This is a genomic window from Halorubrum sp. Hd13 (assembly GCF_002252755.1).
Taxonomy (GTDB): domain Archaea; phylum Halobacteriota; class Halobacteria; order Halobacteriales; family Haloferacaceae; genus Halorubrum.
Genome location: NZ_NHOY01000007.1, coordinates 1 through 51026 on the forward strand (window position 1 = coordinate 1; position 51026 = coordinate 51026).

Sequence of the window (51026 nt, forward strand, 5' to 3'; positions counted from 1 at the left end):
GTGCCGTTCTCGGTCGTGTCGAGTTCCCAGTTCTGGTTGTTGATGGCGAACGGTTGACTCTCTCGGTAGCGAACTTCCCCGTCCTTATTATGATCGGATTTCGCCTCACGGATGGCTTGGTTCTGGATGGCCGAGTAGAGGTCGTTGTCGATACTGGCCGTGGTCACGGACTTCCCGAAGTCGCCGTTCTCCCATCCGTTGATACAGAATTGCTTGGTGTCACGGTAGAGTCGAGTGGCGTGTTGCCACTCTTTCCGCCGTGAGAGGGATGGATTGTGGAACTTAGTGGTGACAGTCACCGTGACCATTACAATTGTAATTAAGTGTGCTATATAAAGGATCTACTGGAATATCAGGCCGCGCTATCGTCGGTGGTTTGTATCATCGTTTGTCGGATTCATCCCCGCGCTGAAGCGCGAGGCTTTCTCTTTGATTCTCCGTAATCTGCTGGAAGACGGCGAGCCCGAGTCCGACGATCAGTGCGGGGCGCATCCACGGGCTGAGGAGATCGCGGATCCCGTTGCCCGACTGCGCCTCGACGGTCGCCTCGATCTCCGCGAGCTCGTCTTCGATGTCGCCGTCGCGCGTTCGTCGGAGCACCGCCCGCGCCTCCTCGGTCCGTCCCCGCTCGTAGAGCCAGCGCGGGCTCTCGGGCATCCGGACCATCCCGACGGCGAGCACGACTGCGGGGACCATCCCCGCGCCGAGCATCAGGCGCCACGCGCCGGCGCCCGAGAACGCGTAGTTGACGAAGTACGACGAGAGGATTCCGACCGTCACCATCAGCTGATTCAACGACGTGAGTCCGCCTCGGACCGACGGCGGCGCGATCTCCGAGATGTACAGCGGGCCGACGATCGAGGCGAAGCCGATGGCGACGCCGTCGATCATCCGGCCGGCGACGAGGACGGGGACCGTCGGCGCGACGGCCATGAGGAACGAGCCGGCGAAGAAGACGCCGGCCGAGAGGAGGATGAACCGCTTGCGACCGATGCGATCGGAGATGCGCCCCCCGATCGCCGCGCCCGCCGCCGCGCCGACCATCGCCCCGCTCACGACGATCCCTTCCACCAGCGCGCTCAGCTCGAACGCGGTGTCGATAAAGAGGATCGCGCCCGAGATGATCCCGGTGTCGAACCCGAAGAGGAGCCCGTTGAGCGCCGCGAGCGCGGAGACGACGTACACGAAGCGACCGGCGTCCCCGCGGATCACGGCCCGGATATCAGCGGTTGACATGACGTATCAACCCGTCCGTTTTCATCTTTTATTTAGAAGCCTTCTGATTTATTATTAATTTAAATAAATTAGATAAATTTCTGTCGGCGGAGATTGCTGGAATCTACGCCGTCTCCAGTAATATTTATTTTATACTGAGTAGTATCTTATCGGCTCACGGCGTCGGTCCGAAGACGCTCCGCGGGCTGGCGGCCTCGGTTCAGCGGGCACGTGGCCTTAACTCGGTGGTCTCGGTGCGAGAGAGGGATACGGCCGTAGATTCGGGTTCGTGACCGGCGGCGGCCCGGCAGGGGATCCGTCCGTCGCCGGACGTTACTCCAGCGTGTACGTCTCGTCGCCGTCGAGAACGACGGGCTCGGCGACGGCACCCGCGGCCTTCACCTCGTTGACGAACTCCCGCGTCTCGATCTCGATCGGCGGGAACGAGTCGTAATGCATCGGGAACACCACGTCGGCGCCCACCCAGTCGGCGGCGATGCCGGCGCCCGCGGGCCCCATCGTGAAGTGGTCGCCCGCGGGAAGCGCGGCGGCGTCGGGCTCGAGGTACGGCGCGATCACGTCGACCATCTCGGACATGAGTCCCGTGTCGCCCGCGTGGTAGAACGTCGTGCAGTCGGGGTCGGACTCCTGGGTCGGCTTCTTGTCGCCGACCACGAAGCCGGCGGGCATCCCGGCGGAGTAGTCGGGGTCGTTCTCGATCCCGTTCGAGTGGTCCGCGCGGACCATCGTCACCCACGCGTCGCCGCACTCGACGGTGCCGCCGATGTTCATCCCGCCGGCCGCGACCGAGTGTTCGAGACCGAACTCCTCCTGGACGTACGCGGTCAGCTCCGGCGTGGCGACCACGGTCGCGTCGGGGAACGCCGCGGCGTCGGCGACGTGGTCGCCGTGGCCGTGCGTCAAGAGTAGGTAGTCCGGATCGAGCTCCGCAGGATCGACGTCGGTCTTCGGGTTGTCGAAGAACGGATCGATCAGGAGCTCCGTGTCGTCGACGACGACGTGCCACGTCGCGTGGCCGTGCCAGGTGAGTTCCATGGTTCGTCCGGATCCTCTCGGCGAACAGTAATAAAAGTCGACGCCGCGGACCCGCTCTCGGGGACGGGAGTCGGACTCCTGAGTCGCGACTCGCGCGTTCGACCGGGCCCTCGTCCCGTCGGTCCGTGACGCGTCGGGAGAGGAATTAACACCGCTCCGACTCAACCGGTAGATCATGCCCTCCGAGCGGACCGGGAGCCCCCCATCCACCGACGCGTGTCGCGAGTGCGGCCGGACCCTCCCGCCGGACGCGAACTTCTGTCCCGGCTGCGGCGCCGAGGTGCGGACCGGCGGCGGCGTCGCGTACTGCGCCGACTGCGGCGAGCGGCTCGCGCCCGACGACGAGTTCTGCGCCGAGTGCGGGGCGGCGCGGCCCGGAGCAGGCGGTCGCGTGACCCGTCGACCCGACGATGCGGTCGATACCGAGGCGCGCCGCGCGTTCCGCGCCCGGGTGAGCGACCACCTCGACGACGGCTGGGAACTCGTCGAGGACCGCGGCGATCGGGTCGTACTCGTCGACAGGGGGGTGGGCTCGATCCCCGTCCACGTGCTCCTCCTCCTGACGACAGGCGGCGTCGGGAACCTGCTGTACGGCTGGTACCACTACTCCGAGCTGGCCGAAACGCGGCGGCTTAGCGTCTCCGACGGCCCGATTCCGGACGGCGAACTCCCCGCGCCAGACGGGAACGACGACCCGCTCGTGGCCCTCTCCGGGTACCTCTTGGGCGGCATCCTCCTGCTGATCGGGCTCGGGATCGCCGTCGTCTCAGCGAGACAGGGAGCGCTCCCCGGCGCGGCGTTCGGCGCCGCGTTCGCGCTCGTCGGCCTCGCGCTGACGCCGCCCGCGGAGCGACGTCTGCGCCGGCGACACGGGCTCTCCCGGTTCGGTCGGATCCGGACCGTCGACCACCGGGTGATCCGAGCGACGGAGCGCACAGAGTCCCCGTGCGTCGTCTGCGGCGAGTCCTTCGAGCGCGGGGTCGTCCGCCGCCGCCGCGACGAGACGGTCGCGGCTGGCGTGCCGGTCCGGACGCACGCGATCGAGCGAAACCGCTACTGCGAGGACTGCGCCCGCGAGGAGCTGTTCGGCGGGTCGGAGGGAGCGGCGGACGGCCGCGCCGAGAGCGTCGAGCCGACGGATCGCGTCGAGGCCGGGGGATCGACTGGCGACTGGGAGACCGTCGGATCGACTGACGATGCCGATGGCGACGGATCGGGGGCGGCGACCGACCGCGCCCGCGACGGTTGACGCGGACGGCGTACCGGTCGAGGGGGGACGGACCAGACCGCTTATCAGCGTCTGCCCGACAACAACGCCCATGCAGGCGCTAACAGCCGCGCAGCGCGAGTTCGCCGAGCAGGCCGAAGCGGTCGCCGCGGAGTTCGCCGAGGACGCCTACACCTGGGGGGGCGACGTGCCGTGGGAGAACCTCCGGCGGCTCGCCGAGGCGGACCTCTACTGCCCGTCCATCTCCGAGGAGTACGGCGGGCAGGGCCGCTCCGACGTGGCGGCGATGCTCCTCACACAGGCGGTCGGGCGAGAGTGTCCCGACACGGGGTGGTTCACCTACATGCAGGGGATGGTCGGACCGCGGGCGATCGACCTCTTCGGGTCCGACGCGGTCAAGGAAGAGTACCTCCCCGCCGTCACCGCCGGCGAGAGCTTCGTCTCCATCGCCATCTCGGAGCCCGACGCCGGCTCGGACGTGGGGTCGATGTCGACCGAGGTGACTGAGGAGGACGGGAAGCTCGTGTGTAACGGCGAGAAGACCTGGGTCGGCGGCGTCCCCTTCGGCGACGCGGCGGTCGCCTGGGTCAGGTTCCCCGAGGGGCTCGGGTCGGTCGTGATTCCCTACGACGACCCCGGCGTCGAGATCGAGGAGGTGTACACGAACATGGCCGGGTACGCGCAGACGCACTTCACGATCGACGACGTCGTGATCCCCGAGACGCACGTCCTGACTCGGGGGACGGAGGCGTTCAAACAGCAGCTGGTCTCGCTCAACTGGGAGCGGCTCGGCAGTTCGGTGCTCACGGTCGCGTGGGCGGAGGCCGCGCTGGAGCAGGCGCTGGCGTACGCGACCGACCGCGAGCAGTTCGATCAGCCGCTCGACGAGTTCCAGGGGATCGAGTGGCGGCTCGCGGAGATGTACCGGAACGTCGAGACCGCGGCGTCGCTGGTGTATATGTCGGCCGCCGGCGCGCAGGGCCACGACCCCGCCCCGCCGCGGCTCCAGACATCGACCGCGAAGCTCCACTGCTCGCAGATGGTCGAGCAGGTCGCGAGCGAGGCGGTCCAGATCGTCGGCGCCCGCGCCTACCAGCGGGGCCACCCGCTGGAGTACCTCTACCGCTTCGCGCGGAGCCGCCGTATCGCGGCCGGCACGGACGAGATGCAGCTGAACACCATCGCTCGGGCGCTGAAGGAGGACGGCGTGCCGCCGGTCTCGGCGCGGTAGCGCCGGTCGGCCCGCTGCCGGTCTTCGTGCGGTAGCGCGGCGAGTCACCTCCCAGACGCTTGCGTCCGCCCTCGCTACTCGTCGTACGACCGGCCGTAATCGGGCTCGCGCTTCTCGTTGAACGCCGCGACCGCCTCCTCGTGTTCGGGGTCGATGACGCAGTCCCACTGGTACTCGGCCGCCTTCCGACAGTACTCGTCGAAGCTCTGTTGTGGATCGATCAGCCGGTTCGTGTGCCGGACGGCGGTCCTCGGCTTGTCCCGGATCTCCTCGGCGAGCGCGGTGGCGGCCGCGAGAGCGTCCTCGGCCCGCTCCGTAGCGAGCCCGATGTCGACGGCGTCCTCTGGAGTGATGTCCCGGCCGGTGAGCAGGTACTCGCGGGCCTTCGACTCGCCGATCAGCCGGGGAAGGAGCCACCCGCCGCCGTCGCCGGGGACGAGCCCGACGTTGACGAACCCCTCGCGCATGACCGCGTCGTCGGCGATCGTGCGCAGGTCGCAGGCGAGCGCGAAGTCGCAGCCGGCGCCGATCGCCGGGCCATTCACCGCGGCGACCGAGGGCGTCGCGGCCGTCCGGAGCCGCCAGACGAGCTGCTGGATGAGCCAGAGGAACGCCCCGTACTCCTCCGGGTACTGATCGTCCCAGTCGGGCATCTCCGTCGTGTCCGCCCCGGCGCAGAACCCGTCGCCAGCGCCCGTGAGGACCGTCGCGTACACGCCGTCGTCGCGCTCGGCCCGCCGCACCGCGTCGTTGAGTTCGAGGACCGTGGTCCGGGTGAAGGCGTTGTACACGTCCGGGCGGTCGATGGTGACCGTCGCGACCCCCTCGCTCACCGCGTACCGGACGTCGTCGTAGTCGCGCGCTTCCGCGTCGATTTCTCCGTCGGCTGTGACGTCGGCCATACCGGACGGCGGGCCGGCCTCCACAAATAGGTGTGCGGTCGGCCGCCTTGCGTCGACCGGGAACGCTTTTTATCCGCGTCGCCCCACGCCGCACATGCACTGCGCACGGTTCCGCGACCCGGCCGGATCGATCCGCGAAGGCACCTACGATCCCGAGAGCGACGCCGTCGCCTTCGGCGGCGACGAGTACGCGCTCGACGACCCCGCGATCGACGTGCTCCCGCCGACCGACCCGACGAAGATCGTCTGTATCGGGCGCAACTACGCCGACCACGCGGCCGAGCTCGGCAACGACGTGCCGGATCGCCCGCTCCTCTTTCTCAAGCCGCCGAACGCGCTGGCGAGCCACGGCGACACGGTCACCGTCCCCGAGGGGAAAGACCGGATCGACTGGGAGGCCGAGCTGGCGGTCGTGATCGGCGAGCAGTGCAAGGCCGTCGACGCCGACGACGCGATGGACGTCGTCGCGGGGTTCACCTGCATGAACGACGTGTCGAACCGCGACGACCAGAACCGCGAGCAGAACTGGGTGCGCGGGAAGGCGTTCGACAACGCCGCGCCGCTCGGTCCGGTGATGGCGACGCCCGAGGAGGTCCCCGCGGACGCCGGCGTCGAGCTCCGAGTGAACGGCGAGACGAAGCAGTCGAGCGACCGCGAGCACCTCATCTTCGACGTGCCGACCCTGATCGAAGAGATCACGACGTACCTCACGCTGGAGGCCGGCGACGTCATCGCGACGGGCACGCCGGAGGGCGTCGGCGCGCTCTCCGACGGCGACACCGTCGAGGTGGAGATAGAGGGCGTCGGGACGCTCGAACACGACGTGCGCGTCCCCTGAGCGGCGGACGGGATCGCGCCGTCCGGCGCTCCCTGGGCCCCGATCGCACACCTCGTTTCCGGTGAACGCTTATGTATCGTCGGTTCGGTAACCAATACGTGAAGTCCATCTCGTTCTCGCGCTGACCGCGGCTCGCGACGACTCCGCGCACCCGTCTCCGCCCGCTTCGGAGGCCCCGGCCAGCGCCCGACCAGTGCGACCGAGAGACTCGGTCTCGGAGACAATCGCCCTCCGTTCCGGGGCGGTCCGCTCTCCGGCGACCTTCGACGCCTCTCGATCGCGCAGGGTATCGCTCCAGAACACGGTTCGTCGTCGCCGCCGCGTGCCGGACGTCGCGAGTCCGCGGTCGGCGGTGTCGAACCCCTCTCCGGGCCGACGCGAGCGCCCGACGACCCGATGTCACGAGACGAGAAATCCGACGACGAGACGCGAGACGGAACCGACAACGACCGACGCCGGACGCACCGCCTCGACGCCGGCCGTGCGCTGATCGCCGCGCGCGACGCCGACGTTCGCCCCGAGACGGACGAGATCCGCGGGCTCGCCCGCTCGGCGGGGTACGAGGTCGTCGGCGAGGTCACCCAGCGGCGCCGCGAGGACCCGACGTACGGACTCGGCCGCGGCAAGGCGGAGGAGCTGATGCGCCGAGCGTCGGTCGAGGACGTCGACGCCGTGATCTACGACGGCGAACTCTCGCCCGGGCAGACGGCGTCGCTCTCCGACCTGCTCCCGGACGGGGTCGAACCGATCGACCGGACGCGGCTGGTTCTCGACCTGTTCGCCGAGGGGGCCGGCTCGCGCGCGGCCGAGCTACAGGTCGAGCTCGCCCGCCTCGAGTACCTGAAGCCGCGGCTCCGGGAGCTCATCGCGCGCGACTACGCGACCGACCTCCGGTACCACAACGAGGACGACCGACGGGTCCTCGACGTGGAGCGTCGGATCGACGACGCTCGACGCGCCCTCAGCGAGGTGACGGAGGCCCGGAGCGAGCGGCGAGAGCAGCGCCGGCGGGCGGGATTCGACGCGGTCGCGCTGGCCGGGTACACCAACGCCGGCAAATCGACGCTGCTCCGACGCCTCGCCGACGACGTCGACGGTCCGGGAACCCACGACGATCCGGGAACTCACGCCGACGTCGACGACTCCGTCTCGGCCGCCGATCGCCCCTTCGAGACGCTCGACGTGACCACCCGTCGGGCGACGCTCGGCGGCCGACGGACCCTCGTCACCGACACGGTCGGGTTCGTCGACGCGCTCCCGCATCGGAGCGTCCGGTCGTTCCGGGCGACGATCGAGTCGGTCCGCGACGCCGACGCGGTCCTGCTCGTCGTCGACGCCGCCGACGATCCCGAGACGGTCGGCGACCGCGTCCGGACGACCCTCTCCGCCGTCGAGGAGACGGCCGGTCCGATCGTCCCGGTGCTCAACAAGGTCGACTTACTCGACGGTCGCGAGCTCCGCGCCCGCCGCGAGGTCATCGCGGACGCCGCGGCGGACCTGAACGCTGACGGCCACGCCGTCGCCGAGGCGCTCGAACCGGCCGTCCCGGCGAGCGCGCTCACGGGAGCGGGGGTCGACGCGGTCCGGGAGGCGCTCCGCTCGGCGCTGCCGACGGAGGCGGCGACCCTCCGACTGCCGAACTCGGGCGCGGCGCAGGCGCTGCTGTCGTGGGCGCACGACAGCGGTGAGGTCCGCGACGTGACGTACGCTCCGGACGGCGTGACGGTCGCGTTCGCGGGTCGACCGTCGGTCGTCGCCGAGGCGGAGCGACGGGCCGCGGACCTCCGGTGAGCGGGTCCGATCCGGGATCCGTTCGGCCACCCTTAAGACCGACCGTCCCGGACGAACGGTCATGGAACCACGCGATCTCTCGGACCACTCGCCGTACGTCCCGGGACGAGGCGTCGAGGAGGTCGCCCGCGAACGCGGGATCGACCCCGACGACCTGATCAAGCTCTCCTCGAACGAGAACCCGCACGGCCCGAGCCCGGCGGCGGTCGAGGCGATCCGCGAGCACGCCGACCGCGTCCACCAGTACCCGAAGTCCTCGCACACGGACCTCACCGCGAAGATCGCGGAGAAGTGGGACGTGGCGACCGAGCAGGTCTGGGTCTCGCCCGGTGCCGACGGCTCGATCGACTACCTCGCGCGGGCCGCCTTAGAGCCCGACGACGCCGTCCTCGTCCCGACGCCCGGCTTCGCCTACTACGGGATGTCGGCCCGGTACCACCACGGCGAGGTGACGGAGTACGCGCTCGACGCGGCCGACGGGTTCGCGCAGGACGCGGAGACGGTCCTGAGCGCTTACGGCGGCGAGCGGATCGTCTACGTCACCTCCCCGCACAACCCCTCTGGGTCGACGTTGCCCCTGGACGACGTCGAGGCGATCGCGGACGCGACCGCCGAGGAGACGCTCGTCGTCGTCGACGAGGCGTACGGCGAGTTCGCCGCGGTCGACAGCGCGATCCCGCTGGTCGACGAGCGCGACGACGTGGCGGTGCTCCGGACGTTCTCGAAGGCGTACGGGCTCGCGGGGCTCCGGATCGGCTACAGCGTCGTCCCCGAGGCGTGGGGCGAGGCGTACGCCCGAGTGAACACCCCGTTCGCGGCGAACGAGCTCGCCTGCCGGGCCGCGCTCGCCGCCCTCGACGACGAGGACCACGTCGAGGAGTCGATCGAGTCGGCGCGGTGGGCCCGCGAGCACATCGCGGACGAGCTCGACGCGCCCACGGTCGAGTCGGCCGGCAACTTCGTGCTCGCCGAGGTCGGCGACGCGGAGCGGGTCGCCGACGCGGCCCAAGAGCGCGGCGTGATCATCCGTGACTGCACCTCGTTCGGCCTTCCGAACCACGTCCGGATCTCGACCGGCACCCGCGAGGAGACGCGCGAGGCGGTCGAGCGACTGAACGAGACGCTCGCCGACCTCGGGCTCGGTGTTCGGGCGTGAGCGGGAGCGAGCGAGACGCCGCCGGCACCGGCGCCGACGGCGCCCCCGCCCGCGTCGCCGTCACCGGCACCCCCGGAACCGGCAAGTCGACCGCGACCGCCCTCTTGGAGGGTGAGTACGACGTGATCCACCTCAACGACCGCATCAAGGGCGACGACGACCTCTGGACCGAGCGCGACGTCGAGCGCGACACCCTCGTCGCCGACCTCGACGCGGTGCGCGACCGCCTCGGGGAGTGGTCGGGCGTGCTCGACTCCCACCTCGCCCACCGCTTCGACGTCGACCGCGTGATCGTCCTGCGCTGTCGCCCGGAGACGGTCGAGACTCGGCTCCGTGAGCGCGGGGAGTCGGACGCGACCGCCGAGGAGAACGCCGAGCCGGATGAACCGTCTCGAGCTCTCGCTCGCAAGGCTCGCGAGAACGCGGAGAGCGAGGCGCTCGACGTGATCCTCTCGGAGGCCGTCGCGGAGCACGGGGTCGCGAACGTCTACGAGATCGACACGACCGACCGCGACCCCGCGGCCGTGGCCGACGAGATCCGCGCCGCGATCGAGGGCGAGCGCGAGCCGAGCGCCGGCACCGTCGACTTCATCGATTATATATGAGCCCGCCGCGACGGTCGGGACGGTAGATGACCCTCGACCAGTACCGCTCGGTGGCGGACCGCCTGCTCGGCCCGTGGGTGCGCGCCGCCGCCCGGCTCGGGCTCTCGCCGGACCAGGTGAGCGCCCTCGCGTTCGGCGTCGCGGTCGCGGCCGCGGGGGCCTTCGCGGTCGGCGAACCGCTCTTCTACGCCGTCGGCGCGGTCTGCGTCCTGCTCAACGGCTGGCTCGACCTCGTCGACGGCGCGCTCGCGCGCCACTTGGAGGTCTCCTCGGACGGCGGCGACCTCCTCGATCACGTCCTCGACCGCTACGCCGACATCGCGATCATCGCGGGGTTCACGGTCGGGGTCGAGGCGTACGCCCTCGGCTTCCTCGCCGTCACCGGCGTCCTGATGACCTCGTACATGGGCACCCAGATCCAGGCGGTCGGCATCGGGCGCGAGTACGGCGGACTCCTCGGTCGGGCCGACCGACTCGCGCTGATGGGTATCGTCGGCCTCGTCGCCGCCGTCTACTCGACGCCGATCGTCGTCGGACTCAACGTCGTCGGCCTCCTGCTCGCGCTGTTCGCCGCGGTCGGGCACCTGACCGCGGTCCAGCGGTTCCTCGGCGCCTGGAGCGATTTATAAACCGGGCCGACGAGCTGAGTGCGAATCTCGGCGTGATGATGCAGTTGTTTATATTCCGGACCGCGGTGTTGCCATCGGCTGTTTATCCCTGGTCGACGACTCTGCGGTGAACACGTCCAAAGCCCCAGGCGACGAGAGCGACGCACGCTCGCTGCGCACCTCACTCGATCGCTGACGCTCTCTCGTTGCGGTGCTTGCGTCTCCTGCGTCGCTCTCGTCGCCTGCCCCTTTGAGTCCCACCCACATAGCACCGCAGCCTCACGCCCCCCCCAGCCTCGGCGGACGGCCCGGCGCGGGCGGAGCCGCGCCGGCCCGCCGCCTCCCTCGCACGCGCTCTGAGCGGCCGCCGATGGCGGCCGCTCGGAGGCGCGCGCCACCGCGTCTACTCCTTATAAGCGATCGCCGCCGTGGCCGTGCCGATCGGGATCGGTGGAGAACGCCTCACTTACCGATACGCCCGACAGAAACGAGAGATACGCCCGACAGAAACGTGAGATACGGTCGACAGAAACGAGAGATACGGTCGACAGAAACGAGAGATACGGTCGACAGAAACGAGACGGGCGATTACGATCGCGTCGCCCGCGCGAACCACGTCTCCGGGTTCTGTCGCTTGACGCGGAAGCTCGGGAGCTCCTCGGCGTCGGTCAGGTCGAGCAGGAACCCCCGGACGGGCGTCGGGTCGCGGTCGCTCACGATGAAACACTCCTCGCCCGAGCCGAGCTCACGGAACCGCTTCTCGACGCGCTCTTTGCGCGTCTCCGGGTCGAGTCCGCGCAGGTCGACGGCGTCCGCCGGCGGGTCGACCGACCACACCGCCTCGTACCGCTCGTCGATCGCAGCGGCGAGCTCTGTCGCGTACTCGGGGAGCGCGTCGGCGCTCGGTGCCGGCGTCGACTGCAGCTCCGGGTCGAAGGGGAGCTCCGCGAGGACGGGTAGCTCGAGCGCCTCGATCGGGTCGTCGCCGCCGAACAGGTCGTGGGGCGTTCCGCACTCGTCGCAGACGAACTCGCCCATGTTCGAGACGACGCCGAGCACGGGCACGTCGTTCTCCTCGAACAGCTCCAGCGCCCGGGCGGTGTCGGAGACGGCGGCGTGGAACGGCGTCGTGACGAGGACGACGCCGTCGACCGGGACCTCCTGCAGGGTCGTCAGCGTCACGTCTCCCGTGCCCGGCGGCATGTCGACGACGACGCTGTCCGGGTCGCTCCACGCGGTCGTCTCGAACAGGTCCGAGAGCGCGTCGTGGGCCATCGCGCCCCGCCACGCGAGCGGGCCGTCGTCAGAGAGCAGCGCCATGCTCATGACCTCCAGCCCGCCGGCGTCGACCGGGACCGGGTTGCCGTCGTCGTCGCTGTAGACTGGGCCGCTCGCGCCGATCACCTCGGGGACGTTCGGGCCGTAGATGTCGGCGTCGAAGAGTCCGACAGAGGGGGTGTCCTGACTATCGCTGTTACCCGCCGCGAGCGCGCACGCCAGCGTCGTCGCGACCGTCGTCTTCCCGACGCCGCCCTTCGTGCTCGCGACCGCGATCACCCGGTCCGCGGTCTCTATCCCAGACGACCGCCCGTCGAGGTCCGGTTTCGGATCGGCCCCTTCGACGCGCGCGTTCGAGACGCCCCGCGCGTCAGAGACCGCCTGCACCATGGCGGCCGACACCCGCTCGGCGGCGTCCCGCGGGAACTCCCGCAGGTCTGCGGTGATCGTCGCGGTGCCGTCGGCGACCACGACGTCCTCGATCACTCCGGCCTCGAACACGCTGACTCCGGCGTCCGGGTCTCGGACCTTCCGGAGCGCGGCCTCCGCGGCGTCGGCGGGCGATTCCTGAGCGAGCGGTTCGTCGGTGTCGTCGGTTCCGTCGGCTTCGTCGGGGGTATCAACGGTGGGATCTGTCATTGGTGTCGGTGTGGTTTGGATCGGTGGGGTGTCGGCGCGGCTGCGATCGGCGGCTCCGGACCCGAACGGTTCACAGGTCCGGCCGGCGGTTGAGCGTGCTCTCGCCGGGCAGGTCGGCGCTGTCGTTCTCGGTGCCGCCGCTGAACTGCCGCCGGAACTTCCCCGGGTCGGCGTCGAGCGCGCGGACGGCGGTGCTCCGGACGACCGTCGACTGCGTCTCGTCGTTCGCGACCGCGTCGAGGCGGGCCGCGGCGCGCTCGGCGTCGACGCCCGCGAGCAGGTGGACCGCCCACTCCCGAAGGCGCTCGCTGTCAGCGTGCGACAGCTCCAGCAGGACGGGGCACAGCGCCTCGCCGCGCAGCTTGAACAGCGAGACCATCGCGTTCCTGACGACCGCGTGGTGCTCGTCGTCGAGCGCCGCCTCGATCGTCGGCGCGTACTCGCTCCTGCCGATCCGGTCGAGCGCGACGACCGCCTCGGCGCGGACCCACGGGTCGGGGTCGTCACACGCCGCGACCGCGGCCTCGCCGGCCCGCCCGCCGCCGAGTTCGCCGAGCGCCTCGACGGCGAACTGGCGCACGTCGGCGTCGTCGTCCGCGAGGCCGTGCTCGATCAGCGCGTCGACTGCGGCCTCGGTGGGCCGCCCCTCGCCGAGCGCCAGCGCGGCTCGTCGGCGCTCGACGGGGTCGCCGTCGACGAGGTCCGCGATCTTCTCGGCGACGTCGGTCCCCCGGAGCGGCGCCGTGTCCGTCGCCTGAAGCTCTCGGGGAGTCGCGTCGCCGATCGTCACGTCGCGGCTCACCTCGATGTCTTCGAGCCCGTCGGGTTCCTCGCCGAACCCCGGGCTCTCCTCGGGGTGGACCCGGGGGTCGGTGGGGCCGTCCGTCGCCTCGTCGGGGTCTCTCATCGGGCGCTCACCTCCCTCGAATCCGTCGAGTCCGGCGCGCCCCCCGATTGCGCGCCGAACGGCTCGTCGGCATCGAGCGCCACGAGCGCGGCGCCGAGACAGACGGCGGTCGCGGCCCCCGGCGTCGCCGGGACGCCCGCGGCAAGCAGGAGGACCGCACCGATCGCGAGCCGCGCGTCACCGTCGCGGAGCCCGGCGACTGCGGCGGCGACACCGCCGAACGCCGCGGTCGCGACGAGCAGTGACGGGATCCCGACGACGGCGAATCCGACGAGCAGCGCGCTCCCGGTGACGAACGGGGCGGCGGCGCTCGCGGCGACGACACCCGCGAACGCGAACGCACCGGCACCGAGCGCGACCCGGTCGCGCTCGGCCCGCACCGCGAGGAGGGTCACTCCCGCGAGGAAGGCGACGGATCCGGCCACGCGGTAGGCGGAACCGACCATGCCGGCCGTCGCGACGAGCGAGAGCCCGACGGCGAGCGCGAACGCCAGCGCGAGGGCTCCGCGCCGGAGCTCGAAGTAGGTCGCCGGCACTCCCAGCGCGCGGGCGAACGCCAGCGCCGCGCCGCCCGGAATCGCGACGGCCGCGGCGACCGTCGCCGAGCCCGAGATCGTCGCGAGCACGCCGAACACACCGGCGAACAGGAGCCCGACGCGGACCGCGGACCGCCTCGTCGAGAGCGCGACCGCCGCGAGCGCAACCCCTGCCGCGAGCGCCGCGACCGTCCCGACGACCGGGACCAGTCGGGGCGGAAGCGCGGCCGGCTCGAACGGGGCGTTGTACAGCACGCGGACCGCGGTCGCGACCCCGGTGGCGACGGCGACGAGCAGGCCGATCGCCCCGACGCGGCCGCCGAAGCGACCGAGGGCCCCCGGAGAGGCCGCCCGGGCGCTCACGCTTCCCGTCGGCGAGCTCACGGCCTCTCACCCCCGTTCGGACCGTCCGAGGTCGCGTGCTCGCGCTCCCCGCCGACGCCGGCGTCGAGCCGGACCGCCAGATCGTCGATATCCGCGGCGACGAACGCGTCGAGGAACCGGCTGAGGCGGCCGTAGACGCTCGTCCCGGGCTCCTCGTCGAGGGCGCACCATAGCCCCGACGCGAGGATGGAGAGGTGCCTGTCGTGGAAGTCAAGCCGCGCGCGGTCGAGGTTCGCCGGTTCGGCGGCGTCAGTCGAGTCGCCGCCGACGGTTGCGTCGCCCGCGGCGGCCAGCCGACAGAGGTACCCCGCGAATTCGAGTTCCAGCCGGGCGTGATCGTGGTGGCGGCGCTCCTCGCCGCCGATCTCGCACCCGAAGTGCTCGTACGCCCGAGCGAGGTCGAGGTTCACGTCGTTCCACGACACCTCCGAGCGGTACGTCGACTCGTACAGCGACACCGGCGGCCCCTGATTCTCGACCGTCCCGTCGGTCCCGTCGATCACTTCGGAGTAGCCGACCACGAACAGGTCGTTGTACCGGGCCGCGAGCGTCTCGCGGTCGTCCTCGACGGTCAGGTCCGGCGGGTCGACGTCGAGGCCGCTCCGCTCGACGAGCGTCGCGACGGCGTCGTCGAGCGAGCCGTCCGCGAACCGCTCGTAAAGCCCTTGGCTCGGCTCGGTGAACGCCGCCGCCACAAGCGCGTAGACGTTCCCGCGGGCGGCGGTCTCCTCGTCGACCGCGCCGCTCGGAAGCTCCGTGTCGAGTCGCGAGCCGTCGCGTTCGGGCGTCGACCCCGACACGGTCACTCACCCCTCGTCCGGCGGATACCCTCGACGGTCACGAACGTGGTGAACACGACGGCGATGCCGGCTAACGCCCACAGCACCGTCTCGTACGGCGCCCCGCCATCGTCCGGGTCGAGTGAGAGATAGTACCACTCGCTGACCGCCTTCTGGCCGGAGCGCTCCTCGTTCGCTCCCTGCCAGACCGCGAACGCGGCGTTCACGTCCTCGTTCGGGGCGATATCGGTCACGTTCGCGCGGTCGGACGCAAGCGGCCGGCTGAACACGACGGTCCAGCGGTCGCCGCTGTGTGCCGCGTTCGTCTCCACCGCCGACTCCGGAATCTGCGTCGTGCTCCCGGCGCCGCCGGCGAGCAGCGACTCCGTCCCGTCGGCCCCGTTCCAGTACCAGACGTTCACCCGGTTGTCGGTCGACCCCATCGCGATCGGCGGCCGTTCCTCGGACGAAACGGGGAGCTGGACCGCGGTGGAATCGGCGAACGCCCGCAGCGAGTCGGTCGACGTGTTCGCGGACGCGTCGCTCCACGACAGCCGGAGGTAGAGCCGCTCGTCGGTCCGTGCGGCCGCGACGCTGGCGGAGTCGACCGCGGCGTCGGATCCGCCCGGCACCGCCGCGCCGGAGCTGCTCATCGGCACGTCCACGGTCTCGACCGACTGCCACGCGTCGCCGGTCGGATCCGCGAGGTCGCCGGCACTCGACTGCTGCTCGACCGGGATCTCGTAGGCCGCACGGGCGTCGACGATCATCGGGAACGCCGCGGTCGCGACCACGACGGCGAGCGCGAGCGCCGCCGCAACGGCGAGCTCCCGCGACCCGATTCCGCCGAGAGTCGTCGCATCGTCAGCCGTCATCGTCGAACACCTCCAGCCGGTATTGGTCGTCGTTGTTCACGGTCGAGAGGATCTCCATGAGTTCGCTCTCTTCGCCGCGCTCGACCTTCTCCCGCTCACGGGTGATCGTGTTGAGCGCCGACTCCACCTCAGGGCCGAACAACTCTTCCAGGTAGTTGCGCGGGATACGGTCGGCGTCCACCGTCTCGCCGCTCTCCGAGGTTTGTGGCGGCGCGTACGGCGGGATGTAGTAGACGTTCGGCTCCGTCCGGTACTCGGGGTGGAGCCGCAAGGCGACCTCGTACTCGTTGACGAGCTTGTGTATCGGGCCGGCCTCGTCGTCGAGGAAGCCGACGTGCCGGAGCTGCGGCGGGCAGTCCTCGGCGCACGACGGCGGCCGGACCTCGCCCTCTGGCCCCTCCCCCTCGATCCGGGGGTAACAGAAGATGCACTTCTCGCTGGTCTTCGTCTGCGCGTTGTAGAACACCTTCTTGTAGGGACACCCCTCGACGCAGTAGCGGTAACCGCGACAGCGGTCCTGATCGACCAGAACGATGCCGTCCTCCTCGCGCTTGTAGATCGCGGATCGCGGGCACGCCTCCACGCAGGAGGGGTGCGTGCAGTGGTTGCAGATCCGAGGGAGGTAAAAGTAGTACGAGTTCGGGTACTCGCCGGCGCCCTCGTCCTCGTCCCAGTTCGGCCCCCAGTCGGCGTTCTCCATGGGGCGGAGCGGCTCGTCGCTGCCCTCGTACATGATCGCCTCGTGGTTGAAGTCCCACGCGCGACCGTAGTCCTCTTGCTCCGGGAGTTCGCCGGGCGTTCGGGACTGTCCCTCCTCGTCCCAGCCGCCGCCCATCTCCTCCCAGTCGCGCGGGTAGCCGGCGCCGGGCTTCGTCTCGACGTTGTTCCAGTACATGTACTCGCGTCCCCCGGACTCGGTCCAGTTGGTCTTACACGCGATCGTACACGTCTGGCAGCCGATGCACTTGTTCAGGTCCATCACCATCGCCACCTGGTGATCGACGCCCTCCGCGAGCGGGACGTCGCCGTCCTCGGTCTGGCGGGCGCCGTCTTCGGTCTGGTGAACCGTGTCGTCAGTGGTCTTACTCATCAGTCGTCACCTCCGAGTAGGTCCGAGATGCGACCCAACGCGCCGCGCGACTCGGACCCCGAACGGAGCGACGCTGACCCCGCTTCCGACGCCCCGAGCGAGTCGGAAACGATCGACGCCGCCCCCGATTCAACCTTCTCGACTTCGATCCGAACGTCGCTGTTCACGCCGGTCGGTCCCCAGTAGTTCGGGAAGAAGTGGAGGTGCTCGCCCGTGTCTTCGGGGTACTGGACGAGCTGCGTCGGCTTCATGTACATCGGCACGAGCGAGTTGAAGTTGTTGCGGTCGGGATACTGGAACCGTTCCCAGCTGAAGAAGTGCCGGACCGTTCCCGGCTCCCCGCTCGGGTAGATCTTCGCCTGCACCTCCACGGAGTCGAGGTCGTTGTACACCCGCACGGTGTCGCCGTCCTCGATCCCCCGTTCCTCGGCGTCATCGGGGTTGAGATAGACGGTCGGCTCGCCGCGCTGCAGTCGGAGCATCTTGCTGTCGTCGCGCCACGTCGAGTGGATCGCCCAGCGGCTGTGGGGCGTGTTGTAGCCGAGCGGGTACTCCGACTTCTCCTGTAACACCGGTGCCTCCTTGTGCGTCGGGAGCTGCTCGTCGAGCTCCAGGAACCAGTCGTGGTCGATGTAGTACTGCTGCCGTCCGGTGAACGTCGGCCACGGGTTCTTGTCCTGCACGTAGTCTTTCCACGGCGCGTACGCCTCGCCCTCCTCGATGTCCGACGACCAGTGGTCGCCGGCTTCGAGGAGGCGCCGCGGCTGCTCTTCGATGTCGTCGAACGTGAGCTGCTCGTCGGCGCCCTCCGGGTTCGACTCCTCGGAGTTTTCGAGGATGAACTCCGCGGCCGCCTTGTCCTCCGCGAGGGCGCCGGGCTCCTCGGTGAGCCAGTCGCGGACGTAGTCGTCGTGAATCGACTGGAGGTCGATCTGTCGGTCGAACTTCCGGTCCTCGACCGGTTCCACGCCGCTCTCCTCGGCGAGCTCCTGGATCTTCGCGGCGAGCTCGCGGAAGATCTGCCAGTCCGTCTTCGACTCCCCCAGTGGCTCGACCGCCGGCGTGAACGGGTGCACGTAGGTGTGCATGTCCGTCACCGACAGGTCGTGTTTCTCGTAGTGGCTCGCCGTCGGCAGGACGATGTCGCTGTTGAGCGCCGTCGAGTCCATCCGGAAGTTGATGTCGACGACCAGATCGAGCTTCGGCCACAGCTCCTCTTCGAGCGCGATGTTCCCCTTGGCCTGATTGAAGTAGTTCCCGCGCCAGACGAACATGAGTCTGGGGTCGGGGCGGCTGCCGTCGTCGCGCTCGCTCGGGTACAGCGGCATCCACCCTTTGTCGATCGACTCCCGGATCTTCGCCGCCGTGTCCGGGTCGGTGTTCTCTAAGATTCCGGCGTGGTAGTACGTCCACAGCGTCGTCGGGACGCCCCGGACGCTCCCGGTCGGGAACGAGAGGTTCTTCCAGCCGTTGAACGTCCAGATCTTCTCCTGACCGACGTAGTGGTCGAGGCCGGTCCCCTGTCGGCCGAGGTTCCCCGTGAGCGTGACGAGCAGCTGGATCGCGCGGTTTCCGAGATCGTTGTGGTACCAGTCGTTGACCCCCTTGCCGTGGATGATCTTCGCGCGATCGACGTCGGCGAACTCGCGGGCGATCTTCTGGTGGGTCTGCTCGCCGACGCCGGTGATCTCGTTGACCTGCTCGGGGGTGTACTCCGACAGCTCGTCGCGGAGGTTCAACCACACGGAGCGCGTCTCGACGTCGCCGTCGGTCGTGTCGACCGTGCGCTCGACGGCGAGTTCGGGGTCGAAGTCGAGCTCGATGCTCACGGAGTGGTCGTTCTGGCCGTCGCGCTCGCCCAGCGATCCGGGCGCGGTGCGGAGGGTGCCGTCGGCGTCCTGCATGACGAACACCTTCTCCGGCCGGTCGGCGTCGACGTCGAGCCCGGACACCTCGCTCGCGCGGAGGAACTTCCCGGTGTCCTCACGGACGAGCAGCGGCATGTCCGTCTGCTCTTTCAAGTGCTCCTCGTCGTACAGCCCCTCGTCGACGATGGTGCGCGCCATCCCGAGCGCGAGTGCGGTGTCGCTCCCGGGCTCCGGCCCGATCCACTCGTCGCAGTGGATGGCCGTCTGGCTGTAGTCGGTGAAGATCCCGACGCGCTTGGCGCCGTCGTACCCAGCTTCGAGGAAGTACTTCGCGTCGGGGATCCGCGTGACGTTGATGTTCGATCCCCACGCGATGATGTAGTCGGCGTTGTACCAGTCCGCGCTCTCGGCGTTGTCGGTCTGGGTTCCCCACGTGATCGGCTGTCCGGGCGGAAGGTCGGAGTACCAGTCATAAAAGGAGTGACTGACGCCGCCGAGCAGGTTGACGAGGCGGCTCCCCGAGGCGAACGACACCGGGCTCATCGCCGGAATCGGAGTAAAACCGCTGATCGCGTCGTACTCCTCGTCTTCCACGGTGTCGATGACCTCCTCGGCGATCTCGGTGAGCGCCTCGTCCCAAGAGATCCGCTCCCACTTCCCCTCCCCGCGCTCGCCGGTCCGGCGGAGCGGGTGTGTGACGCGCTGGTCCGCGTTCACGTAGTCGGTGAAACACGCCCCCTTCTGACAGCCCCGCGGGTTGGGGTCGGGAAGCGACTCGTCGAAGCGCGGGTAGTCACCGGCCTGCTCCTCGCGCCATACCTGCCCGTTCCGCGTGTACACCTGCCACGAGCAGCTGCCCGTGCAGTTGACGCTGTGCGTCGAGCGGGCCTTGTCGTCCCAGTCCCACTCCTCGCGGTAGAGGTCCTCCCAGTCTCGGTACGGGTAGCTCCCGATCGGGTCGTCGACGACGTCCAGCGCGGTCATTTCCGTGAGGTCCTGCGCGGATCCCAGCCCGGTGGCGCCGACGGCGGCCGCTGCCCCGACCCCTTTCAGGAAGTCGCGGCGCGCGGCGCCGCTGCCGTCGCGTGTCGATTCGCTCGGTGTGTCTGTCTTGTCTGTCATTGTTTCTCTATGAGAACGGTTGCGAGGCCGAGCGCGACGCCGAGCGCCGCGAACGCGACGCCCTCGGGGGTACCGCCGCCCGCGTCCAGCCCGGCGGCTATCAGTCCCACGCCGGCCAGTTTCGTCGCTCGATCCGCCCAGCGGTACCGGCGGGGCGACAGCTCGGCCAGCCGGAACGCGCTCGACTCAGTCATCGCTCGATCCCTCCGTGGCCGACGCGGTTCCGTCGTCTTCCGACATCGTCGGCTCCGCGCCGCCCTCTCCCGAATCGTCCGCGAAGCCGCCGAGAATCGCGTAGGTGAGGGTGCCGGCCGCGGCCGGGACGAGAACGAGCGTCGCGGTCAGGTACGGTCGGAGCACCGCCGTCGACGTACCGAGTATCTCGGCGAGGATCACGTCCATCCCGGCGATAGAGGCCACCATGACGAGCGTGACCCCGAGGATGCCGACCGCGGTCGGGAACGGGCGGTCGAGGTAGTTCCGGGTGAAGTGTTCCGGCTTCTCTGCGCGGTCGATGAACGGCCAGACCGCCACGGCGACGAACACCAGGCTGGGCAAGAGCAGACCGCCCACGAACTCCGAGCTGATGTGGATCCCGAGCACGTCGAAGCTCAGCCACGAGGGAGTGAGCTTTAAGAATCCGTACCCCCACATCAGGAACCAGTCCGGCATGACGAGCGACGGCGTCGACGCCGGGTCGTTCGGGCCGTACTCGGCGATGTTGTGAACGGGAAGCAGCCCCGCGAGTAGCGAGAGCACGGCCATCGTGAGGAAGAACACGACCGCGCTCACGGCGGCTTGGTTCGGGAACGCGGGGAGCCCGATAACGACGCTGTCGTCGTCGCGGTCGATCAGGCGCGCGCCGCCGTCCGGCGCTTCGGCGCCCCCGCTCGCGCTCGGAGCGTCGCCGCCCGCTCCCGCGGCGCCCCCGCTCACGTCCGCGCCGGTCCCCGCGGCGGCGACGTCCCCGTCGCGCCGCGCCTCGGTGTGTTTCTGCCGGACGAGGATGGCCATATGTACGGCGATGAGTCCCGCGATCGCGGCCGGGATGAGGAAGACGTGGAGGAAGAACAGGCGCGGGATCGTCGCGCTCGTCGGGAATTGCCCGCCGAACACGATGCTCGCGAGCGGGTCGCCCACGATCGGGACAGAGGCGGCGACGTTGTAGCCGATGCCGACCGCCGTGCTCGCGAACTCGTCGTACGGGAGCGAGTACCCGGTGTACGCGGCGAACATCGCCAGCCCGGCGAGGCCGGTCCCGACGAGCCAGTTCGGCTCGCGCGGGTTGCGATACGCCCCGGTGAAGAACACGCGGAGCATGTGCAAGGCGATCGCGGCGACGAACAGGTGCGCCGCCCAGTGGTGCATGCGCCGCAGGAACATCCCGAACGGCACGTCGTAGGTGATGTTGAGGACGCTCTTGAACGCCGCCGGCACCTCTTGGCCTTGGTACTGCGCGACGCTGCCGCCGTACTCGACGGCGGCCGTGCTCGGCTCGTAAAAGAACGCGAGGAACGTCCCGGTCGAGACGAGGATGCCGAAACAAAACAGCGCGACCTCGCCGAGCAGGAAGGAGTCCTCCGCGGGGAACGCCTTCCCGAGGAAGTCGCTCTCGCCCTCCAGGTCCAGCCGCGAGTCGACCCAGTCGTAGGCGGACTCGGCCCGGTCGGTCGCGGCGTCGATCCGGGACATCACTCACCCCCCGGGCCGACCGGTCCCCGGAAGTCGCCCGTCGCGACGAGGTAGCCGTCGCCCGAGAGCGTGATCGGGAGCTGCGGCAGCGACCGCGGCGCCGGCCCACCGACGACTTCTCCGCCGGTTACCGGGTCGAACCGCCCGGAGTGACACGGGCAGACGAGCACGTCGCCGTCGCGGTCGGCGACCATACAGCCCGCGTGAGTACACACCTTCGAGAACGCGGCGTACCCGCCGACGGTGTACTCGTCGCGCACGTCGTCGCTGTACGCCGACTCCTCGAAGCGCACGAGCAGCGTCGGGGCGTCTTCGATCCCCGGACGCGGCTCGGGGAACACCGTGAGCTGTTCGCCCGGAGCGATGCGGTCCTCCGTGATCCGTTCGCCGACGTCGTCGACGAGGGGGATCCCGTCTTCGTACACCGGTCCCCGATACTTCGTGTCGAACACCCGAGTGAGCCCGGCGACGGGGGCTGCGAGACTCCCGACCGCGGTGATCCCCCCGACGGTCGCGAGGACCTTCGCGTAGTCACGGCGCTTGAGTTCGGCGCGCGCGTCCCGCCAATACGGCCGGTAGATGCTCGGATTGACCGCGGGCCCGTCGTCGTTATCCGGGCACGCGTCGCACAGCTCGCCGTCGCCGGCGTCGGTCCGCCCGCCAGGGCCCTCGTCTCCGTGCGACGCGGCGTTCGGCGGGGCGTCGGTTCCGTCTCCCGTCGGTCGTGGGTCGGTTACGTCGTCTTCCATCAGTGGTCCCTCCGTTCGGCGACTTCGACGTGAGGCATGAACCACGCGTAGTACGACACCGTCGAGCCCAGCAGCGACATGAACAGCCCGAAGGCGTAGATCCCGAAGTACTGGGTCCGGGCGAGCGTGAGGTACTCGGCGGTGAGCAGCGCAGAGAACACTATGGCGAGGGCGGTGAGCCCGCCCATCGCGACGAGCCCCTCGATGGCGTCGCTCGCGTCGTGGTACTCGACGACCCACCGGTCCTCGGTCTCGAGCCAGGGGAACGTCGCTCGATTCACTCCCTCCGGCGGCGGTGCGTCGAGTCCGCCGCCGTCTGTGGCCGCTGCCTCGGTTGTGTCGGCCGCATCGCCCGGGCCCCCACCGCTCGCGTCGGGCCGCGCGGCCCGGTTCATGAAGCGGTGAAAAAAGGCCATGGCTCCCAAGAGGCCCAGCAGCGCGACCCAGACGATCACGCCAACCTGACTCGGCGAGAGCTTGTTCGGCGTGTCTACGAACCCCTCCAGCGGTTGCATCTCGCTCACGCTCTGGTCGATCCGAACCTCCTCTGACGGCGGCTCGCCGTGGAGCCCGACGTACCACGTCGGCAGCAGCACGGCGAGCACGATGAGGAGGATGGCAATCGTTCGTCGGTCCATTGTGTTGTATCGTGTGTCGTGTCGATGAGCCGGCTCAGCGGCGCGAACGCGCTCCCGCGGCGCCGGCCCACCGTCCGCCGCGGTGATCGCTCGTGAGATCTCGATTCCCTGTGGGCGTCTGGTCGGTGTTACTTACGGTAGACAGATCTCTGACATACTGTAACGTTGGACCGGAAACGAACAACTAGCTACTCCCGAACTGTTCGGCGGTTTAAATACGGTCGCAAAACCACCCGGCCGGCGTCGGTGTCTTCCGAGTCGTCGTCGAACAACTGGGACAGCAGGGTCGCCGTCACGAGCGAAGGGCTCCGAGACGGTCGACGTGGCCAGACCGAGTTCGGACCGCTAAGCGACGGCGCTACTGGTTGGCGGACGCGTTATCGTCGAACCGCGAGCACGGGAGCGTTCGCGTGCCGGACGACCTCATCGGTGATGCTGCCGAAGACGATGCGTTCCGCTCCGCTTCGGCCCTTTGTACTCATCACTACGAGGTCGATATCGTTGTCGTCGACGTACTCCGTGATCACCCTCGCCGGGCTACCGACCTCGACAGCGATGGTCGCCTCGACATCGTCGGGCGCGGTTTTCGAGACAATCTTCTCAGCCGCCGACACTCGTTCGGTTCGCCGCTCGGCGAGCTCCGCTTCGTCACGCCCGGCGGTGCCGAGACCGCTCGCGAGTTCGACGATCGAGAGCACGTGTATCGCCGCGTCGTATCGCTCTGCGTGGCTGAATGCGTGTGTCGCGGCGCTGGTCGTCGCCTCGCTGCCGTCCGTCGGAAAGAGGATGGTCTCGTACATTCTGTGGGATCCGTCGAATCGTCGGTCGGTGTCGTTCGGATGGCGGTCGTTGAGTCACTGTCGACGGGCGATAAGCACTGCGTCGGCAAGCACGTCGTGGCCGATCGGAACAAGGTGAACGACCGCACCGATCGCGAAGATGTTCAGCGTGACGAACGCGCGTAGCGGACCGAGGCTCCCTGCGAGGAGACCGAGCGTCACCACGCCGGTCGCGGCGTAGACGACGCGCTCTTGGTGTCGTATCTGTGGGCTCTCCCAGTTGTACAGTGCGGTGACGAGGTAGCCGATTCCGAGTACCGCCAACCACGGGTGCCAGTACGCGTACTGCAACATCGCGGACGGGACGAGGTCAGCGAGGGCGGCGACGTTAATGACGGTCGCGGCGACGTTCAGGACACCCCAAACTAACCAGACGCGGTTCCGCCGTACGGTCGGTGTGGTATACGTCACGCCGAAGAACACGATTCCGACGGTCAACACCATCCAGACGACGACGATCGACTGGATCAGTCCGAACGGAGCGAGACCCGGGTTACGACTGAACAGCCACGAGATTCCCCATCCGAGAACGCCTTCGAGAAAGCCGAACAACAGCAGTCCGTCTCCGGGAAGCGGCGGCGACAACAGCCGCCGAAAGTACAGTACCAACGCGATCCGTGACCGGTGAAGTCGACCGGACCAGTCCGATGTTTCATTAGTCACGGGCGGTCTGGCCCCTGTAACCGGCAGTCGTCGATACCGCCTCGTTGCGGCGGCGCCAGTGGGACATACCGTATGGTAGAACGGGAGACGGAAAGTATCGGGGGTCGTTCGCTCGACCGCACGCGACAGCGACGTATAGTCGAGCGGTCGCGGGCCAAGCGATCGCGACCGAACGGCGACCAATATTCCCGTCCACTCTGTTCGGATCGTTGCTCACGGCGGGCCACCGGGTGAGCTCCGGTGCGTCGCGGCCCTCGATTTGCCCAGGTCTCCGGCGTCTCCGCCGAGGGAACGTTTAAAAGCGTCCGGCCGGAACGAGGGGGTATGCCAACCTTCGAACTGAACCTCTCGGACGACGTCTACGCGGAGTTCCAGCAGCTCGCCGACCAGGAGTTCGTCTCCGAGGAACAGGCCGCGGAGGACCTCATCGCCTCCGGCATCGAGGCGTACAACGTGAGCGTCGTCGACGACGAGCCGCGCGACGAGATGCTGGACGGCGCGGAGAACAACATGTTCGACACCGCCGAGGACCCCGGAAGCCTCGAAGACGACCGGCTGTAGGCGACCTCGGTCTCGTCCCGACTTTTCGTTCCCGTCAGTACCCCAGCCCCAGCGCTCGGTTCGCGAGCAGCGTGACCAGCCCGAGCGTCATCACGCCGGCGAGCAGGCCGAACGCGACGCCCCAGCCCGCGACGTCGGAGATGGTCCCGACGACGACGCTACCGGACGCGCCGAGCACCATGTAGGCCGTTCGGACGAGCCCGAACCCGGCGCCGCGCTCGGCGTCGGAGAGGAGGTCCATGAACCGGGACTGGACGGGCGCCCCCCACGACATCGCGACGCCGACGAGGCAGACCGCGGCGACCGTCGGCCCGAGCCCGAGGCCGAGGTCGAACCGCGCCGTCGCGACGAGGAGCCCGTAGCCGGCGATCCCCGCGCTCATCGTCCCCATCGCCGTCACGTCGCGACCGAACCGGTCGGAGAGCGAGCCCGTGACCGGTTGGGTCCCGCCGTGAACGAGGAAGTACAGCGAGAACAGCAGCGCCGACAGCGCCGTCGAGAGCCCGCTCCCGACGTCGAGGAACGTCGGGAGGAACGAGGCGGTCGCCTGCCACGAGAACGCGCCCATCGTCGCCAGCGCGGTCGTGTAGAGGATCGGCGGCCGCGAGAGCAGTTCGAGGAGCGGCGCGAGAGCGAACCGCTCGCGCATCGGCTGATCCGGGCGGATCGGCTCGGTGGGCCGCACCCGCCACGCGAACAGGGCGAACACGGGTACCGCGACGGCGACGCCGAGGAGGATGCCGGCGCGCCAGCCGTACCGGGAGCCGACGAGCGCGGCGAGGGGCGGCGCGGCGAGCCCGGCGATCGGGCCGCCCGCGACGTGGACGCCGATGGCGCGGCCGATGTCGTCGAACTGCTTCGCGAGGAACGTCGTCGCCACGGAGTAGTGGAGTCCGGCGCCCGCGCCGAGCGCCACGGTGAACAGGATGAAGACGGCGATCGACGGTGAGGCGGCGATCAGGAGCGAGGCGACCGCGGTGGCGCCGACCGCGGTCAGGATGACCGTGCGCTCCCCGTACCGGTCGCCGAGCACGCCGGAGGGGAACTGCGCCAGCGCGTACGCCAGCCACATCCCCGAGAGCGCGAGGCCGACCGTCGCGTTCGTGACGCCGAACCGCGCCGTGATCCGCGGGACCAGCGGGCTGATGGCCAGCCGCGCGACCATCGTCGCGGTGAACGCGAGCGTGCAGAGGGCGAGCGCCGTGTGCCGGTACCGCCAGTTCACGGTCGCCGTTCTCGACCCGGGTCAAAGCGGGTTCCGGTCGCGGCCAGTCGGGCCGAGTGTGGTGTGCGGTCGCCTCGCACGCACCGCGGACCGGACCGCCGAGCCCCGTCAGACCTCGAACGCGATCGGGTACTCGGTGAGGTTCTCGTACCCGTCCTCGGTGACGACCACGAGGTCCTCGATCCGGACCCCACCGACGTCCGGGTCGTACAGGCCGGGCTCGACGGTGATCACGTGACCGGGCTCCAGCTCCCCGCCGCCGCTCGCGAGCCGGGGGGACTCGTGGACGTCGAGCCCGATCCCGTGGCCGGTGGAGTGGATGAACCCCGTCTCCGTCTCGGGAGCGGTGCGGAACGTCGGCTCGCCGGCCTCCTCGTACACCTCGCAGGCCGCGGCGTGGACGTCCTCGCCGGTCGCGCCCGGCTCGACGGCGTCGAGGGCGGCCGCCAGCGCGCGCTCGGTGAGGTCGTACCACTCCCGGAGCGCCGCCGGCGGCTCGCCGACGCAGAACGTCCGGGTCATGTCGGCGTTGTACTTCGTCGCCTTCGACCGCGGGAAGACGTCGACGATTATGGCCTCGTTCGCTCGGAGCGGGCCGGAGCCGCGGTCGTGGGGGTCGGCCGCCTGCGCGCCGCCGGCGACGATCGTCTCGTCGAGCGCGCAGCCGTGACGGAGCAGCGTCGCCTCGATCTCCTCGGCGACGCGCTCGCTGGTGAGCGGCTCGCCGTCCGCGATCAGGAGCGTCCCGGGCTCGACGTCGGCGTCGGCGGACGCGGCTTCGCCGGCGACGTCCGCGCTCGCGAGCAGGTCCTCGGCGGCGCGCATCGCGGCCTCGTTCGCGCGCTGGGCCTCGCGGATCGCGTCGACCTCCTCGTCGGTCTTCACGGCGCGGACCTCCCGGAGGAGGTCGTCGCCGTCGACCGCGACGTCGACCCCGCGCTCCCGCATCGCGTCGGCGGTCCCGACCGGGCCGCGCGGCGGCATGAACACCGACTCGACGCCCTTGTCGCGGACGAACGCGGCGTACATGTCGTAGCGCTCCTCGCGCCCGCCGTACTCGTAGTCGTAGTCGGCGTGGCGCTCGACGGTGTCGGCGGCGGCCTCCGACCGCGCCCGCCCGTACTCCAGCCCCGAGACCAGCACGTGGACCTCGCCGTCGGCGTACAGCGTCAGGAACGGGTCCGGGCCGGTGAACCCGGAGAGGTACAGCTGGTTCGCGTCCTCCTGCGAGGCGTCGAGCAGGTAGCCGTCGGTCTCGAGGGCGGCGAGCGTCTCGTCGAGGCGTGTGCGGTTCATACGCGAGGTGCTCGGGCGACGCCCAAATCGGTTGCCCTCGCGGAACCGAGCGGCCGCGTCGAATCGCCGGTATATCACGAAATATCTATATAGCAGCGATAGGCGAGCCGGCGCGCAGAGCACGCGGCCGTCGAACCGCCGAAAAATCACGGCTATTTTTGCCGTGGTGACGTTCACGACGGCCTCTTCCGTAGGTTTTCAGAATCGATATCGGCACAAGGATTTAAATACTCTCAGGCCTTACCCGTTAGTGAGGAGACTAACCGAGACGCGTCTCTCGGTCCCCTCGTTCCCTCCATTTGAACCAACCAATGAGCGAAAACGTTCGAACGTACACGGCGGAGCACGTCGACGACGAGGAGGAGACCGAGTCGTCGGACGAGGAACTGCGATGTCCCGAGTGCAGCGGCCAGCTCGCGACCGACACCGAGCACGGCGAGACGGTGTGTGTCGACTGCGGGCTCGTCGTCGAGGAGGACGAGATCGACCGCGGGCCGGAGTGGCGCGCGTTCGACTCCAAGGAGAAGGACAACAAGTCGCGCGTCGGCGCCCCGACGACGAACATGATGCACGACAAGGGGCTCTCGACGAACATCGGCTGGCAGGACAAGGACGCCTACGGCAAGTCCCTCTCCAGCCGGCAGCGCGAGAAGATGCAGCGGCTCCGCACCTGGAACGAGCGGTTCCGCACCCGCGACTCCAAGGAACGGAACCTGAAACAGGCGCTCGGCGAGGTCGACCGCATGGCCTCGGCGCTCGGCCTCCCGGACAACGTCCGCGAGACCGCCTCGGTCATCTACCGCCGCGCGCTCGACGAGGACCTCCTGCCCGGCCGTTCCATCGAGGGGGTCTCGACGGCCTCGCTGTACGCGGCCGCCCGGCAGGCCGGCACGCCGCGCAGCCTCGACGAGATCGCGGCCGTCTCCCGCGTCGAGAAGGACGAGATCGCCCGGACGTACCGCTACGTCGTCCGCGAACTCAAGCTGGAGATCCAGCCCGCGGACCCCGAGAGCTACGTCCCGCGGTTCGCCTCCGACCTCGGCCTCTCGGACGAGGCCGAGCGCCGCGCCCGGTCGCTGCTCGACACCGCGAAGTCGCAGGGGATCCACTCCGGCAAGTCGCCGGTCGGCCTCGCCGCCGCGGCGGTGTACGCCGCCTCGCTGCTGGTCAACGAGAAGGTGACTCAGAGCGAGGTCAGCGACGTCGCGAACATCAGCGAAGTGACCATCAGGAACCGGTACCACGAGCTGTTGGAGGCCGAGGACGGCGTCGCGCTGAGCTGATCGGCGCGCCGGACACGACGACCGCACGCGGTCGACGCTCCGCCCTTTCTGACCGACGTCCGGACGCTCGGGCGTCCGGACGCGGTTCCCCTTTCAGAACGCCCAAGCCCCCGCGGGCCGAGCGGCGCGTATGGAGACCACCCGTCACTTCACCGCGACGACGTACGTCGTCAACGACGGCGCGACCGCGCTCCACGCGCACGACCGGCTCGGGATCCGGCTCCCGCCGGGCGGCCACGTCGACCGCGACGAGCTCCCCCACGAGGCGGCGCTCCGCGAGGTCCGCGAGGAGACCGGGCTGGAGGCCGAGCTGGTTGCGACCGAGTCGTCGATCGAGGGGCCGAACACGCGCGGGCTCCCGGAGCCGGCCCACCTCATGCTCCACGACATCAACGTCCGCGAGGACGGGGCCGTGGGGCACCAACACGTCGACCACCTCTACTACGCCCGCGTCGGCTCCCGCGATATCGCGCCGAACGGCGACGACGAGGTCGACTCGGACGGCTGGCGCTGGTACACGCCGGCCGAACTGGCCGCGAGCGAGCTGCAGCCGGACGTGATCGAACTCGGCCGCGAGGCGATCGCGACCGTCGAGGAGCCGTAGTCGGTCGACGACCCGCGGGAGCGATCGCCGGAAACCCCGGGCCTGCGCGCCGGTCGGCACCGACTGGATCGGCTTCGATCGGCGTCAGACGGGCGTCTCACGGTCCGGAAGGTATTTGGGTCGTTGCAGGCGACATAAACCAAGATGGACGCGCAGCGACGATCGGAGATCACCGAGTGGGATTCCCGCGGGTTCTCGGGCGGATTCGCCGAACTCGGGCGCCTCGTCGACCGCGGATTCTCCGGCGCGGTGACCGACGGCACGGCGTGGCTGTTCGTGTTCGAGGGCCGCGTCGTCGGCGCGGTCGACGGCGACCTCGCGGACTTCTCGGAGGCCTCTGGCACGCTGTACGAGGCCCCCGAACCGGTCCTCCCGGTCCTGTTCGCCATGCAGGAGCGGGGCGGCGAGCCCCGGGCGCAGTACTACACGAACGACACCCCGCTCTCGGAGGCGGACCAGAAGCTCTCTCGCGGCGGGTTCACGGGCTACGTCGAGCTGTCGGAGAACGTGCTCTCCGGCGACTACTACGTCACGTACACGGCGGGCGAGTCGATGACCGCCGCGTACGTCGGCAACTCGCGACGCCTGGAGACGGGCGAGAAGGCGTTCTCGCTGGCCGACGACGAGGTCGGCATCTACACCGTCTACGAGGTCGACCTGAGCGTCAGGGAGATCCCGTCCGACGGCGACGCCGGTGCAGCCGAGTCCGGGGCCGCCTCGACAGCCGAACCGTCCCTCGACGGGTCGGCAGCGGCGGACCCCGAGCCGAGCGCTGCGGGCCGCGACGGCGACTCGGATCGAGACGACGTCACCGCGGCCGACGAGCCCGGTGACGCGGCGGCCGACGACGCCGACGGGAGTCCGGCGCGCCACGGAGTCGCCGGAAGCGAGAGGGCGGACGAGAGCCGCGAGAGTCCCGCTGGTCGGGACGAGACCGAAGCCGGCGGCGACGACGGACCGTCGCCCGTCAGGGTCGGCGGATCCGACGGCCGAGATACTGACGGTCGCGATACCGACGGCCGAGATACTGACGGCGAACGACGGGAAGCCAACGGAGAGCGCAGCGCAGACGCGGAACGTGGCGCGAACGAGGCGCGAAGCGCTGATGACGCCGCCCTCGACGCGGGCGCCGGCGCGGACGAACCGGCGAGCGACGCAGAGGCCGCGGCCACGTCGGACGCCCGCGACGATCGCGAGCCCTCCGACGCGGCCGCCGTCTCGGCGGACTCGGACCGGCCCGAGGGCGAGCCGCACCCGAGCGACGACGTGTTCTCCGAGGAGGAGGAGTGGCGCGAACAGAAGTCGATCCCCGCGTTGGACCCGTCGGAATCGAGCGACCCGCCGACCGGCCGCGACGGAAACGGGGGAGGCTCCGCCAGCGGCTCCCGGCGGTCCCGCGGATCGAACGGCGCCGCGCGGCGAAACGATCCCGAACCGGGCGGGCAGTCCGCGGGGGACGACTCTCCGGATCCGCGGTCGACGGCCGAGGCCGACTCGAACCGGTCCGCCGTGTCGCAGCGCTCGCGGGGCGCCGACGGATCGACCGGCGACGGACGGGGCCAGGATCGCCTGCGCCAGCTGAAGAGCGCGCTGGAGGAGTCGGAGCGGAAGCGCGAGTCGCTGGCGGCGGAGCTGGACGAGGCCGTCGCGGACCGGGACGACGTCGAGGCCGAGCGCGACGAGCTGGCCGCCGAGGTGGACCGCTTGGAGTCGGAGCTCTCGACGCTCCGCGAGGAGCGCGACCGCCTGCGCGAGGAGCTCGCCGCGGCCCGCGACCGGCTCCCCGAGGGCGACCGCTCGCTGTCTCCCGCGGAGGCGCGAAGCGGGACGAACCTCTTCGTGCGGTACGACTCCAAGGGCGGCGCGACGCTCGAGGACGCACACGACGGGGCGGTCGACCGCGACGCGCTCGGCGAGAACCTGCGGATCGAACACCACACGAGCTTCGAGACGGACGGGCTCACGGTCGACGGCCGACCGTACGAGGAGTTCCTGCGGGACACGATCGAGTACGGGTTCACCCGCTGGCTCGTCGAGGACCTCCCGTTCGAGGTGAGCGGGACCGGTAACCAGAGCGTCCTCCGCGACCTGTACGACGCGATCCCCGAGGTCGACCGGGCGGAGATCGGCGGGTCGGTGTCGATAGCGATCCGCGAGAACGGCGAGGAGACGCGGGAGCAGCGCGCGTTCGACCTCGTGTTGCGCGACCGGATGGGGAACCCCCTGTTCGTCGCCGACCTCAACGACAGCCGGGACCCGACCGCCGAGGGGACGCTGGAGTCCCTCGTGGGCAACGGCCGCGACATCGCGGAGTCGAACGACTCGTTCGCGGCTGCGTTCGCGGTGACTGAGAGCTTCTTCGAGCCGGGCGCGTTAGAGACGGCGAGCGACGCGGTCGGCGGCGGGCTGTTCAGCCGATCGAAGCGCGCCAGCTTCGTGAAGCTTTCGCGCAAGCAGGGGTACCACCTCTGTCTGGTCGAGGCCCGCGACGGCGGCTTCCACATGACCGTCCCCGACCTGTAGCTCGGCGCTGTTCGCGGCGGAGAGACGGCGACCCGTGACTCCGGGCGGGCGGCGAGAGAAACCGCGGCGGGTAATCAGAGTCGGGGCGCGAGACAACTGCGGCTGCGGTGACCCGAGATCGAAACGCGGACCCGCGGCCGGCGGCGCGTACGAACGGAGGCGTTCAGTTCTCGAGCTCGGCGGCGTCGTCGATCCGCATGGAGCCGAGCTTGTCGACCGTCTCGTCGAGCTTCTCGTCGAGCTCGTCGACGAACTCGTGGGTTCGCTCGGTGGTGATGGCGCCCTGGCTCGACGGCTCGATGAGGTTCTCCTCCTCGAGCACGCGCAGGGAGTACCGGACCTTGTGATGGGGGTATCCCGTCTCGTTCGACATCTTCACGATGCCGATCGGCTCGTTTTCGATGACCATCCGCAGGACTTGGAGGTGTCGTTCCAGCATGTCTACCTCCTTCTCTAGTCGATCTATCATGGCACATGTTAACTCGTCATGCCCCTGTTTAAAAGTTGCTGTCGTCGGCCGCCCCCGGGTCGCTCGATCCCCGACTTCGACGTGGCAGTAGTTAACGTGTTCGATCGATCGGGGACCGAGTGGTCGTGCGAATCGACGGCCGACTCCGCGAGCAGCGGCCCCGCGAATCGGTGGCGGAGTTCGTCGCTTCGCTCGTCGCGAGCCCGTCAGACGGGGATCTATCGCACGAACGGGCATACCTCATATGAGTACGCCGCAATCTGATGCACGTTCGTGGGGTGAGCGCGTCCGCGGACCGTAATCTGTTTTACCCCCCGGAAGGAACCACCGGGCCGTATGACACTCACCATCGTCGGCTCCCAGCTGGGTGACGAGGGCAAGGGCGCGCTCGTCGACCGGTGGGGAGGGGACGCGGACGTCGTAGTCCGTTATCAGGGCGGCGACAACGCCGGCCACACCGTCGTCGAGGGGGGCGCGGAGTACAAGCTCTCGCTGGTACCGAGCGGCGCCGTCCGCGGCACGGTCGGCGTCCTCGGCAACGGCTGCGTCGTCAACCCGCGCACGCTGTTCAGCGAGATAGACGGCCTGCGCGAGCGCGGGCTCGACCCGGACGTGCGGGTCGCCCGCCGGGCGCACGTGATCCTGCCGTACCACCGCGTGCTGGACGGGATCGAAGAGGAGGTCAAGGCCGACGACGACGCCGGCGACGAGGTCGGCACGACCGGCCGCGGAATCGGGCCGACGTACGAGGACAAAGCGGGCCGCCGAGGGGTCCGGGTCGCCGACCTGCTCGACCCCGGCGTGCTCCGAGAGAAACTGGAGTACGCCGTCCCGCAGAAGCGCGCGATCGTCGAGGACGTGTACGGGCTCGAGATCGACGGCGATGAAGAGCGCGCCGAGGCGTTCGACGTCGACGCGCTCCACCAGGAGTTCGCCGCGATCGGAGAGCGCCTCGCCGACGAGGGGATGACGGTCAACTGCTCGGACTACCTCCACCGCCGCCACGAGGCCGGCGACGAGATCCTCTTCGAGGGCGCTCAGGGGACGCACATCGACGTCGACCACGGGAACTACCCGTTCGTCACGTCCTCGAATCCGACCGCCGGCGCCGCCGCGGTGGGCTCCGGGCTCGGGGTCACGAAGGTCGGCGACGGCGAGGTCGTCGGGATCGTGAAGGCGTACCTCTCCCGCGTCGGCGAGGGGCCGATGCCGACCGAGCTCGACGGGGACGCCGACGAGGAGGCGCTCGCCGACGACATCCGAGAGAAGGGCGGTGAGTTCGGCACCGTGACGGGTCGCCCCCGTCGGATCGGCTGGCTCGACCTCCCGATGCTGCGCCACGCGGCGCGCGTCTCCGGCTTCACGGGGCTCGCGGTCAATCACGTCGACGTGCTCGCCGGGCTCGACGGGCTGAAGGTGTGTACCGGCTACGAGCTAGATGGAGAGGAGATCGATACCGTCCCCACCACGACCGACCGATGGGAGCGGTGCGAACCGGTGTACGAGTCCCTCGACACCTGGGCGGAGTTCGACTCGGCCGCGGTCGCCGAGGAAGGCTACGACGCGCTCCCCGAGGCGGCCCGCGAGTACCTCGAGTTCGTCGCCGACGAGACCGACACGCCCGTCTACGCGGTCGGCGTCGGTCCCGACCGCGAGGAGACGGTCGAGCTGGTGAACCCGTTCGACGCGTAGGCCCCCGTCGCGGGCATACGTCGTTTGGTGCGACGCGCTCGACGGGTGTGAGCTGGCCGTTCAGACGGCTCTCTCTGGCCATCCGACTTTCCGGACACTGAGGTCACACGCACGGTACGTCCCGGAGTCCTCGCGACACGCTCGCACTTGCGACGGGGGCTCACCTGTTCGGCTCTTCGCTGTCGTCCATCAGAGAGGAGATGATCAGTCGCTTGATTCCGCGCCGAAGGAGCCCGCTAGCCGCGGGCTGAGAGATGTCCAGGTCAGCGGCGACGTCACTGAGAGTCACGTCTCGGGGCTCTTCGAAATACCCCGCATCGACCGCGACGAGGAGCGCCTCCCGCTGGCTGTCGGTCAGTCCCGCGTCCGTGGTACCGATGCCATCGTACTCGTTGACGCGCACGAGCTCGATACTGATGTCATTCCGTCGTGCGTAGTCCCACAGGCGAGTCAGATTCGCTCGCTCGGGCAGCCACACCGTCAGGTTCCACGCGCCACCCTCGTTTTCCATGTCGAGGATGACACCGCTCGCCGCCGAGACGACCGGCGAGACGATCGTTGCTTCGTCCGAATACTCCACGCTGTAAATCGCCCTCCCGTCGCCGGTTTCACGCAGGCGCTCGAACGCCCCGATTGTGTGATCGTTCCGCAATCCCCTCTCGAACCGACGGAGATCGGACGATTCCACGCGGTAAAAGAACCGCCCGGACGTCGGATCGGTGCCCGCCTCCGATACCGATTCGACGCTCGCACTGCTGTCGTGACGGACCGCGCCCGTGAGGACGATGTCGGCGTGCTCGACTCGGACGACCGCTTTAATATCGCTCATCGTTCTGTGAGGGAACTGCCTCCGGAGTTCCACCTCCGTGAGCGACGGGTGCCGAGGTGGTCGGCGCAAATCGACGATCGAACGCTCGCGACCGGCGTCAGTGCGGCGGTCGTTCGGTGAGTCCCGTCGCCCGGTTGGGCACGGCCTTCGGATACGCGGGTCGCGGTGATATACCTATGTCTCATACGTGTGCGGTTCGGACCGGGAGGGCGACTTGGGGACCGACACGGTGTCGGCCCGAACCGACCGGTCCGGTTCGGCTGTTCGAAGACCCTCCGGCGGACCCGTTCGCAGCGTTCTCGACTCGTCACCGTGGCGGCTTGAACAGCGTCGCGCGGACCCGGTCAAACCAATCGAGTGCGGCCGGGCGAGCGGACGCGGCAGGGAGGTAGAACTTCGGTTCGGTTCTGTCGGCGCCGTCGCGGACGCGGTCGTTCCGTGTCATACGGGTGGAACGTGGAGCCCGCGGCCCATCGGTCTCCGGCTTATGAGTATAACTCACTTATATACTAACGGCCGATCGCGCCCCTGCCGGCCGCCACTGGCGGCCACCTGCCGTACACGATGGCGGGGCGGTCGAGGTCGGTGAGAACGGCGGCCATCGTGACAACGGACGGCGAACGAGGGGTGTGGGTCGCGACCGTCATCGCCCGGGGGTCGGCGCGTCTCCGACCGAGAGAGACCTTCGACGTCAAAGCGATCGGGTGCTCCAACGGGCTCGATCGGCTCCGTCGTTACCGACCCGCACCCGGACGCCGTCGTTCACGGTACGGGGGTCGCGTCGTTCGACGTGAGTCCTCCGACGCGGGCCGTGCGTACCTCCGTCCGCGGTGCTAGCTCGCTCGACACACTCGTCGGCGACGGCCGCTCTGGCCGCCCGAACGGTGCTCCTGAAGCGGCGGCGGGTATCGACGGTCCACGCGAACGGCCCGCGCCGGTCGTCGCCGAAGACGGCCGTTCCGGACCGTGAGGTCCAAGCGCCCGCGCCGCTGGCCGCCGAACGATCCTGGACACCCCGGCACGGCGACTGCCGTCCCGAGCGCGGGGAACTGACGCCGACGCACCCGAGGCCGGACGCCGTGAGAGGGCTCAGGAATCGGGGCGCATCGCTCGTCGGCGCTCTACGCCCGCAGATCGATCTCGTCCAGAGCTGCCATATCCTCGTCGGTCAGCGAGAGGTCGGCGGCCGCGACGTTCGTTTCGAGGTGTTCGACGCTCGACGTGCCCGGGATCGGGAGCGTCACGTCGGAGTGTTCGAGCAGCCACGCCAGCGCGACCTGCTGTGGCGTGGCGTCGCGACGCTCGGCGACCTCGTCGAGCACGGCGGCCGGCCCCTCCTGAAAGACCGCGTACATCGGCCCCCACGGGATGAACCCCACGTCGTCGCGCTCGCAGGCGCGGAGCACGTCCTCGTCGTCTCGGTGCCCGACGTTGTACCGGTTCTGGACGGTCGCGATATCGACGATCTCCGTCGCCGTCTCCAGCTGTTCGACGGTGACGTTCGAGAGGCCGACGTGGGCGATCTGCCCGGCGTCCTTCATCTCCGCGAAGGCGTGGACGGAGGCCTCGAAGTCGGTGTCCGGGTCGGGCCGATGGAACTGGTAGAGGTCGATCGTGTCGGCCCCGAGCCGGTCGAGGCTGCACAGCACCTGATTCTTCAGGAAGTCCGGGTCGCCGTGGGGGAGCCAGTCGCCCTCGCGGTTGCGGAGCAGCCCGGCCTTCGAGGCGACGACCACGTCGTCGGGGTCGCCGAGGGCCTCGCCGATCAGGCGTTCGCTGACGCCCGGCCCGTAGGAGTCGGCGGTGTCCACGAAGTCGACGCCGAGCTCGACGGCCCGCCGGAGGACCCGCTTGGCCTCCTCCTCGTCGGCCGGCCGCCCGATGATGTCCTCGCCCGTGACTCGCATCGCGCCGAAGCCGAGGCGATTGACGGTCAGGTCGCCGCCGATGTCGAACGTCTCGCTCCGGGTCGTCGTCGCTGGTGACATGGCCGGGCGTACGCGTGCGGCCCCCAAAGTCGTAAGGATAGCGGAGGGGAGAGCGCCGACCGGCGCGCCGCGGCCGACGGCCCGTCTTGCGCGCGTCGCTACTCATAAACCGCCCCCGCGTGATCGTGAAGTATGGACGCCGAGCGCGAGGTACTCGACGTGTTGGCGCGGAACGCCCGCGAGGACATCGACGACATCGCGGCCCAGACGGGCCTCGACGCCGCCGCGGTAGAGGAGGCCATCGCGGCGCTGGAGGCGGACAACGTGGTCCACGGCTACCAGGCGGTCATCGACTGGGACCGCGTCGACGAGGGGAAGATCCGGGCGGTCGTCGAGATCAACGTGGAGCTCGACCGCGAAACGGGGTACGAGCAGGTCGCCGACCGAATCGCGAAGTTCCCGGCGGTCGACGCCCTCCACCTCGTTTCCGGTGACTACGACTTCGCCGTCGAGGTGCTCGGCGAGACGATGCAGGACGTCTCCCGGTTCATCTCCGAGCAGGTCGCGCCCATGCCGGAGGTCACCCAGACGGTGACTCACTACATCATGGAGACGTACAAGGACGGCGGGGTGCGGTTCGAGGACGGCGACGACGACGACCGCCTCTCCGTCTCGCCATGAGGCTCTCGGAGCGCGCGCGCGACCTCCCCGAGTCGGGGATCCGGAAGTTCTTCGAGCTCGCGGAGGCGCGCGACGACGTGATCTCGCTGGGCGTCGGCGAGCCGGACTTCTCGGCGCCGTGGGCGGCCCGGAACGCCGCGATCGACTCGCTCGAACGCGGGAAGACCTCCTACACGTCGAACCGCGGAATGGCCGCCCTCCGCGAGCGGATCGCGGCCCAACACGAGCGCTACGACCAGTCGTACGACCCGGCCGAGGAGGTGCTCGTCACCACCGGCGCGAGCGAGGCGGTCGACCTCGCCTTCCGCGCGCTCGTCGACCCCGGCGACACGGTCGCGGTCCACGAGCCGACGTACATCTCCTACGGCCCGGGGATCGAACTGGCCGGCGGCGAGCGGCTGACGGTCCCCACGCGGGCCGAGGACGACTTCGCGCTCACGCGGAGCGCGCTGGAGGCGTCGGGCGCCGCCGACGCGGACCTCCTCGTCCTCTGTTACCCGAACAATCCGACCGGCGCGACCATGACCGACGAGCAGTACGCGGCGGTCGCCGCCTTCTGTCGCGAGAACGACATCCGGGTGATCGCCGACGAGATCTACGCCGCGCTCACGTACGGGACCGACCACGCCTCGATCGTCACGCGGCCGGGGATGCGCGAGCGCACCGTCGTCGTCAACGGCTTCTCGAAGGCGTACGCGATGACCGGCCTCCGGCTCGGGTACGCGCTCGGACCGACCGAGGCGATCGACGCGATGAACCGGATCCACCAGTACACGATGCTGTCGGCGCCGACGACGCCGCAGTACGCGGCGATCGAGGCGCTCGACCGCTGCGACGACGAAGTGACCGAGATGGTCGACGAGTACAACCGCCGCCGCCGACTCGTCGTCTCCCGGTTCAACGAGATGGGCCTCGACACGTTCGAGCCCGGCGGCGCCTTCTACGCCTTCCCCGACTGCGGGGGCGACGACGAGGTCTTCGCCGAGGAGCTGCTGGAGGCGCAGGGCGTCGCCGTCGTCCCCGGCTCCGTCTTCGGCGCGGGCGGCGAGGGCCACCTCCGGGTGTCGTACGCGACCTCGATGCGCGAGCTGAAGGAGGCGACCGACCGGATCGCGACGTTCGTCAACGGGCGTAACTGACGAGCGTCCGCCGAGCGCCCGCCGAGCGCGCCCGGTCGGTCTCGCTTCTCGGAGCCAAACGACTAACGCGGTCGCCCGCCACGAGCGGGTATGGGCGAGTACGACGCAGTCGTGGTCGGTGCGGGCGTGGTGGGGTGTGCGGCCGCCCGCGCGCTCGCCGGCGAGGGTCGAGGCGTGCTGCTGTTGGAGCGAGGCGACTTCCCGAACCCGCGGGCGACCTCGCACGGACCGAGCCGCATCTTCCGACTCGCCTACCACGAGGGCGAGATGTACGTGCCGATGCTTCGCCGGAGCCGACGGGCGTGGCAGCGACTCGACCGCGACGCGGAGGCCGACCTCTTTTATCGAACCGGGTCCCTGACCGTCGGGCCCGAGTCGGGCGACTCGTTCACCGGCGCGCGAGCGACCTGTCACACCCACGACATCGACCACGAGGTGCTGGACGCGGCCGCTGTCAACGACCGGTTTCCGGCCTACGACCTCCCCGAGGGGTACCGAGCCGTGTTCCAGCCCGACGGCGGGCTCCTCGACCCGGAGCGGTGTCTCGTCGCGCTCGCCGAGGCGGCGATGGCGGACGGCGCCGAGCTGCGGGCCCGCGAGCCGGTAGTCGACTGGACCGCGGGCGAGGACGGGGTCCGCGTTCGGACGCCGCGACGGGACTACGACGCCGACTCGCTCGTGGTCGCGTCGGGCGCTTGGGCCGCCGACCACGTCGCCGCGGTGGAGGGGTTGGTGGAGCGCGAGCGGCACGTTGCCTGTCGGATCCGGCCGCGGACCCCGGCCGCGTTCGCGCCCGACTCGTTTCCGGTGTTCGTGATGGACACCGAGGACGGCCGGCACTTCTACGGCCTCCCCCGGCATCGCGTTCCCGGATTCAAGGTGGGGGCGACCCACGCCGAGGGGAGCGCCGTCCATCCCGACGAGATTCACGACGCGGGACTGGCCGAGACGGAGGCGGCGCGCGGGTTCGCCCGCGACTTCGCGCCGACCGGTGACGGGGCGGTGCTGGGGACGAGGGCGTGCGTGCTGTCGCAGACGCCGGACGGGGACTACATCATCGACACGCTCCCCGACGGTGGGAACGTCGTCGTCGCGGTCGGGATGTCCGGACACGGGTTCAAGACGGCGCCGGTCGTCGGCGAGGTCGCCGCCGCGCTCGCCACGGACTCGGACCCGCCGGTCGACGCAGACCCGTTCGCTCTCGATCGGTTCGACGGGGTCGGTGACGGACGGGGGTAACCCCGACCGCTCGCGGTCGACGATCCGTCGACACGGGCGCCGACCGGAAGACACGGCGCGATCCGACGCCCGCCGTGCCGGGACGCCGTGATAAACGCGCTCCGGATTCCTCGTCATTTACGAATAATTATGATGAATTCGGCGGATCGGGTGAACATGGAGTTCCAGCTGACCGACGAGCAACGACACCTGCGGGACGAGGTGCGGAAGTTCGCCGACGAGGAGATCCGACCGGTCGCGACGGAGTACGACGTGGCCGAGGAGTACCCCCACGAGGTCATGGAGAAGGCCGCCGAGATGGGCCTGCTCGCCCCGCACGTCCCGGTCGAGTACGGCGGCGTCGGGTACTCGTCGGTGGAGAACGCGATCCTGACCGAGGAGCTGTTCGCGGCCGACCCCGGGATCGGCCTCTGCGTCTCCAGCGCCGGGTTCGGCGCCGAGGCGCTGATGGAGTTCGGTACGGAGGCACAGAAGGAGCGCGTCCTCCCGGAGGTGACCGCCGGCGACGCGGTGATGGGCTCGGCGATCTCGGAGCCGCAGGCGGGCTCGGACGTGACGTCGGTCGAGACCCGCGCGGAGAAGGACGGCGACGAGTGGGTGATCAACGGGTCGAAGATGTGGATCACGAACGGCACCGTCGCCGACTACTTCGTCGTCGTCTGCGAGACCGACCCGGAGATCGACGACCGCTACTCCGGCTACTCGCAGATCCTCGTCGAGGGCGACCGCGACGGGCTCACCCGCGACAAGATCACCGGGAAGCTCGGTATCCGAGCGAGCGACACCGCCGAGCTCCGTTTCGACGACGTCAGGGTGCCGGAGGAGAACCTGATCGGCCAGCGCGGGATGGGATTCCTCCAGCTGATGCAGTTCTTCGACGAGACACGCACCGCGGTCGCCGCGCAGGGCGTCGGGATCGCCCGCGGCGCGGCCGAGCGCGCACTTGAGTACGCGGAGGAGCGCGAGCAGTTCGACCGCCCGATCAGCGACTTCCAGGCGATCAAACACAAGCTCGCGGAGATGCACACGAACACGGAGGCCGCCCGCTGGCTCACTTACCGCTCCGCGTGGGCGGTCGACAACGAGGCCGCCGATCTCACCGCGCTCGCGTCGATGGCCAAGGAGTTCGCCTCGCGGGTCGCCGTGGACGTCGCCGACGAGGCGGTCCAGGTCCACGGCGGCGCCGGCTTCGTCAACGACCACGACGTCGAGCGGCTCTACCGCGACGCGAAGATCACCCAGATATACGAGGGGACCACCGAGATCCAGAAGAACATCATCGCTCGCGAACTGCTCGACGAGGGGTTGTGAGCGACTCCGTCGGGTCGCTCGCGCCCCCCGCTCGCGACCGGTATATAAAAACCGGCGGCGGCCCTTCGTCACCGACATGAGCGACGGTGCGGACTCCGAGCCGGCCGGGAGCGCGAGCGACGGCGCGGACGCCGAGTCGGCCGGGAGCGCGAGCGGCGACGCGGACGCCGAGTCGGCCGACGGCGTGACCCCGGAGGAACGCCTCAAGCGCCAGCGCGACGACCTCCGCCTGCTGAACCAGGTGATGCGCCACGACATCCGCAACGACCTCCAGCTGGTCGGGGCGTACGCCGAACTGCTCGACGACCACGTCGACGAGGACGGGAAGGAGTACCTAGAGGTCATAAAGCGCAACACCCAGAGCGCGGTCTCGCTGACCACGACGGTCCGCGACCTGGCCGAGGTCATGCTCCGGGAGGACACCGACCCGAGCCGCGTCGCGCTCGATAGGGTCCTCTCCCAGCAGGTCGAGGAGGTCCGCTCGGCGTACTCGGAGGCGGTGTTCACCGTCGAGGGATCGTTCCCCGACGAGGCGGTCGTCGCCGACGAGATGCTGAGCTCGGTGTTCCGGAACCTCCTGCGGAACGCGGTCCAGCACAACGACGAGACGCCGCCGACGGTGACGGTGTCGGCGACCCTCGACGAGGGCGAGGGCGTCGTCGAGGTACGCGTCGCCGACAACGGGCCCGGGATCCCCGAGGGCCAGCGCGACGAGGTGTTCGGGAAAGGAGAGAAGGGACTCGACAGCCCGGGCGCCGGTATCGGGCTGTACCTAGTCCGGTCGCTCGTCGAGATTTACGACGGGGACGTGTGGATCGAGGGCAACGAGCCGAAGGGGGCGGTGTTCGTCGTCAGGCTCTCGCTGGCGGAGTAGGGCGCGAGGGCGTCGCCGGTCTCTCCGCCAGTCTCTCCGTCCGCGCCGCCAGCGCCGCCACCAACGCCGCCAGCGTCATCAACGCCGCCAGCGTGATCAACGCCACCAGCGTCGGTTCCCCGGGCGCACCGAGCGCGCTCACTCGTCGTCGTACTCCATCGCGACCGAGTTGATGCAGAACCGCTTCCCGGTCGGCTCGGGGCCGTCGTCGAACACGTGGCCCAAGTGGGAATCGCAGTTCGCGCACCGCACCTCGGTGCGGCGCATCCCGTGGCTCGTGTCGACGGTCGTCGTCACCGACTCCTCCTCGGCCGCGTAGAACGCCGGCCAGCCGCAGCCGGACTCGTACTTCGTCTCGGCGTCGAAGAGGACGGTCCCGCAGGCCCGACAGCGGTACTCCCCGTCGTCGGGGTGGTGGTCGACGTACTCGCCCGAGAACTTCGCCTCCGTGCCGCTCTCGCGGAGCACGCGGTACTCCTCCTCGGAGAGCCGCTCGCGCCACTCCTCGTCGGTCAGCTCTCCCGGGTCGACCGCGTCTCCCTCCTCGGTCTCGCTCATACGCCGAGTACGGGCCCCACGCCCAAGGCGGTTCCGGCGGGGTCTCGGTCGCCCCGCCCGGACCGGCCCCAAACCGTATGCCTGCGGGCACGGATCGACGTGACATGGCGCGCGAAGTCACCCACGAGGAGCGCGGTCCGGCGATACTCGACGAGTCCGACACCGGCGACGACGGCAAGATATACGTCTGTCAGTGCGGCCTCTCCGACTCGAAGCCGCTCTGTGACGGGTCGCACAACGCGACCGCCGACGAGGCGGACGGCGTCGTATATAAGTACGCGAACGACGACGCCGACGGCGAGCGGCGCGAGATCGACGAGATCGCGTCCGAAGACCGGTAAGCGAACCTGAGACGGTCGGGTGGTAGCGGGGAGGCGTTCGCTCAGGAGTCGACGGGAGGCCTCTCGTCGAGGAATGCGGCGATCTCGTTCGGACCGCCGGTACTGCCGGATTCGACGTAGGAGACCGCACAGGCGTTTCCACACGCCAGCGCGACGTCCCAATCCCACCCGCACGCCAGCGCGTGGCCGAGCCCGCCGGTGAATCGATCGCCGCCACCGGTGTGTCGGACCGGACGCTCGACGCTGTAGTTGCTGACCCGCAGACGATCGTCGGACGTGACGGCGGCGGCCTCGTCTCTCGCGTGCATCACCGCGGCCGTGATCCCCGTCTCCGCTCGGATCGCGGCGAGTCGAGCGAGGTCGTGGTCGAACGGTCCGGACAGGGGCGCGGCCGTCGCCCGGACTTCCTGCCGATTGGCTGAGTACACCACGTCGAACGCGTCTTGGAGAGCGGCCATTGCGTCGAGCAACGCACCGATCTCGTCGGGCCCGCACCCGACGATATCGCCCGGGTCGAAAACGAAGGGGATCCGCGGGACGTCCGCGTCGCTCAGCCGGTGAAACGCGCTTTCGAGCCCCGCCACGGAGTCCCAGTTACTACAGCAGACGGCGTCACCCCCGAACACGTCCGGGAGATCAGCGACTCGGCGTACCTCCGCGAGGGTCCACTCCGCGACGTCGGCGGCCTCGACGAACATCACGTCCCGATCGCTGAAGCCGAACACGTACACGACCGCCGGAGCCCCCATCGACACGGTATCGAAGGGTAGCGACTCGAATACCGGCGCGTCGAGGTGGCCGTAACAGGTGACCGATCCGCCGAGCGCGTGGAGCTGTTTCGCCGCGTTGACCGCTTGGCCGCCGGGCTCGGTCGCCTCGACGGCGAACGAGAACGACGACCGATCTCCGAGGATCTCCCGGCCGAACGCGTCGCGGGTCTCCGGCGACTCGGCGTCGTCTTCGGCGACCGTACAGAAGTGGTCGACGCTTCCGTCGGGGAGCGTCGTCACAGTCGGAGACCCCGACTCAGTGAGACGCCGCCGCAGCCGATCGTAGGGCATGCGACACCTCCGTTCAGAGCACGCCCATCGCTCCGAGCCGCTCGGGGAGGTACGTGTCGGTGACGAAGTCGAGCCCGCGGCTCGCGAGCGACTGCTGTTCGGACTTCTTCCCGATGTCGAGCTGGAGCTCGATCTGCTCCTCCCAGTAGTCGGTCTGGAAGCGCGGGTCCTCCAGCTCCGACTCGAGGGCGTTCACGTCTGAATCCGAGAGCGGGTCGGCCGGGAGGTCGTACTCGACGATGTCCTCGGGCTGGATCCCGACGAACTGCGCCTCCGGGGTCGCGAGGTACTTCGAGAGGTGCGCGGACTTGATCGAGCCGTACGCCACGGAGCCGTAGATCCGGTAGGACCACGGGTCGCCGTCGGCGAAGACGGCGATGGGGACGTCGAGCTCGTCGTGGACGCGCTTCGTGATGCGGCGGGTCGCTCGCGCCGGCTGGCCCTTTAAATGGATGACGAGGCAGTCGTACTCCTCGTCGAACCCGTTCTCGACGAGCCGGTCGCGCATCCCGCCGGTCTCCACCGCGAGCGCGAAGTCGATGTCGTCGTCGAGGAACTCGATCATGTCCGGGTTGTTCGGGATCTGGTACCCGCCCTCACCGACGTCCTCCTGGCAGTGGATCTCGCGCTCGCCGCGGCGGGTCTGCTCGCGGATCTCCAGCGGTCCCATCAGGGTCGCCCCCGACTCCTCCGGACGCATGTGGAAGTCCTCGCGGGTGACCCCCGTGACGATCTCCAGGTCCTCCACGAGGTCGTTGGACTCGTCCTGCGACTTGAACTGGGCCTCGTCGTTGTCCCACGACTCCGAGAGGTAGTACAGCTCCCGCAGCGTCGAGGAGCGCCCCTCGTCGAGCTGATTGGCGAGGAACTCGATCGTGTACGCCGCCTTCAAAAGCTTCCGAGCGCCCCGCACCGAGTTGGCGCTGCGCGTCGACGTGCGGTCGCCGTACGTCCACACGCCGCTCTCCGTGTCGTACTCGATGTTGCTCTTCGTCCGCGTCGGGAGCTGCAGCTCCGGGATCTTCCCGCCCGCGAACTGGTCGTAGAAGTCGGCGGCCAGGTCGATCAGCTCGTCTCGTGCGTCTGTGTCTGTCGTCATTTACGCGTTCACCGTGAGTTTCTCCGTCTCGACGCCGCCGACGCTGACCTCGAACTCGGCGTCGTCGTCGACGGCGTACGTCAGTTCCCGCTCGTCGCCCGAGGGGACCTCGGGCTTCCACTGGACGAACCACTCGCCGTCCATGTCGACGACCGTCCCGTCCGAGGGGTCGGTCGGCTCGGTCGTGACGATATCGGTGATCTCCAACTGCTCGTTCACGTCCGAGTGGTTCTCGACGACCAGCGTCACGGTGCCGTCGGACACCTCGCGATCGACGCTGACGTTGTTCATGATCCGCGCCAGCGCGCCGTCGATGTCGGGGCGCGGGCGGCCCGTGACCTCGGAGACCTTGTCGGCCATCTCCGGGAGGATCTTCCCGAGCACGTCCTGCTTCTCGCGGCGCTGCTGCATCGAGCGGCGCTTGTTGAGGAACGACTTCAGCTCCCGAGCGGCCTCCCGCACGGCGAGCTCGATCTCGTCTTCGATCGCGGGGACGTTCGCGAGCGCGTCCTTCGACTCGCTCGTGAACGGGACGTTCGTGGAGGCGACGTGGATGCTGATCACGGCCGGCCCGTTCGGCATCCCCGAGCCGCCGGGCTGGTCGAGCCCGTAGTTGCGCCAGCCGATCGACTTGATCACGTCCGTCGTCGCGCAGGCGCCGCGCTGGTAGACGAGCGGGACGCGGTTCGCGAACCGGAGCAGCTCGACGGAGCCCTCCGCCGGAATATTCCCCCCGTAGGCGATGCCGGCCTCGACGATGAACGGGTCGCCGCCGTGGACCTCGGCGTCGCGGGTCGCCGCCGCGTAGAAGTCGGCGTCGTACTCCTTGCGGAGCCCGGCTTCGACGAGCTCGGCCGTGATGGGCGCGAGGCAGTCGGTCGGCGGCGCGAGGATGTCCGTGGTGCGCATCGCTTCGAGCAGGTCGGCCGCGGCGTCGCGGTCGGCGGCGACGTCGCGCACCTTCGGCGGGTCGTCCGGCACGGTGCGCGCCCGGGACCAGAACGCTTCGACGACGTTCTCGCGGGCGGTCTCTCCGAACGTCGCGTCGTGCTGTTCGGCGACGAAGTTCGCCGCGTCGGCGACGAGCCGATCCAGGTCGTCGCGAGCGATCCGGAAGGCGTCGCCGTCGAGGTTCAGGAACCGGCGCGTCAGCGCGTCGGCCATCGCCTGGACCGCGGCGTCGTCCTTCCGAGTCGACGTCGCCTCGTCGACGAGCGCGTACGCGTCGGCGACGAGGGGGGAGTCGGCCTCTCCCCCGTCGTCCTCGCCGTCGCCGGCCGCGTCTCCCGCGGCGGCCCCGACCGGCTCGCCGTCGGTGTCGACCCCGGTGATCGCCCGCCACGCCGCGTCGACCGCGTTCTCCCGGACGGTCTCGCCGAACGTCTTCCCGGTGTCGTCCTCGACGCCGTCGGCGACGTTCCCGACGATCGTCGCGAGCTCGGACCGGCTCAGCCGGTCGTTCCCCGAGACCGTCTCGGCGACGCCTTCCGCGAAGGCGGTCGTCGCCGCCTTCCCCTTGTTGGCCACCGCTTCGCTCACCGCGGCCGCGACGTCGCGGTCGTCGTGCGCGCGCGGCGGCGTCCACGAGAGCTCGCGCCCGTAGTAGACGTCCCGGAAGTTGTCGATGACGCTGTCCGCGGTCTTCTTGCCGACCCGCGTGAACTCCTCCTGGAGGAACCCGGACACCGAGTACGACTCGGTCGCCTCCAGCATCTTGATCAGCGCGCCGAGCTCGACCCCGTGGGGGTGCGGGCGGATCTCCTTCGTCTCAGCCGGTAGATCGTCGGTCGCGCGCTCGAACTTCATCGGCTCGTCGAGCCCCGGCTCGCGGAGTTCGATCCGGGCGTGGGGGTTGACGACCGCGGTGTGTTTCACGTAGTCGTGGAGCTGCTGACGGGCCCGCATGTTCGCCTCCATCTCCAGCTCGATGCGGGTGCCGTGGGGGCGGTCCCACGTCGCCTCCTCGTCCGCCTTGATCTCCGGCTCGTTCGTGTCGGTGTCGATGATGAGCTCGAAGTACTGCGCCCGCGACTGCCCCTTCGGGCGCGAGGTGATCTTCGCGGGCTGGCCGGACGTCAACTGCGAGTACAGTACGGCCGCTGAAATCCCGATTCCCTGTTGACCGCGATTCTGTTCACGTGTATGAAACCTCGAACCGTACAGGAGCTTCCCGAACACTTTCGGGAGCTCCGCTTTCGTGATGCCCGGCCCGTTGTCCTCGATGACGAGCCGGTAGTAGTCGCCCACCTCCTCGATCTCGATGTAGATGTCGGGGAGGACGCCGGCCTCCTCGGTCGCGTCCAGGGCGTTGTCGACCGCCTCCTTGACGGCGGTGACGAGCCCGCGGGCGCCCGAGTCGAACCCGAGCATGTGCTTGTTCTTCTCGAAGAACTCGGCGATGGAGATCTCGCGCTGGCCCTCGGCCAGCTCCTCCGCGATCCCCTCCTCGTCGCCGATCGTCGACTGGAAGGACGTCATTCGGTGTCCTCTCCTTTCACCGAGGCACCTAAAAACGCACCGCCGGCGCGGTGAAAGTGGATCCCGGCGTCAGACGCCGTCTCGATGCGGGTTCGGGAGCGTGCGGACCGGCGCTGAGACGGGTCTCTCCGCCGACAGCTTTCTCCCCGTGAGACCCCTTCCACCGCGTATGTCAGGCTGGACGACCGACGAGATGCCGCGACTGGACGGAAAAACTGTGGTCGTCACCGGGGCGAACAGCGGACTCGGCTACGAGGGGACCCGTGCGTTCGCCGAAAAGGGGGCGACGGTCGTGATGGCGTGCCGGAGCGTGCGGCGCGGCGATCGCGCCGCCGACGAGATCCGACGCGAGAGCGCTCTCGACCGCGACGACCTGGACCTCGACGTTCGCGAGTGCGACCTCGCCTCCCTCGACTCGGTAGCGGCCTTCGCCGAGGGACTCGCCGCCGACTACGACGCGGTCGACGTCTGCTGTAACAACGCCGGGGTGATGGCGATCCCGCGGAGCGAGACCGAGGACGGCTTCGAGACCCAGTTCGGCGTCAACCACCTCGGGCATTTCGCGCTCACGGGGCGCCTGTTCCCGCTCCTGGACGCCGCCGAGGGGATCGGCGGGGCGGCCCGCGTCGTCACGCAGTCGTCTGGCGCCCACGAGCAGGGCGAGATGGACTTCTCGGACCTCAACTGGGAGCGCTCGTACGGGAAGTGGAAGGCGTACGGCCGGAGCAAGCTCGCGAACCTGCTGTTCGCCTACGAGCTCCAGCGGCGGATCGCCGACGCGAGGGGGAACGACGGGGGCGACGACCCCGAGATCCGAAGCGTCGCCTGCCACCCGGGCTACGCGGCGACGAACCTCCAGCACCGCACCGCGGAGGCGAGCGGTAACCCCCTGATGAAGGTCGGGATGAAGGCCGCGAACGCGGTGCTCGGACAGGACGCCGCGACGGGCGCCCTCCCCATGCTGTACGCCGCGACCGCCGACGTCGACGGCGGCGCCTACGTGGAGCCGGGCGGTCTCATGAACATGCGGGGGACGCCGACCGTCGGCCGGTCGAACGACGCCTCGTACGACCGCGCGGACGCCCGCCGGCTCTGGGAGTACTCCGAGGAGGCGACCGGCGTCGAGTTTCCTATTTAAAAGAAACCGCGGCGACTAATGCAGCGTGCCCTCCCGCACGCGGTCGTCGTGCGCGAACAGCGCGTAGCCGACGTCGACCGCGCGGTGACCCGTCTCCTCGGCGATCTCGCGGATCGGTTCGATCATCGTCACGTAGTCGGCGGCGTCGAACGACTCCTTCCGCCCGTCGAGGTGCCCCAGCCGCTCCAGCGACGCCCAGACGCGGGTGTCGACGACGGCGTGGCGGTCGCCGTCGAGCGCGGCGACCACGCACGACGCCGTCGGCGCCTTGAACCCGGTGAGCCCCGTGATCAGGTGGATCGTCGAGAAGTCCCCGTCGACGGCGCGGGCGTTGCGGGTCACCTCCCGACAGCGCCGCTCCGGGTTCTTCCGGACGTGGTACGCGCTCCGCGTCGACGACTCGTAGGCGATGTCGTACAGCTGTTCGCGGGTCAGGTGCCCCTGCGCCCGGTACCTGTCGCCGAACTCGTCGAGCCGCTCGGGGAGGACTCCCTGCGTCTCGGCGTAGCGGTCGAGGTGCTCGGCGACGAACTCGTCGAGGTCGTCGACGTCCATGTCGGCGTCCTCTGGCTCGGAGGTCAAAACACCGGCGACGCCGCTCGCGGTGTAATATACGCGGAACGCGTTTCGAGAGCTGTCCGCCGTCGCCGGTCGCGGGTACGGCCGAGCGAGCTACAGCCGAGTGAGGTTCGTCGCGCGCGGACCCTTGTCCGCCTCCTCGATCTCGAACTCTACCTCCTGGCCTTCCTCGAGGTCCGGGCCGCCGACGTCTTCCATGTGGAAGAATACGTCTTCGTCAGCGTCGTCAGTCTCGATGAATCCGTAGCCGCCGGTGTCGTTGAAGAAGTCGACCTTACCTGTCGCCATCGCATTCGGACACACTCCCGACTGGATGATAAGTGTTGTGTGCGCTCCGATCCACCCGTATTCGACGCTCTCAGACCCGGACAGGCTCTATGTCCGTTTTTCCGGACCGGATCGCCGCGGCGGACCCCTTCGCGGCCGGAACGTCGGAATCGCCGCCGGTCGCGCGCGGCACCGTCCGCGCCCGCATCGGCCCGCGAGTCGGATCGCGAACCGTTTCCCGAAACGTTAGGTCGCGAGCGGCCGTACGGTCGAACGTAACTCGTGGCGAAAGACGACGCTCGGGTCGACATGACGGCGGGAGCCATCTCGCCGAAGCTGTTCGACCTCGCGTGGCCGCTGGTGCTCGGGAACCTCCTCCAGACGCTGTACAACCTCGCGGACATGTTCTGGGTCGGGCGGGTGAGCACCGAGGCCGTCGCCGCCGTCTCGCTCATGTTCCCGCTGTCGTGGATGTTCGTCTCGACCGCGGTGGGCCTCACGGCCGCGACGATCGCCCTGGTCTCCCAGCACGTCGGCGCCGGCAACGACCGGCGCGCCGACGAGGTCGTGGGACAGACGGTGCTGCTCGCGGTCGCGGTCTCCGTCGCCCTCGCCGCCCTCGGGTTCGCGGCCCGTCACCGGCTGCTCTACTGGATCGGCGCGCGGGACGCGGTGTTCGTCGAGTCGCTCGCCTACATCGAGGTGATCCTCCTCACGCTCCCGCTCACGTTCCTCTTCTTCGCGTTCCGCGCCTCCCTGCAGGGCGCGGGCGACACGACGACGGCGATGTGGCTGGTCGGGATCTCCGCGGGGATCAACATCGTCATCGATCCCGTCTTCATCCTCGGATGGGGGCCGGTCCCGCCACTCGGGACGCGCGGGGCCGCGATCGCGACGCTGATCGCGCGCCTCTTCGCGACCGCGACGGGCGTCTGGATTCTGCTGCGCGGCGACTGGGGGGTGAAGCTGTACGTCCGCGACCTCGCGCCGAACCCGGAGATCCTCCGGAAGCTGATCGGCGTGGGGTACCCGGCGACGCTCGACGGGTGGGCGCGGTCGTTCGCGGCCGTCTTCATGGCCGCGCTGGTCGCGCGGTTCGGCCCGGCCGCGACCGCGGCCTACGGGATCGGCGTCAGGCTCATGTCCGTCTCGTGGTCGGTCG

The 51026-nt window shown here is 69.5% G+C and carries 46 protein-coding genes and 2 pseudogenes (1 of these 48 running past the window's edge); 20 read left to right on the top strand and 28 right to left on the bottom strand.

Features of this window, described 5'->3' with window-relative positions; all coding sequences use genetic code 11:
* From DJ81_RS01070 to DJ81_RS01080, 3 genes and pseudogenes are all read right to left on the bottom strand, one after another.
* On the bottom strand, nt 1-308 hold a 308-nt coding region (locus DJ81_RS01070), incomplete at its 3' end, for a transposase (protein ID WP_094588066.1).
* Nucleotides 309-438: 130 nt separating this feature from the next.
* Nucleotides 439-1236 (bottom strand): annotated as a pseudogene (locus tag DJ81_RS01075) (MFS transporter); the annotation flags it as partial.
* Nucleotides 1237-1548: 312 nt separating this feature from the next.
* Nucleotides 1549-2271 (bottom strand): metal-dependent hydrolase, encoded by a 723-nt coding sequence (locus DJ81_RS01080; RefSeq protein WP_094525568.1) that lies wholly within the window; start codon nt 2269-2271, stop codon nt 1549-1551.
* A gap of 175 nt (nt 2272-2446) precedes the next feature.
* Between DJ81_RS01080 and DJ81_RS01085 the strand changes: the two genes are divergently transcribed.
* Both DJ81_RS01085 and DJ81_RS01090 read left to right on the top strand, forming a co-directional pair.
* Complete coding sequence (locus DJ81_RS01085; protein ID WP_094526839.1) at nt 2447-3520, top strand: zinc ribbon domain-containing protein; 1074 nt, start codon at nt 2447-2449, stop codon at nt 3518-3520.
* A gap of 70 nt (nt 3521-3590) precedes the next feature.
* Nucleotides 3591-4730, top strand: coding sequence for an acyl-CoA dehydrogenase family protein (locus tag DJ81_RS01090; protein WP_094525566.1), 1140 nt, complete (start codon nt 3591-3593; stop codon nt 4728-4730).
* A gap of 74 nt (nt 4731-4804) precedes the next feature.
* On the opposite strand, the gene DJ81_RS01095 is transcribed toward DJ81_RS01090, so the two are convergent.
* Nucleotides 4805-5632 (bottom strand): enoyl-CoA hydratase/isomerase family protein, encoded by an 828-nt coding sequence (locus DJ81_RS01095; RefSeq protein WP_094526838.1) that lies wholly within the window; start codon nt 5630-5632, stop codon nt 4805-4807.
* Nucleotides 5633-5726: 94 nt separating this feature from the next.
* On the opposite strand from DJ81_RS01095, the gene DJ81_RS01100 reads away from it, so the two are divergent.
* The 5 genes from DJ81_RS01100 to DJ81_RS01120 all read left to right on the top strand — a co-directional run bounded on the left by DJ81_RS01100 (nt 5727) and on the right by DJ81_RS01120 (nt 10651).
* On the top strand, nt 5727-6470 hold the full coding sequence (locus DJ81_RS01100; RefSeq protein ID WP_094526837.1) for a fumarylacetoacetate hydrolase family protein: 744 nt from the start codon (nt 5727-5729) through the stop codon (nt 6468-6470).
* A 396-nt stretch (nt 6471-6866) separates the two neighbouring features.
* Complete coding sequence (gene hflX, locus DJ81_RS01105; protein WP_094588030.1) at nt 6867-8261, top strand: GTPase HflX; 1395 nt, start codon at nt 6867-6869, stop codon at nt 8259-8261.
* Nucleotides 8262-8322: 61 nt separating this feature from the next.
* Nucleotides 8323-9417 carry a histidinol-phosphate transaminase gene (hisC, locus tag DJ81_RS01110; protein WP_094525558.1) on the top strand — a complete coding sequence of 365 codons (1095 nt, stop codon included), beginning with the start codon at nt 8323-8325 and terminating at the stop codon, nt 9415-9417.
* Nucleotides 9414-10022: an adenylate kinase family protein gene (locus tag DJ81_RS01115; protein ID WP_094588032.1), complete on the top strand. Its 609-nt coding sequence runs from the start codon at nt 9414-9416 to the stop codon at nt 10020-10022. Before hisC ends, DJ81_RS01115 begins: the two co-directional genes overlap by 4 nt.
* Nucleotides 10023-10048: 26 nt before the next feature.
* On the top strand, nt 10049-10651 hold the full coding sequence (locus tag DJ81_RS01120; protein WP_094525554.1) for a CDP-alcohol phosphatidyltransferase family protein: 603 nt from the start codon (nt 10049-10051) through the stop codon (nt 10649-10651).
* A 567-nt stretch (nt 10652-11218) separates the two neighbouring features.
* On the opposite strand, the gene DJ81_RS01125 is transcribed toward DJ81_RS01120, so the two are convergent.
* From DJ81_RS01125 to DJ81_RS01185, 13 genes are all read right to left on the bottom strand, one after another.
* Nucleotides 11219-12547: a P-loop NTPase gene (locus DJ81_RS01125; RefSeq protein WP_094588034.1), complete on the bottom strand. Its 1329-nt coding sequence runs from the start codon at nt 12545-12547 to the stop codon at nt 11219-11221.
* A 70-nt stretch (nt 12548-12617) separates the two neighbouring features.
* On the bottom strand, nt 12618-13454 hold the full coding sequence (locus tag DJ81_RS01130; RefSeq protein WP_094588036.1) for a HEAT repeat domain-containing protein: 837 nt from the start codon (nt 13452-13454) through the stop codon (nt 12618-12620).
* A complete protein-coding gene (locus DJ81_RS01135; protein ID WP_094526832.1) occupies nt 13451-14374 on the bottom strand; it encodes a phosphate ABC transporter permease in 924 nt (307 codons plus the stop codon). Before DJ81_RS01135 ends, DJ81_RS01130 begins: the two co-directional genes overlap by 4 nt.
* The gene (locus DJ81_RS01140) at nt 14371-15180 is read right to left on the bottom strand and encodes a molecular chaperone TorD family protein (protein ID WP_094588038.1); all 810 of its coding nucleotides are present in this window, start codon (nt 15178-15180) and stop codon (nt 14371-14373) included. The genes DJ81_RS01135 and DJ81_RS01140 overlap by 4 nt, the downstream gene beginning before the upstream one ends.
* Nucleotides 15177-16028 carry an ethylbenzene dehydrogenase-related protein gene (locus tag DJ81_RS01145; RefSeq protein ID WP_094588040.1) on the bottom strand — a complete coding sequence of 284 codons (852 nt, stop codon included), beginning with the start codon at nt 16026-16028 and terminating at the stop codon, nt 15177-15179. The genes DJ81_RS01140 and DJ81_RS01145 overlap by 4 nt, the downstream gene beginning before the upstream one ends.
* Nucleotides 16018-17118: a 4Fe-4S dicluster domain-containing protein gene (locus DJ81_RS01150; protein ID WP_094525542.1), complete on the bottom strand. Its 1101-nt coding sequence runs from the start codon at nt 17116-17118 to the stop codon at nt 16018-16020. The genes DJ81_RS01145 and DJ81_RS01150 overlap by 11 nt, the downstream gene beginning before the upstream one ends.
* Nucleotides 17118-20108 carry a molybdopterin-dependent oxidoreductase gene (locus tag DJ81_RS01155; protein ID WP_094588042.1) on the bottom strand — a complete coding sequence of 997 codons (2991 nt, stop codon included), beginning with the start codon at nt 20106-20108 and terminating at the stop codon, nt 17118-17120. The genes DJ81_RS01150 and DJ81_RS01155 overlap by 1 nt, the downstream gene beginning before the upstream one ends.
* A complete protein-coding gene (locus DJ81_RS01160; protein WP_094525538.1) occupies nt 20105-20302 on the bottom strand; it encodes a hypothetical protein in 198 nt (65 codons plus the stop codon). The genes DJ81_RS01155 and DJ81_RS01160 overlap by 4 nt, the downstream gene beginning before the upstream one ends.
* Entirely contained in the window at nt 20295-21800 is a 1506-nt protein-coding gene (locus DJ81_RS01165; protein WP_094588044.1) for a cytochrome bc complex cytochrome b subunit, read from the bottom strand. The genes DJ81_RS01160 and DJ81_RS01165 overlap by 8 nt, the downstream gene beginning before the upstream one ends.
* The gene (locus DJ81_RS01170; protein ID WP_094525535.1) at nt 21800-22549 is read right to left on the bottom strand and encodes a ubiquinol-cytochrome c reductase iron-sulfur subunit; all 750 of its coding nucleotides are present in this window, start codon (nt 22547-22549) and stop codon (nt 21800-21802) included. Before DJ81_RS01170 ends, DJ81_RS01165 begins: the two co-directional genes overlap by 1 nt.
* On the bottom strand, nt 22549-23187 hold the full coding sequence (locus DJ81_RS01175; RefSeq protein WP_094526825.1) for a hypothetical protein: 639 nt from the start codon (nt 23185-23187) through the stop codon (nt 22549-22551). Before DJ81_RS01175 ends, DJ81_RS01170 begins: the two co-directional genes overlap by 1 nt.
* 377 nt (nt 23188-23564) lie before the next feature.
* On the bottom strand, nt 23565-23987 hold the full coding sequence (locus DJ81_RS01180; RefSeq protein WP_094525531.1) for a universal stress protein: 423 nt from the start codon (nt 23985-23987) through the stop codon (nt 23565-23567).
* Between the two features lie 54 nt (nt 23988-24041).
* Nucleotides 24042-24635, bottom strand: a complete 594-nt coding sequence (locus tag DJ81_RS01185) for a hypothetical protein (protein ID WP_141212070.1) — start codon at nt 24633-24635, stop codon at nt 24042-24044.
* Between the two features lie 378 nt (nt 24636-25013).
* Here DJ81_RS01185 and DJ81_RS01190 point away from each other — a divergent pair, with 378 nt between their 5' ends.
* Complete coding sequence (locus DJ81_RS01190; RefSeq protein ID WP_092566076.1) at nt 25014-25250, top strand: hypothetical protein; 237 nt, start codon at nt 25014-25016, stop codon at nt 25248-25250.
* A 34-nt stretch (nt 25251-25284) separates the two neighbouring features.
* Here the strand turns inward: DJ81_RS01190 and DJ81_RS01195 are convergent, their stop codons facing one another.
* Both DJ81_RS01195 and DJ81_RS01200 read right to left on the bottom strand, forming a co-directional pair.
* Nucleotides 25285-26475, bottom strand: a complete 1191-nt coding sequence (locus tag DJ81_RS01195; RefSeq protein WP_094588046.1) for a nitrate/nitrite transporter — start codon at nt 26473-26475, stop codon at nt 25285-25287.
* Nucleotides 26476-26583: 108 nt separating this feature from the next.
* A complete protein-coding gene (locus tag DJ81_RS01200; RefSeq protein ID WP_094526822.1) occupies nt 26584-27771 on the bottom strand; it encodes a Xaa-Pro peptidase family protein in 1188 nt (395 codons plus the stop codon).
* A gap of 311 nt (nt 27772-28082) precedes the next feature.
* Here DJ81_RS01200 and DJ81_RS01205 point away from each other — a divergent pair, with 311 nt between their 5' ends.
* The 3 genes from DJ81_RS01205 to DJ81_RS01215 all read left to right on the top strand — a co-directional run bounded on the left by DJ81_RS01205 (nt 28083) and on the right by DJ81_RS01215 (nt 32181).
* Nucleotides 28083-29054: a transcription initiation factor IIB family protein gene (locus DJ81_RS01205; RefSeq protein WP_094525525.1), complete on the top strand. Its 972-nt coding sequence runs from the start codon at nt 28083-28085 to the stop codon at nt 29052-29054.
* Nucleotides 29055-29184: 130 nt separating this feature from the next.
* Complete coding sequence (locus DJ81_RS01210) at nt 29185-29658, top strand: NUDIX hydrolase (protein ID WP_094557839.1); 474 nt, start codon at nt 29185-29187, stop codon at nt 29656-29658.
* 144 nt (nt 29659-29802) lie between these two features.
* Nucleotides 29803-32181 (top strand): hypothetical protein, encoded by a 2379-nt coding sequence (locus tag DJ81_RS01215; protein ID WP_094588048.1) that lies wholly within the window; start codon nt 29803-29805, stop codon nt 32179-32181.
* 163 nt (nt 32182-32344) lie between these two features.
* Here the strand turns inward: DJ81_RS01215 and DJ81_RS01220 are convergent, their stop codons facing one another.
* Entirely contained in the window at nt 32345-32650 is a 306-nt protein-coding gene (locus DJ81_RS01220; RefSeq protein ID WP_004045854.1) for a hypothetical protein, read from the bottom strand.
* A gap of 336 nt (nt 32651-32986) precedes the next feature.
* Between DJ81_RS01220 and DJ81_RS01225 the strand changes: the two genes are divergently transcribed.
* Complete coding sequence (locus DJ81_RS01225) at nt 32987-34342, top strand: adenylosuccinate synthase (RefSeq protein WP_094588050.1); 1356 nt, start codon at nt 32987-32989, stop codon at nt 34340-34342.
* 160 nt (nt 34343-34502) lie between these two features.
* Here DJ81_RS01225 and DJ81_RS01230 read toward each other — a convergent pair whose 3' ends face one another.
* Entirely contained in the window at nt 34503-35171 is a 669-nt protein-coding gene (locus tag DJ81_RS01230; RefSeq protein WP_094525616.1) for a helix-turn-helix domain-containing protein, read from the bottom strand.
* Nucleotides 35172-36292: 1121 nt separating this feature from the next.
* Nucleotides 36293-37159 carry an aldo/keto reductase gene (locus DJ81_RS01235; RefSeq protein ID WP_094588052.1) on the bottom strand — a complete coding sequence of 289 codons (867 nt, stop codon included), beginning with the start codon at nt 37157-37159 and terminating at the stop codon, nt 36293-36295.
* A gap of 132 nt (nt 37160-37291) precedes the next feature.
* Between DJ81_RS01235 and DJ81_RS01240 the strand changes: the two genes are divergently transcribed.
* From DJ81_RS01240 to DJ81_RS01260, 5 genes are all read left to right on the top strand, one after another.
* Nucleotides 37292-37780: an Lrp/AsnC family transcriptional regulator gene (locus DJ81_RS01240; RefSeq protein WP_094525520.1), complete on the top strand. Its 489-nt coding sequence runs from the start codon at nt 37292-37294 to the stop codon at nt 37778-37780.
* A complete protein-coding gene (locus tag DJ81_RS01245; RefSeq protein ID WP_094525519.1) occupies nt 37777-38919 on the top strand; it encodes a pyridoxal phosphate-dependent aminotransferase in 1143 nt (380 codons plus the stop codon). Before DJ81_RS01240 ends, DJ81_RS01245 begins: the two co-directional genes overlap by 4 nt.
* A 90-nt stretch (nt 38920-39009) precedes the next feature.
* Nucleotides 39010-40158 carry an N-methyl-L-tryptophan oxidase gene (gene solA / locus DJ81_RS01250; protein ID WP_094588054.1) on the top strand — a complete coding sequence of 383 codons (1149 nt, stop codon included), beginning with the start codon at nt 39010-39012 and terminating at the stop codon, nt 40156-40158.
* Between the two features lie 156 nt (nt 40159-40314).
* Nucleotides 40315-41469: an acyl-CoA dehydrogenase family protein gene (locus DJ81_RS01255; RefSeq protein WP_094588056.1), complete on the top strand. Its 1155-nt coding sequence runs from the start codon at nt 40315-40317 to the stop codon at nt 41467-41469.
* A 76-nt stretch (nt 41470-41545) separates the two neighbouring features.
* Nucleotides 41546-42343 carry a sensor histidine kinase KdpD gene (locus tag DJ81_RS01260; protein WP_094588058.1) on the top strand — a complete coding sequence of 266 codons (798 nt, stop codon included), beginning with the start codon at nt 41546-41548 and terminating at the stop codon, nt 42341-42343.
* Between the two features lie 138 nt (nt 42344-42481).
* Here DJ81_RS01260 and msrB read toward each other — a convergent pair whose 3' ends face one another.
* Nucleotides 42482-42901, bottom strand: a complete 420-nt coding sequence (gene msrB, locus DJ81_RS01265; protein ID WP_094525515.1) for a peptide-methionine (R)-S-oxide reductase MsrB — start codon at nt 42899-42901, stop codon at nt 42482-42484.
* Nucleotides 42902-43005: 104 nt separating this feature from the next.
* On the opposite strand from msrB, the gene DJ81_RS01270 reads away from it, so the two are divergent.
* Nucleotides 43006-43242 (top strand): CDGSH iron-sulfur domain-containing protein, encoded by a 237-nt coding sequence (locus DJ81_RS01270; protein WP_094525514.1) that lies wholly within the window; start codon nt 43006-43008, stop codon nt 43240-43242.
* A 41-nt stretch (nt 43243-43283) separates the two neighbouring features.
* On the opposite strand, the gene DJ81_RS01275 is transcribed toward DJ81_RS01270, so the two are convergent.
* Genes DJ81_RS01275 through DJ81_RS01285 form a run of 3 tightly spaced genes read right to left on the bottom strand, consistent with a single transcriptional unit; the run spans nt 43284 to nt 47880 of the window.
* Nucleotides 43284-44303 carry a carbohydrate kinase family protein gene (locus DJ81_RS01275; RefSeq protein WP_094588060.1) on the bottom strand — a complete coding sequence of 340 codons (1020 nt, stop codon included), beginning with the start codon at nt 44301-44303 and terminating at the stop codon, nt 43284-43286.
* Nucleotides 44304-44316: 13 nt separating this feature from the next.
* A complete protein-coding gene (locus DJ81_RS01280) occupies nt 44317-45402 on the bottom strand; it encodes a DNA topoisomerase IV subunit A (protein WP_094526813.1) in 1086 nt (361 codons plus the stop codon).
* Nucleotides 45403-47880, bottom strand: a complete 2478-nt coding sequence (locus tag DJ81_RS01285; RefSeq protein ID WP_094526812.1) for a DNA topoisomerase VI subunit B — start codon at nt 47878-47880, stop codon at nt 45403-45405.
* A 169-nt stretch (nt 47881-48049) separates the two neighbouring features.
* On the opposite strand from DJ81_RS01285, the gene DJ81_RS01290 reads away from it, so the two are divergent.
* Nucleotides 48050-49018: an oxidoreductase gene (locus DJ81_RS01290; protein ID WP_094588062.1), complete on the top strand. Its 969-nt coding sequence runs from the start codon at nt 48050-48052 to the stop codon at nt 49016-49018.
* 15 nt (nt 49019-49033) lie between these two features.
* Here the strand turns inward: DJ81_RS01290 and DJ81_RS01295 are convergent, their stop codons facing one another.
* On the bottom strand, nt 49034-49573 hold the full coding sequence (locus DJ81_RS01295) for a hypothetical protein (RefSeq protein WP_094588064.1): 540 nt from the start codon (nt 49571-49573) through the stop codon (nt 49034-49036).
* A 117-nt stretch (nt 49574-49690) separates the two neighbouring features.
* Nucleotides 49691-49885 (bottom strand): cold-shock protein, encoded by a 195-nt coding sequence (locus DJ81_RS01300; RefSeq protein WP_004045866.1) that lies wholly within the window; start codon nt 49883-49885, stop codon nt 49691-49693.
* 288 nt (nt 49886-50173) lie between these two features.
* On the opposite strand from DJ81_RS01300, the pseudogene DJ81_RS01305 reads away from it, so the two are divergent.
* Nucleotides 50174-51026: pseudogene (locus tag DJ81_RS01305) on the top strand (MATE family efflux transporter); its annotated part runs 207 nt beyond the window's last position; the annotation flags it as partial.

Bases quoted from the DNA above. Each gene is read 5' to 3' on its own strand.
- DJ81_RS01080 (WP_094525568.1), bottom strand. From the start codon at position 2,271: ATGGAACTCACCTGGCACGGCCACGCGACGTGGCACGTCGTCGTCGAC.
- DJ81_RS01085 (WP_094526839.1), top strand. From the start codon at position 2,447: ATGCCCTCCGAGCGGACCGGGAGCCCCCCATCCACCGACGCGTGTCGC.
- DJ81_RS01090 (WP_094525566.1), top strand. From the start codon at position 3,591: ATGCAGGCGCTAACAGCCGCGCAGCGCGAGTTCGCCGAGCAGGCCGAA.
- DJ81_RS01095 (WP_094526838.1), bottom strand. From the start codon at position 5,632: ATGGCCGACGTCACAGCCGACGGAGAAATCGACGCGGAAGCGCGCGAC.
- DJ81_RS01100 (WP_094526837.1), top strand. From the start codon at position 5,727: ATGCACTGCGCACGGTTCCGCGACCCGGCCGGATCGATCCGCGAAGGC.
- hflX (WP_094588030.1), top strand. From the start codon at position 6,867: ATGTCACGAGACGAGAAATCCGACGACGAGACGCGAGACGGAACCGAC.
- hisC (WP_094525558.1), top strand. From the start codon at position 8,323: ATGGAACCACGCGATCTCTCGGACCACTCGCCGTACGTCCCGGGACGA.
- DJ81_RS01120 (WP_094525554.1), top strand. From the start codon at position 10,049: ATGACCCTCGACCAGTACCGCTCGGTGGCGGACCGCCTGCTCGGCCCG.
- DJ81_RS01125 (WP_094588034.1), bottom strand. From the start codon at position 12,547: ATGACAGATCCCACCGTTGATACCCCCGACGAAGCCGACGGAACCGAC.
- DJ81_RS01130 (WP_094588036.1), bottom strand. From the start codon at position 13,454: ATGAGAGACCCCGACGAGGCGACGGACGGCCCCACCGACCCCCGGGTC.
- DJ81_RS01145 (WP_094588040.1), bottom strand. From the start codon at position 16,028: ATGACGGCTGACGATGCGACGACTCTCGGCGGAATCGGGTCGCGGGAG.
- DJ81_RS01150 (WP_094525542.1), bottom strand. From the start codon at position 17,118: ATGAGTAAGACCACTGACGACACGGTTCACCAGACCGAAGACGGCGCC.
- DJ81_RS01155 (WP_094588042.1), bottom strand. From the start codon at position 20,108: ATGACAGACAAGACAGACACACCGAGCGAATCGACACGCGACGGCAGC.
- DJ81_RS01160 (WP_094525538.1), bottom strand. From the start codon at position 20,302: ATGACTGAGTCGAGCGCGTTCCGGCTGGCCGAGCTGTCGCCCCGCCGG.
- DJ81_RS01165 (WP_094588044.1), bottom strand. From the start codon at position 21,800: ATGTCCCGGATCGACGCCGCGACCGACCGGGCCGAGTCCGCCTACGAC.
- DJ81_RS01170 (WP_094525535.1), bottom strand. From the start codon at position 22,549: ATGGAAGACGACGTAACCGACCCACGACCGACGGGAGACGGAACCGAC.
- DJ81_RS01175 (WP_094526825.1), bottom strand. From the start codon at position 23,187: ATGGACCGACGAACGATTGCCATCCTCCTCATCGTGCTCGCCGTGCTG.
- DJ81_RS01180 (WP_094525531.1), bottom strand. From the start codon at position 23,987: ATGTACGAGACCATCCTCTTTCCGACGGACGGCAGCGAGGCGACGACC.
- DJ81_RS01190 (WP_092566076.1), top strand. From the start codon at position 25,014: ATGCCAACCTTCGAACTGAACCTCTCGGACGACGTCTACGCGGAGTTC.
- DJ81_RS01200 (WP_094526822.1), bottom strand. From the start codon at position 27,771: ATGAACCGCACACGCCTCGACGAGACGCTCGCCGCCCTCGAGACCGAC.
- DJ81_RS01205 (WP_094525525.1), top strand. From the start codon at position 28,083: ATGAGCGAAAACGTTCGAACGTACACGGCGGAGCACGTCGACGACGAG.
- DJ81_RS01210 (WP_094557839.1), top strand. From the start codon at position 29,185: ATGGAGACCACCCGTCACTTCACCGCGACGACGTACGTCGTCAACGAC.
- DJ81_RS01215 (WP_094588048.1), top strand. From the start codon at position 29,803: ATGGACGCGCAGCGACGATCGGAGATCACCGAGTGGGATTCCCGCGGG.
- DJ81_RS01220 (WP_004045854.1), bottom strand. From the start codon at position 32,650: ATGATAGATCGACTAGAGAAGGAGGTAGACATGCTGGAACGACACCTC.
- DJ81_RS01225 (WP_094588050.1), top strand. From the start codon at position 32,987: ATGACACTCACCATCGTCGGCTCCCAGCTGGGTGACGAGGGCAAGGGC.
- DJ81_RS01230 (WP_094525616.1), bottom strand. From the start codon at position 35,171: ATGAGCGATATTAAAGCGGTCGTCCGAGTCGAGCACGCCGACATCGTC.
- DJ81_RS01235 (WP_094588052.1), bottom strand. From the start codon at position 37,159: ATGTCACCAGCGACGACGACCCGGAGCGAGACGTTCGACATCGGCGGC.
- DJ81_RS01240 (WP_094525520.1), top strand. From the start codon at position 37,292: ATGGACGCCGAGCGCGAGGTACTCGACGTGTTGGCGCGGAACGCCCGC.
- DJ81_RS01245 (WP_094525519.1), top strand. From the start codon at position 37,777: ATGAGGCTCTCGGAGCGCGCGCGCGACCTCCCCGAGTCGGGGATCCGG.
- solA (WP_094588054.1), top strand. From the start codon at position 39,010: ATGGGCGAGTACGACGCAGTCGTGGTCGGTGCGGGCGTGGTGGGGTGT.
- DJ81_RS01255 (WP_094588056.1), top strand. From the start codon at position 40,315: ATGGAGTTCCAGCTGACCGACGAGCAACGACACCTGCGGGACGAGGTG.
- DJ81_RS01260 (WP_094588058.1), top strand. From the start codon at position 41,546: ATGAGCGACGGTGCGGACTCCGAGCCGGCCGGGAGCGCGAGCGACGGC.
- msrB (WP_094525515.1), bottom strand. From the start codon at position 42,901: ATGAGCGAGACCGAGGAGGGAGACGCGGTCGACCCGGGAGAGCTGACC.
- DJ81_RS01270 (WP_094525514.1), top strand. From the start codon at position 43,006: ATGGCGCGCGAAGTCACCCACGAGGAGCGCGGTCCGGCGATACTCGAC.
- DJ81_RS01275 (WP_094588060.1), bottom strand. From the start codon at position 44,303: ATGCCCTACGATCGGCTGCGGCGGCGTCTCACTGAGTCGGGGTCTCCG.
- DJ81_RS01280 (WP_094526813.1), bottom strand. From the start codon at position 45,402: ATGACGACAGACACAGACGCACGAGACGAGCTGATCGACCTGGCCGCC.
- DJ81_RS01285 (WP_094526812.1), bottom strand. From the start codon at position 47,880: ATGACGTCCTTCCAGTCGACGATCGGCGACGAGGAGGGGATCGCGGAG.
- DJ81_RS01290 (WP_094588062.1), top strand. From the start codon at position 48,050: ATGTCAGGCTGGACGACCGACGAGATGCCGCGACTGGACGGAAAAACT.
- DJ81_RS01295 (WP_094588064.1), bottom strand. From the start codon at position 49,573: ATGGACGTCGACGACCTCGACGAGTTCGTCGCCGAGCACCTCGACCGC.
- DJ81_RS01300 (WP_004045866.1), bottom strand. From the start codon at position 49,885: ATGGCGACAGGTAAGGTCGACTTCTTCAACGACACCGGCGGCTACGGA.